The 57,671-nt window shown below is 74.2% G+C and carries 49 protein-coding genes; 23 read left to right on the forward strand and 26 right to left on the reverse strand.

Features of this window, described 5'->3' with window-relative positions:
* Positions 1–60 precede the first annotated feature (60 nt).
* The 9 genes from ABD335_RS09470 to ABD335_RS09510 form a co-directional block, all read right to left on the reverse strand.
* Positions 61–621 carry a hemerythrin domain-containing protein gene (locus ABD335_RS09470; RefSeq protein WP_344321699.1) on the reverse strand — a complete coding sequence of 187 codons (561 nt, stop codon included), beginning with the start codon at positions 619–621 and terminating at the stop codon, positions 61–63.
* A 239-nt stretch (positions 622–860) separates the two neighbouring features.
* Positions 861–1,739: an RNA polymerase sigma factor SigF gene (locus tag ABD335_RS09475; protein WP_425583582.1), complete on the reverse strand. Its 879-nt coding sequence runs from the start codon at positions 1,737–1,739 to the stop codon at positions 861–863.
* Positions 1,740–2,041: 302 nt separating this feature from the next.
* Positions 2,042–2,794 (reverse strand): DedA family protein, encoded by a 753-nt coding sequence (locus ABD335_RS09480; protein WP_344322112.1) that lies wholly within the window; start codon positions 2,792–2,794, stop codon positions 2,042–2,044.
* A gap of 258 nt (positions 2,795–3,052) precedes the next feature.
* Complete coding sequence (locus tag ABD335_RS09485) at positions 3,053–3,247, reverse strand: hypothetical protein (protein ID WP_344322148.1); 195 nt, start codon at positions 3,245–3,247, stop codon at positions 3,053–3,055.
* Between the two features lie 171 nt (positions 3,248–3,418).
* Positions 3,419–4,501: a YihY/virulence factor BrkB family protein gene (locus ABD335_RS09490; protein ID WP_344321700.1), complete on the reverse strand. Its 1,083-nt coding sequence runs from the start codon at positions 4,499–4,501 to the stop codon at positions 3,419–3,421.
* A 90-nt stretch (positions 4,502–4,591) separates the two neighbouring features.
* Positions 4,592–5,287 (reverse strand): DUF3618 domain-containing protein, encoded by a 696-nt coding sequence (locus ABD335_RS09495; protein WP_344321701.1) that lies wholly within the window; start codon positions 5,285–5,287, stop codon positions 4,592–4,594.
* Entirely contained in the window at positions 5,263–5,676 is a 414-nt protein-coding gene (locus tag ABD335_RS09500) for a phage holin family protein (protein WP_344321702.1), read from the reverse strand. Before ABD335_RS09500 ends, ABD335_RS09495 begins: the two co-directional genes overlap by 25 nt.
* 1 nt (position 5,677) lies before the next feature.
* Positions 5,678–6,340 (reverse strand): F0F1 ATP synthase subunit B family protein, encoded by a 663-nt coding sequence (locus ABD335_RS09505; protein WP_344321704.1) that lies wholly within the window; start codon positions 6,338–6,340, stop codon positions 5,678–5,680.
* Positions 6,341–6,569: 229 nt separating this feature from the next.
* A complete protein-coding gene (locus tag ABD335_RS09510) occupies positions 6,570–7,385 on the reverse strand; it encodes a PRC and DUF2382 domain-containing protein (RefSeq protein WP_344321706.1) in 816 nt (271 codons plus the stop codon).
* Between the two features lie 189 nt (positions 7,386–7,574).
* Between ABD335_RS09510 and ABD335_RS09515 the strand changes: the two genes are divergently transcribed.
* The gene (locus ABD335_RS09515) at positions 7,575–9,428 is read left to right on the forward strand and encodes a glycoside hydrolase family 15 protein (protein ID WP_425583583.1); all 1,854 of its coding nucleotides are present in this window, start codon (positions 7,575–7,577) and stop codon (positions 9,426–9,428) included.
* Here ABD335_RS09515 and ABD335_RS09520 read toward each other — a convergent pair whose 3' ends face one another.
* On the reverse strand, positions 9,429–9,827 hold the full coding sequence (locus tag ABD335_RS09520) for a hypothetical protein (protein WP_344321707.1): 399 nt from the start codon (positions 9,825–9,827) through the stop codon (positions 9,429–9,431). It abuts the gene before it with no gap.
* Between ABD335_RS09520 and ABD335_RS09525 the strand changes: the two genes are divergently transcribed.
* Complete coding sequence (locus ABD335_RS09525) at positions 9,826–10,065, forward strand: DUF2277 domain-containing protein (RefSeq protein ID WP_344321708.1); 240 nt, start codon at positions 9,826–9,828, stop codon at positions 10,063–10,065. The genes ABD335_RS09520 and ABD335_RS09525 overlap by 2 nt on opposite strands.
* 145 nt (positions 10,066–10,210) lie before the next feature.
* A complete protein-coding gene (locus ABD335_RS09530; protein ID WP_344321709.1) occupies positions 10,211–10,630 on the forward strand; it encodes a DoxX family membrane protein in 420 nt (139 codons plus the stop codon).
* A 4-nt stretch (positions 10,631–10,634) separates the two neighbouring features.
* Here the strand turns inward: ABD335_RS09530 and ABD335_RS09535 are convergent, their stop codons facing one another.
* Positions 10,635–13,010, reverse strand: a complete 2,376-nt coding sequence (locus ABD335_RS09535; RefSeq protein ID WP_344321710.1) for a HelD family protein — start codon at positions 13,008–13,010, stop codon at positions 10,635–10,637.
* Between the two features lie 286 nt (positions 13,011–13,296).
* Positions 13,297–14,127, reverse strand: a complete 831-nt coding sequence (locus ABD335_RS09540) for an ATP-grasp domain-containing protein (RefSeq protein ID WP_344321711.1) — start codon at positions 14,125–14,127, stop codon at positions 13,297–13,299.
* A 269-nt stretch (positions 14,128–14,396) separates the two neighbouring features.
* On the opposite strand from ABD335_RS09540, the gene ABD335_RS09545 reads away from it, so the two are divergent.
* Positions 14,397–14,591 (forward strand): hypothetical protein, encoded by a 195-nt coding sequence (locus ABD335_RS09545; protein ID WP_344321713.1) that lies wholly within the window; start codon positions 14,397–14,399, stop codon positions 14,589–14,591.
* A gap of 170 nt (positions 14,592–14,761) precedes the next feature.
* Positions 14,762–16,240, forward strand: coding sequence for a hypothetical protein (locus ABD335_RS09550; RefSeq protein ID WP_344321714.1), 1,479 nt, complete (start codon positions 14,762–14,764; stop codon positions 16,238–16,240).
* A gap of 51 nt (positions 16,241–16,291) precedes the next feature.
* Here the strand turns inward: ABD335_RS09550 and ABD335_RS09555 are convergent, their stop codons facing one another.
* A complete protein-coding gene (locus ABD335_RS09555; RefSeq protein WP_344321715.1) occupies positions 16,292–17,830 on the reverse strand; it encodes an SCO1417 family PLP biosynthesis transcription factor in 1,539 nt (512 codons plus the stop codon).
* 98 nt (positions 17,831–17,928) lie between these two features.
* Between ABD335_RS09555 and yczE the strand changes: the two genes are divergently transcribed.
* From yczE to ABD335_RS09575, 4 genes are all read left to right on the forward strand, one after another.
* Positions 17,929–18,657: a membrane protein YczE gene (yczE, locus tag ABD335_RS09560; RefSeq protein ID WP_344321716.1), complete on the forward strand. Its 729-nt coding sequence runs from the start codon at positions 17,929–17,931 to the stop codon at positions 18,655–18,657.
* The gene (locus ABD335_RS09565) at positions 18,654–19,448 is read left to right on the forward strand and encodes a glycerophosphodiester phosphodiesterase family protein (RefSeq protein WP_344321717.1); all 795 of its coding nucleotides are present in this window, start codon (positions 18,654–18,656) and stop codon (positions 19,446–19,448) included. Before yczE ends, ABD335_RS09565 begins: the two co-directional genes overlap by 4 nt.
* Before the next feature lie 75 nt (positions 19,449–19,523).
* A complete protein-coding gene (locus tag ABD335_RS09570) occupies positions 19,524–20,921 on the forward strand; it encodes an MFS transporter (protein WP_425583584.1) in 1,398 nt (465 codons plus the stop codon).
* A 265-nt stretch (positions 20,922–21,186) separates the two neighbouring features.
* Positions 21,187–21,564: an RNA polymerase-binding protein RbpA gene (locus tag ABD335_RS09575; protein WP_324924335.1), complete on the forward strand. Its 378-nt coding sequence runs from the start codon at positions 21,187–21,189 to the stop codon at positions 21,562–21,564.
* A 113-nt stretch (positions 21,565–21,677) separates the two neighbouring features.
* Here ABD335_RS09575 and fxsA read toward each other — a convergent pair whose 3' ends face one another.
* The 5 genes from fxsA to ABD335_RS09600 all read right to left on the reverse strand — a co-directional run bounded on the left by fxsA (position 21,678) and on the right by ABD335_RS09600 (position 27,511).
* Positions 21,678–22,313 (reverse strand): FxsA family membrane protein, encoded by a 636-nt coding sequence (fxsA, locus tag ABD335_RS09580; RefSeq protein WP_344321719.1) that lies wholly within the window; start codon positions 22,311–22,313, stop codon positions 21,678–21,680.
* A 1-nt stretch (position 22,314) separates the two neighbouring features.
* A complete protein-coding gene (locus ABD335_RS09585) occupies positions 22,315–23,085 on the reverse strand; it encodes a polyprenol monophosphomannose synthase (RefSeq protein ID WP_344321721.1) in 771 nt (256 codons plus the stop codon).
* The gene (gene lnt / locus ABD335_RS09590; RefSeq protein ID WP_344321722.1) at positions 23,082–24,821 is read right to left on the reverse strand and encodes an apolipoprotein N-acyltransferase; all 1,740 of its coding nucleotides are present in this window, start codon (positions 24,819–24,821) and stop codon (positions 23,082–23,084) included. Before lnt ends, ABD335_RS09585 begins: the two co-directional genes overlap by 4 nt.
* A 541-nt stretch (positions 24,822–25,362) precedes the next feature.
* Positions 25,363–27,003 carry an amidohydrolase gene (locus ABD335_RS09595; protein WP_344321723.1) on the reverse strand — a complete coding sequence of 547 codons (1,641 nt, stop codon included), beginning with the start codon at positions 27,001–27,003 and terminating at the stop codon, positions 25,363–25,365.
* A 67-nt stretch (positions 27,004–27,070) separates the two neighbouring features.
* Positions 27,071–27,511: an Lrp/AsnC family transcriptional regulator gene (locus ABD335_RS09600; RefSeq protein ID WP_344321725.1), complete on the reverse strand. Its 441-nt coding sequence runs from the start codon at positions 27,509–27,511 to the stop codon at positions 27,071–27,073.
* 207 nt (positions 27,512–27,718) lie between these two features.
* On the opposite strand from ABD335_RS09600, the gene ABD335_RS09605 reads away from it, so the two are divergent.
* Both ABD335_RS09605 and ABD335_RS09610 read left to right on the forward strand, forming a co-directional pair.
* On the forward strand, positions 27,719–28,120 hold the full coding sequence (locus ABD335_RS09605) for a hypothetical protein (RefSeq protein WP_344321726.1): 402 nt from the start codon (positions 27,719–27,721) through the stop codon (positions 28,118–28,120).
* 277 nt (positions 28,121–28,397) lie between these two features.
* On the forward strand, positions 28,398–29,141 hold the full coding sequence (locus ABD335_RS09610) for a DUF4142 domain-containing protein (protein WP_344321727.1): 744 nt from the start codon (positions 28,398–28,400) through the stop codon (positions 29,139–29,141).
* 141 nt (positions 29,142–29,282) lie between these two features.
* On the opposite strand, the gene ABD335_RS09615 is transcribed toward ABD335_RS09610, so the two are convergent.
* Positions 29,283–30,362 (reverse strand): PucR family transcriptional regulator, encoded by a 1,080-nt coding sequence (locus ABD335_RS09615; RefSeq protein ID WP_344321728.1) that lies wholly within the window; start codon positions 30,360–30,362, stop codon positions 29,283–29,285.
* Positions 30,363–30,829: 467 nt separating this feature from the next.
* Between ABD335_RS09615 and ABD335_RS09620 the strand changes: the two genes are divergently transcribed.
* From ABD335_RS09620 to ABD335_RS09630, 3 genes are all read left to right on the forward strand, one after another.
* Entirely contained in the window at positions 30,830–31,570 is a 741-nt protein-coding gene (locus ABD335_RS09620; RefSeq protein WP_344322115.1) for a hypothetical protein, read from the forward strand.
* Positions 31,567–33,075, forward strand: a complete 1,509-nt coding sequence (locus tag ABD335_RS09625) for an NADH-ubiquinone oxidoreductase-F iron-sulfur binding region domain-containing protein (RefSeq protein WP_344321729.1) — start codon at positions 31,567–31,569, stop codon at positions 33,073–33,075. The genes ABD335_RS09620 and ABD335_RS09625 overlap by 4 nt, the downstream gene beginning before the upstream one ends.
* Positions 33,076–33,241: 166 nt before the next feature.
* Positions 33,242–34,210, forward strand: a complete 969-nt coding sequence (locus ABD335_RS09630) for an SCO0930 family lipoprotein (protein ID WP_344321731.1) — start codon at positions 33,242–33,244, stop codon at positions 34,208–34,210.
* Between the two features lie 195 nt (positions 34,211–34,405).
* Here ABD335_RS09630 and ABD335_RS09635 read toward each other — a convergent pair whose 3' ends face one another.
* A complete protein-coding gene (locus ABD335_RS09635) occupies positions 34,406–35,578 on the reverse strand; it encodes an acyl-CoA dehydrogenase family protein (protein ID WP_344321732.1) in 1,173 nt (390 codons plus the stop codon).
* A 255-nt stretch (positions 35,579–35,833) separates the two neighbouring features.
* On the opposite strand from ABD335_RS09635, the gene ABD335_RS09640 reads away from it, so the two are divergent.
* Complete coding sequence (locus tag ABD335_RS09640; protein WP_344321733.1) at positions 35,834–37,543, forward strand: bifunctional 3'-5' exonuclease/DNA polymerase; 1,710 nt, start codon at positions 35,834–35,836, stop codon at positions 37,541–37,543.
* Here the strand turns inward: ABD335_RS09640 and ABD335_RS09645 are convergent.
* Positions 37,525–38,424, reverse strand: a complete 900-nt coding sequence (locus tag ABD335_RS09645) for an alpha/beta fold hydrolase (protein WP_344321734.1) — start codon at positions 38,422–38,424, stop codon at positions 37,525–37,527. The two genes, ABD335_RS09640 and ABD335_RS09645, sit on opposite strands and share 19 nt — an antisense overlap.
* Positions 38,425–38,695: 271 nt before the next feature.
* Between ABD335_RS09645 and gndA the strand changes: the two genes are divergently transcribed.
* From gndA to ABD335_RS09675, 6 genes are all read left to right on the forward strand, one after another.
* Positions 38,696–40,156 carry an NADP-dependent phosphogluconate dehydrogenase gene (gene gndA / locus ABD335_RS09650; RefSeq protein WP_344321735.1) on the forward strand — a complete coding sequence of 487 codons (1,461 nt, stop codon included), beginning with the start codon at positions 38,696–38,698 and terminating at the stop codon, positions 40,154–40,156.
* 255 nt (positions 40,157–40,411) lie between these two features.
* Positions 40,412–41,587: a S1 family peptidase gene (locus ABD335_RS09655; protein ID WP_344321736.1), complete on the forward strand. Its 1,176-nt coding sequence runs from the start codon at positions 40,412–40,414 to the stop codon at positions 41,585–41,587.
* Positions 41,588–42,007: 420 nt separating this feature from the next.
* Complete coding sequence (locus ABD335_RS09660; RefSeq protein ID WP_344321738.1) at positions 42,008–43,255, forward strand: glucarate dehydratase family protein; 1,248 nt, start codon at positions 42,008–42,010, stop codon at positions 43,253–43,255.
* Positions 43,256–43,480: 225 nt separating this feature from the next.
* Positions 43,481–43,684, forward strand: a complete 204-nt coding sequence (locus ABD335_RS09665) for a cold-shock protein (protein WP_344321739.1) — start codon at positions 43,481–43,483, stop codon at positions 43,682–43,684.
* 347 nt (positions 43,685–44,031) lie between these two features.
* Positions 44,032–45,501 carry a DEAD/DEAH box helicase gene (locus ABD335_RS09670; protein ID WP_344321740.1) on the forward strand — a complete coding sequence of 490 codons (1,470 nt, stop codon included), beginning with the start codon at positions 44,032–44,034 and terminating at the stop codon, positions 45,499–45,501.
* Between the two features lie 134 nt (positions 45,502–45,635).
* Positions 45,636–45,836 (forward strand): DUF2795 domain-containing protein, encoded by a 201-nt coding sequence (locus tag ABD335_RS09675; protein WP_344321741.1) that lies wholly within the window; start codon positions 45,636–45,638, stop codon positions 45,834–45,836.
* Between the two features lie 97 nt (positions 45,837–45,933).
* On the opposite strand, the gene ABD335_RS09680 is transcribed toward ABD335_RS09675, so the two are convergent.
* Entirely contained in the window at positions 45,934–46,137 is a 204-nt protein-coding gene (locus ABD335_RS09680; RefSeq protein ID WP_344321742.1) for a hypothetical protein, read from the reverse strand.
* A 207-nt stretch (positions 46,138–46,344) separates the two neighbouring features.
* Positions 46,345–47,271, reverse strand: a complete 927-nt coding sequence (locus tag ABD335_RS09685) for a phosphorothioated DNA-binding restriction endonuclease (protein WP_344321744.1) — start codon at positions 47,269–47,271, stop codon at positions 46,345–46,347.
* A gap of 131 nt (positions 47,272–47,402) precedes the next feature.
* Here ABD335_RS09685 and ABD335_RS09690 point away from each other — a divergent pair, with 131 nt between their 5' ends.
* Positions 47,403–49,151 carry an alpha-glucosidase gene (locus ABD335_RS09690; RefSeq protein WP_344321745.1) on the forward strand — a complete coding sequence of 583 codons (1,749 nt, stop codon included), beginning with the start codon at positions 47,403–47,405 and terminating at the stop codon, positions 49,149–49,151.
* A 589-nt stretch (positions 49,152–49,740) separates the two neighbouring features.
* Here ABD335_RS09690 and ABD335_RS09695 read toward each other — a convergent pair.
* Entirely contained in the window at positions 49,741–52,869 is a 3,129-nt protein-coding gene (locus tag ABD335_RS09695) for an AfsR/SARP family transcriptional regulator (protein WP_344321747.1), read from the reverse strand.
* 254 nt (positions 52,870–53,123) lie between these two features.
* Here ABD335_RS09695 and ABD335_RS09700 point away from each other — a divergent pair, with 254 nt between their 5' ends.
* Positions 53,124–55,520, forward strand: coding sequence for an ATP-binding protein (locus ABD335_RS09700; RefSeq protein WP_344321748.1), 2,397 nt, complete (start codon positions 53,124–53,126; stop codon positions 55,518–55,520).
* Between the two features lie 23 nt (positions 55,521–55,543).
* Here the strand turns inward: ABD335_RS09700 and ABD335_RS09705 are convergent, their stop codons facing one another.
* The gene (locus ABD335_RS09705) at positions 55,544–56,053 is read right to left on the reverse strand and encodes a hypothetical protein (protein WP_344321749.1); all 510 of its coding nucleotides are present in this window, start codon (positions 56,051–56,053) and stop codon (positions 55,544–55,546) included.
* Entirely contained in the window at positions 56,050–57,297 is a 1,248-nt protein-coding gene (locus ABD335_RS09710; protein WP_425583586.1) for a hypothetical protein, read from the reverse strand. The genes ABD335_RS09705 and ABD335_RS09710 overlap by 4 nt, the downstream gene beginning before the upstream one ends.
* Positions 57,298–57,671: the final 374 nt, after the last annotated feature.

The following is a 57,671-nucleotide window of genomic DNA, read 5'->3' on the forward strand; positions in this document are numbered from 1 at the left end:
CACCCCCGGCGCCCGCCGGGCGTGAGAGGGACGGGGGGTGTCGGGGGCGTCCGGGCGCGTTCAGCTCCTGCCGCGGCCGGTGAGGGCGTCGCGGATCCGGTCGACCATCCCCGCGCCCCGGTCGAGGATCTTGTTCAGCGGAGGGACGTCCGGCGCCGCGGGGTGGGGGCGCGTCGGGGCCGCCATCTTCGCCATGCGCGTCTTCTCCCCCAGCTCGTTGAGCCGTTCCGCCGTCGCCGCCCGGCGCAGTTGCGGGAAGAGATTGTCCTCCTCGTCCCGGACGTGGGTGCGGACCTCCAGCATCAACTGGCCCACCAGCCGGTCGAATTCGGGATCGTCCGCGCCGACGCCCTCCATGTCCTTCATGATCCGCTCCGCCTTGGCGTGGTCGCCGAGTTCCTTGTCGGCGACCTCGTCACCGTTCGGCAGCATGTCGCGCACCGTCGGATACAGGTACTGCTCCTCGGCGACGGCGTGCCGCACCAGTTCCATGACGGCCTCGTCCGCGTACTCCTTGCGGCGCTCGTCTCCCGCCGGCAGCGCCTCGATCCTGCCGAAGATCTCCTCGACCTCCCGGTGGTCGGTGGTCAGTTCGTGGATGATGTCTCCGCCGTGTCCCATGGGGCCGCACGTTCCTTTCGCTCGCCCGCTGTCACCACCGCGTCCGCCCGGCGGCGGACACGGCAAGGTGTTCCCGGGACCCCGACCCCCAACCCCGCTCGTCCTCCGGCCGGGGACGGTCTTCGCGCGAACGGCGCAAAGGGCGGACGTGCCGACGCGGGGCCCCGGCCCGAAGGCCCTGACCCCGCGTCGGCACACGGACCGTCGTCGGCGGCGCGTTCCGCCCGCCGACCGCCCGGCTACTTCTGCGTCAACATGCCCTCGCGCAGCCGCGCCAGGGCCCTGCTGAGCAGACGGGAGACGTGCATCTGCGAGATCCCCAGCTCGGCCCCGATCTCCGACTGCGTCATGTCCCCGCCGAAACGCATCCGCAGGATGCGCCGGTCGCGCTCGTCGAGCTGCTCCATCAGCGGCTTGAGGGCGTGGAGGTTCTCCACCTTCTCCAGGGCGGGGTCGACGTCCCCGAGCTGGTCGGCCAGGGGGGTGTCCTTGCCGTCGTCGCCCACGGGGAGGTCGAGGGAGCCGGCCACGTAGCCGTTGCTGGCCACCTGTCCCTCGACGACCTCCTCCACCGTCACGCCCATGAACTCGGCCAGCTCCTCGGTGGTGGCGGAGCGGCCCAGCCTGCGGCCCAGTTCCTCGTTGGCCCGGGCCAGTTCGATGCGCAGTTCCTGGAGGCGGCGCGGAACGCGCACGGCCCAGCTGGTGTCCCGGAAGAAGCGCTTGATCTCCCCGACGATGTAGGGGACGGCGAACGAGGTGAACTCCACCTCCCGGTCCAGGTCGAACCGGTCGATGGCCTTGATCAGCCCGATGGTGCCGACCTGGACGATGTCGTCCATCGGCTCGGCCCGGTGGCGGAAACGGGACGCGACGTAGTTGACGAGGGTGAGGTTGAGTTCGATGAGGGTGTTGCGCGCGTACTGGTACTCGTGCGTGCCCTCCTCCAGCTCTCTCAGGCGCTCGAAGAACAGCTTGGAGAGCTGTCGGGCGTCGCGCGGGGCGACCTTGCCCGCGTCCTCGATTCTCGGCAGATCAGGGGAGGTCCTCTCCTGTTCCTGGTCCGGCAAGGCGTCACCGTTCGTCAGCTGAACCTCCGGGCTCAGGCTACGCATCATGCCTCCTCTTGTGACCTGTCGTGTGCAGCACGGCGCGTACCCGGACCCGGACGGCTCACACGCCCGTCCGGGTGAGGTTTTACCGACGGTTCAACGATGCCCGTTTATCAAACAGGATAAAAGTGAGCATATCGGATTTTAACCGCGCAATACCGCAGTATCGGATCGGCGGGAGGCATGTCCGCGGCCGGCGCTCCGACGGCGCCCTGGGGCCGAAAAAACCCGAGACCTCCGTCGGTGTTCCCCCGGAAAGAGAGGGGAACACCGACGGAGGTCTCGCGGGACCGAGGGCCGGGTACGGCTCAGTGTCGGACGTGACGCCCCCGTCCGCCGTCCCGGACCGGGGACGCGCCGTCCGCCACCGGCGCGGCGACGTCCGCCCCGACCTCCGGGGCGACGACCCCGGCGACGGGAGCGACGGGGCCGGCGGTACGGGACCGACGCCGGGCGCGCAGGTACTCGAAGACGATCGGGAGCACCGACAGCAGCACGATGCCGACCAGGATCGCCTCGATGTTGTCGTGGACGAACCGCACCTGCCCGAGCGCCGCCCCGAGCAGCGTCACCCCGGCGCCCCACAGCACGCCGCCGATGACGTTGAAGACCAGGAAGGAGCGGTAGCGCATCCGGCTGACGCCGGCGACGATCGGCGTGAAGGTCCGCACGATCGGCACGAAACGGGCCAGCACCAGGGACTTGGGGCCGTGCTTCTCGAAGAACCGGTGGGCCTTCTCCACGTTCTCCTGCTTGAAGAGCCGGGAGTCGGGGCGCCGGAAGAGGGCGGGGCCGACCTTCCGGCCGAACGTGTAGCCGACCTGGTCGCCGAGGATGGCGGCGACGACCACCAGGGTGCAGACCAGCCACAGCGGATAGTGGAGGTACTGGTCCGTGGCCACCAGCAGACCGGCGGTGAACAGCAGCGAGTCACCGGGGAGGAAGAAACCGAAGAACAGTCCGGACTCGGCGAAGACGATGCAGAGGATGCCGATCAGACCGAAGGCCTGGATGAGGTACTCCGGGTCCAGCCAATCGGGACCGAGCGCGAGGTTCGTCACGTAGAGGTGCTCCTGGGACGGGTACATGCGCCTGAGGCGAAGCCGCAGGCACACGTGTCGCCCGGGCGTCACGGTGCCGGGTGGCACCAGTGGCTACAACCTACAACGTGATCAGTACGGAAACGGTCCCGGAACTCGGAATCGGGGCCCGCGCCCACCCGCCGGCCCCGCCTCGCGCACCCCTCCCGCGCCCCGCGCACCCCACGACGGCACCGCCCACGGGGCACGGTGGGCGGTGCCGTCGAACGGACCCGGGAGCTAGGGGAGGTACCTCTCGACCGCGGCGGCTCCCTTCTCCTTCAACTCCTGCCTGGCCCTCTCCACCCGTTCCGGCGTGGGTTCGCGCCCGGACAGCCTGACCAGGTCCTCCGGATCCACCGGCTGGTCGCCACCGGTGCGCAGGTGCACCGGCCGCGACGTGGAGGACTCATCCTTGTCGCGTTCACCCTTCACAGCGAGCCTCCTCTGCTCGGTTCGGCCCCATGAGCGGGACCGCCTGTTGCCTGCGTACCCTTCCATACCGGGATGATTCACCCGGATGCGCCGCGACCGGGCCGGAGCGTCCCGGCCGCCCTCCCCGTCCCTCGCGGCGCCTTCCGGGGTTCAGCCCCTCGCCTGCCCGACTCACCGCCCGGTGTCGCGGTCCGGATCCGCCCGTCGCGCGCTTCCCGTCCGCTCCCGGTCGTCGCCCCCCTCCTCCCGGTCGTCGCCCCCCTCCGCCGAGGAAGCCGGCGGGGAGTCGGGGAACCCGCGGGTGTCGCGCGGTTCGACGTAGGGCTCCTCGTCCGGCGGTCGGCCGGCCTGGATGGCCCGTCCGCGCTGCATCTCGGCGTCGAACTCCTGGCCGAGGAGGATCACGATGTTGGTGATCCACAGCCAGATCAGGAAGATGATCACGCCGGCCAGGCTGCCGTACGTCTTGTTGTAGCTGCCGAAGTTGGCGACGTAGAAGGCGAAGCAGGCCGATGCCACGATCCACAGCAGCACCGCCAGGATGCTGCCGGGCGTGACCCAACGGAACCCGCCGTGCCGGACGTTGGGCGCGGCCCAGTACAGCAGCGCGATCATCAGGCTGACCAGGACGACCAGCGCGGGCCACTTGGCGATGTTCCACACGCTCACCGCGGTGTCGCCCAGGCCGACGAGATCGCCGATCCGCCGGGAGAGGTCGCCGGTGAGGACGACCGCGAACGAGCTCAGCGCCAGCATCACCAGCAGGGCGACCGTGACACCCAGCCGCACCGGCAGCTTCTTCCAGATCGGCCGCCCCTCCTCGATGTCGTAGACGGCGTTGGAGGCGCGCATGAAGGCCGCGACGTATCCGGAGGCGGACCACAGGGCCACGGCGACACCGATGATCAGCGCGATCCCGGCCCCGCCCTGGTTGTTCTGGAGTTGCCGCAACATGCTCACGAGGATGTCGCGCACCTCTCCGGGGGCCAGGGTGGCGACGTTGTCGATCAGGGGCTGGATGGCGGACCTGCCGATCACTCCCAGGACCGACACCAGCGCGAGCAGCGCGGGGAAGATCGACAGGACTCCGTAGTAGGTGAGGGCGGCAGCCCAGTCGGTGAGGTTGTCGTCCCGGAACTCGGCGACCGTGCGTTTCAGCACGCCCTTCCAGGACTTCTTCGGCAGGTCGCTCGGTTCGTCCGGGTTCCGGTCGGACGCGTGCCGCGGGTTCGACCGGATCTTGTGCTTGCTCATGGTGGCACCTCTCCGGGAGCCCCGGAGGGACCGCCCTCACGGACGGCCCCCGGACGTCCCGGACCGTCGGGCGGACAGTCCGCGGGATGGTCAGTGCGCCGAACCGGGGCTCTGTCGGCGGGCCTCGTCCTTCATCGTCTGCCCGGACTGCTGCGCCTGCCCCTTGACCTGCCGGCCCTGCTCCCGGGCCTCCTCGGCGGTGGTGCGGGCGGCCTCGGTCGCGGTCCCCTTGACCTGCTCGGCGGCCTCCCGGCCGGACCGTGTGGCGTCCTCCTTCAGACGCTCCGCCGACTCCATCGCCGCGCCCTTGACGGGCTCGGCCATGCCGCCCGCCTTCTCGGACAGCCGGCCCATGGCCTCCTGTTCGGTGCGCGAGCTGCGCATCATCGAGGCGGCCAGCGCCCCGGCGCCGAAGGCGATCATCCCGGCGGCCCACGGGTTGCCCTGGGCCTTGCGCGCGGCGTGGTGGGGGGCCGACCTCATCGCCTCGCTCGCCTGTTCGGCACCCGCGCGGGCCTTCTCCGCGGTCTGTTCGGCGCCGGCGCGGGCCTTCCCCGCGGTCTGTTCGGCGCCCTCGCGCATCGACTCCGCGGCGTGCCGCGCGCTGTCGGAGGTGGTTCCCATGACTCGCTCCCGTACTCCGGTCATCCTGTGGCGCATCCGCTCGGCGCGGCGGCGGACGGCGTGCCGGGGGCTGGCGTGTTCGGCCAGCCTGCTCACGTCCTGGCTGAGTTCCTCCCGGGTCGTGTCGATCTGCGCCCTCAGCGTGTCGGGTGACGTGCCCATTCGGCGTCCTCCTTGAGCGTTTGAACCGTGCGCTCCGGCTTGGGGGAGACCTCGCGCATCCGGGAGCGGCCCATCATGTAGAGCACGAGGGCGGCCACCGCCCACACGGCGGTGACGATGAGCGCCGCCCAGCCCCAGTCCATGACGTTGGCCAGGGCGAAGACGATGGCCAGCGAGGCGAACAGGGCCGTCATGTATCCGGCGAACCCCGCGCCGCCGTACATGCCGGCGGCCTTGCCGGCCTTGGTCGCCTCCTCGCGGACCTCGGCCTTGGCCAGTTCGATCTCCTGCCGGAACAACTTCTGGGCGTCCGAGGTGACCGCGGAGAGCAGTTCGCCGATCGAGGCGTCCTCGCGCTCGCGGACCGGACGCTCGGTGGTGTGCGCCATCTCAGCCCACCTCCGGTCGCCGGGTCACGTCCGTCTCCCCGTACGAGGGCTCCTCCGCATAGGTCGGCACCGGTCCCGGCCCCGGCCGGGCCTCTCCGCCGCCCGCGGCGACCGGCACCATGGAGGACGGCGCGTAGTACTCGCCACCCGCGCCGTCGGGGCCCTGGTGCTCCGCCTTGGCACCGGCCTTGGCCATGCGCGCCACGGCGAACCCGGCCAGCGCCGCACCGAAGAGGAAGGCGCCCGGGCGGCGGCGCGCGAACGTCTCCACGCCCTCGAGCAGCCCGCCCGCGCCCCGGCTCTCCAGGGTGTCGGCGGCGCGCCGGCCGCCGTCGGCGGCCTGGGCCACCAGGTTCCGCACCGGGGAGTCGGACCGGGTGCTCTCCGCCATGCCGGACAGGTCGTCGGCCCACTGACGTATCGCGTCGGCCGTCTTCTTGGTCTGCGTGTCCGCTTCCTTGGCGGCGCGCTCCTTCAGGTGGTCCGCCATGTCCATCGCCTGGCGACGGGCCTCGCTCGTCACCGTGCGCGCCTGCTCCTTGGCGCTGCCGGCCACGGTGCCCGCGGCCTCCTTCGCCCGGTCGGCCGTGGCCCGGGTCTCCTGCTTCGCGGCCTGGCCCGTCTGCTGGGCGGGGCTGTTGCTCACGTTCGGAGATTCACTCACCGGTGCCTCCTGATGGGTCTGTGGGCTCTGCTTTTCGAGGCATATATACGCATTGCCTTACATCGGCCGGAGTACCCGAGGTTTATGGCAACAATCACTCAGTGCGCCTTTTGTCCATCCGAGCGGGTCCGGCCGGGGCACGGCGAATGCGGCGCGGGAGCAAGGGAGGGCCCGTCCGGAAGACGGGCCTCCGGGCGGGCCCTCGGCAGAGCGGACCGGGCGGTCGCGGTCAGCGGCGTCGCCGCTCGTCGTCCTCGGCGGTCTCCTCCTCCTCGATGCGCTCCTTGCGCACCTCGCCCCGCACCGTCTCCTCTTCGGTGCGCTCGTCGGTGGTCAGGCGCACCCGCTCCACGGGGCGGACCTCGGTCTCGACCACCGGACGCTCCTCGTGGAGCGTCACCTCGTGCTCGGACTCGGTGATCTCCGCCCCCTGCATGGCCTTGTCGACGTTCTCCTCGGTGATGGGCTCGCGCTCGACGCGGACCTCCTCGTGCCGCACGGGCACGGTCTGCTGGACCTCCTCGGTGACCACGTACTTGCGCAGCCGCGCCTTTCCGACGGGACGGCGCTCGACACCGACGCGCATCTCCTCCTCGGAGCGCGTCATGGCGTCGTCACGGCCTCCCCCGCCCGTGTCGCGGGTGCCCGCGCCCGCCTCGGCCCGGGCCCGGGCCCGGCCCCGCTCCTCCGTGCCGGCCCGGCCGGTGGTCTCCCGACCGTAGGAGCCCCACTCGATGCCGTAGTACTGGTACAGCCTCCGCTCCTCCTGCTCGGACAGGTGGCCACCCTGGTCCACGTCGACGTGGGGGGCGTCCTTGACCTGGTCCTTGGAGTAGGGGATCTCCAGGTGGTCCTCCACCAGGGCGGCGTCGTGGATCGGCACGAAGGTCTCGCTGGTGCCGAACAGCCCCGTGCGGACGCTGGCCCACTCCGGTTCGCCCGTGACGTCATCGAGGAAGATGTGCCCGGCCTCTCCGATCTTCCTGCCCTCGGCGTCGTAGACCTGATGGTCCAGCACCGCGGGTATCTGCTCCTTGGTGATCATGAGGATCTCCTCGTTGACGGTTCCTCCTGGTCTCCGCGCGAGTACCCCCGAAAGGGTTAAAAAACCTGATAAAAGGGACGGCCGGCGGGTGGTTCTCGGAAGGGGTGGGCCGGCCGTGTAGCGACAGGTGCGTCGGGGTACTCCGCGCCGCGCCGCACCCGGACCCGGGCGGCCGAAGGGAGACGCCCCGTGGCGCTTCGACTGGAGGACTACGCCCTGCTGGGCGACACGCACACCGCCGCCCTGGTGGGCTACGACGGTTCGGTCGACTGGCTGTGCCTGCCCCGGTTCGACTCCGACGCCTGCTTCGCCGCCCTGCTGGGCCGCCCCGAGCACGGCCGCTGGCTGCTCGCCCCCACCGACCGGGCCCGGCCGCTGTCCCGGCGCTACCGGGGCGACAGCCTGGTGCTGGAGACCGAGTACGCCAGCGCCGAGGGTCGGGCGCGGGTGGTCGAGTGCATGCCCGTCGACGACGGACACCCCTCGGTGATCCGCCTGGTCGAGGGCCTGGAGGGACGCGTACGGATGCGTTCCGAGCTGCGTCTGTGCTTCGACTACGGCAACACCCCGGCATGGCTGCGCCCCGAGGGACGGAGACTGCGCGCCTACGCCGGGCCGGACGTGGTCGTCGCCGACTCCGACGTGGACTTCGCCCTCGACCACGGCGACTGCACGGCCGACTTCCCCGTGGGCGTGGGCGACCGGGTGGGGTTCCGGCTGGCCTGGTGCGGACTGCACGGCGGGGAGCCCGCTCCCCTGGACACCCCGCGACTGGCCGGCGCCGTGGCGGCCACCGAGCGGTGGTGGCAGCGCTGGGCCGACCGTTGCGCGTACACGGGGGAGTACCGCGAGGCGGTCGTCCGTTCGCTGGTCGTCCTCAAGGCGCTGAGCTACTCCCCCAGCGGCGGCATCGTCGCGGCCCCCACCACCTCGCTGCCCGAGTTCCTGGGCGGGGTGCGCAACTGGGACTACCGCTACTGCTGGCTGCGCGACGCCACCTTCACCCTGCTGTCCCTGCTGGACGCCGGGTACGAGCAGGAGGCGGTCGCCTGGCGCGAGTGGCTGCTGCGCGCGCTGGCCGGGGAGCCGGGACGCATGCAGATCATGTACGGCATCGAGGGCGAACGCCTGCTGCCCGAGACGGAGTTGGGCTGGCTGCCGGGGTACGAGGGCTCCCTCCCGGTGCGGATCGGCAACGCCGCCTCCGAACAGCACCAGTTGGACGTCCACGGCGAGCTCATGGACGCCCTCCACCAGGCCAGGGCCCGGGGCGTGCCCCCGGACCCGGACGCCTGGCGGGTCCAGCGCGTGCTGATGGACTTCCTGGAGTCCCACTGGCGCGAACCCGACAACGGCATCTGGGAGATGCGCGGCCCCCGCCGGAACTTCACCCACTCCAAGGTCATGGCCTGGGTCGCCGCCGACCGGGCCGTCAAGGCGGTGGAGGGCTTCGGCCTCGACGGCCCCGCCGACCGGTGGCGGCGCCTGCGGCGGGAGATCCACCGGGAGGTCTGCGAGCGCGGCTACGACCCCGACCGCGCCACCTTCACCCAGTCCTACGGCTCCACCGAACTGGACGCCTCGCTGCTGCTCGTCCCGTCCGTCGGCTTCCTGCCCGCCGACGACCCGCGGATGGTGGGCACCGTGGCCGCCGTCGAGAAGGAGCTCCTCCGGGACGGCTTCGTCCAGCGCTACACGACGACGGAGGGGAGCCGGACCGTGGACGGTCTGCCCGGGGGCGAGGGCGCCTTCCTGCCCTGCACGTTCTGGTTGGCCGACAACCACGTCCTGCAGGGCCGCGCCCACCGGGGCAGGGAGCTGTTCGAGCGCCTGCTGGACCTGCGCAACGACCTCGGCCTGCTCTCGGAGGAGTACGACACCGGACACGGCCGGCTGGTCGGCAACTTCCCGCAGGCCCTCTCCCACATCCCGCTGGTGGCCACCGCGCAGAACCTGGCCGGCGGGGAACGGGGCCCGGCCCAGCGCCGCTCCGCCACCGGGCGGAGCGGGCAGGACGACCGGCGGGGCGCCCCCGGAAGCTGATCACCGGCCCCGGCGACGGTCCTCCCACCACACCGCCAGGGCCACGACCGGACAGGGCACGGCGGCCGACGCGACGAGCGGTCCCGGCGCCATCCGGGTCGATCCCAGGGCACAGCCGGCGAAGACCAGCACGGACACCGCCTCGGAGCCGACGCCCGCCATCGAGGTGACCGTGGCCCCGGCCCGGTCCCCCACGCTCTCCTGGAGCCGGGCGTCGGCCGCGACCACGGCCCACTGGAGGACGCCGAACGCGGCGGCGACGAGCACCATCCCCGCGGGGTGCCCGCCGGCCGCCCCCACCGCCAGGCAGCACGCGGCGACGGCCGACGCGGGCGCGGCGCGCGAGCGGTTTCCCCGATCGCTCCCGCCCCCGCGCCGCCCGCGCCACACTGGGGGCATGTGCCGCAGCATCAAGACGCTCCGCCCGCCCATGACGCCCGAGGCGACCGACGAGGACGTCCGGGCGGCAGCCCTCCAGTACGTCCGCAAGGTCTCGGGCTTCCGCGCCCCCGCCGCCCACAACCGCGCCGCGTTCGAGCGGGCCGTCGAGGCGGTGGCCGAGGCGACGCGGCACCTCCTGGACGACCTGGAGGTGCGTGGCCGCGGCCCGGCGGACCGGTCCTCCGCCCGGTCCTGAGCCCGGTCCCGAGCCGGGGGCCCACCGGGTGCCGCCGGGGCGCCCGGGGACTGTTTCCCCCCGCCGGGGGAACTGTCTCCTGCGCCCTTGCCCCGACAGACCGCCGGCCGGGGTGCCGGCCGGGCGTGTCGCCATGGAGGTACCCATGGAGTTCCTCGTTTTCCTCGGGCGCGTCCTGTTCTCCCTGCTCTTCCTGAGCGCGGCGGTGGGACACCTCGTGGGATCCCGCCAGATGGCCGGATACGCCGCCTTCATGGGCGTGCCCGCCTCCCGGGCCGCGACGGTCGTCGGCGGTGTCCTGCTGCTCCTGGGCGGGCTGAGTCTTCTCCTCGGCGTCTGGCCGGACCTCGGCGCCCTGCTGCTGGTCGTCTTCCTGGTGCCCACGGCCTTCGCGATGCACCCCTTCTGGAAGAAGAGCGATCCGATCACGCGCCGGCAGACGACGACCAGCTTCCTCAAGGACATCTCCCTGGCCGGAGCCGCGCTGATGGCGCTGGGGTTCTTCTCCCTCTGCGGCGACGACCTCGGCCTGACCTTCACCGGCCCGCTGTTCTCCGCCGACTGACCCCTCACCGACCGGTCCCCGCGTCCGCCCGGCGGGGGCGCAGACCGGCGAGCGCGGCCGGCAACCCGCCCGTGTGGACCACGCCCAGCCGCCGGGTGGCCCGGGTGAGGGCGACGTACAGGTCGTTCGGGCCGCGCGGCGCGTCGGTCATGATCCGCTCCGGCTCCACGACCAGGACCGAGTCGAACTCCAGCCCCTTGGCCCGCGCGGCGTCCAGCACCACCACCGTGCTCTCCAGCCGCGCGTCCCGGCCGGTCTCCGTCCCCGGCACGGCCGCCGAGACGGCGCGGCCCACCTCCTCCAGCCGGGCGGTCGGCACGATCACCCCGAGCCGCCCCTCCCCCACCGCGGCGGCCTCCTCGGCCGCCAACGCGGCCACGGCGGCGGGCAGGTCGTCGGGGGCCACGCGCGTCCGCCACGGCCGGGTGCCGGTGGAGCGGACCGCGCGCGGCGGGTCGCAGGGCGCGCCGGACGCGGCCGACACCCCGGCGGCGACCTCCGCGATCTCGGCCGGGGTGCGGTAGTTGACCTCCAGTCGCTCCAGCTTCCACCGGTCCCCCACGTACGGCGCGAGCACCTCCCGCCAGGAGGAGGCGCCCGCCGGGGAGCCGGTCTGGGCGACGTCCCCGACCAGCGTCATCGAGCGGCTCGGGCAGCGCCGCATCAGCAGCCGCCAGTCCATCGCGGACAGCTCCTGCGCCTCGTCCACCACGACGTGCCCGAAGGCCCAGGTGCGGTCGGCCGCCGCGCGCTCGGCGGGGGTGCGGTGGTCCGTCTCCTCGTGCCGCTCGGCCAGCCGCCGCGCGTCCAGCAGGTCGTGGGCGGAGAGCAGCTCCGCCTCCTCCTCGGACTCCGCGTCGGTGGAGCGGGAGCCGTAGGAGACGTCCAACGCCTCCTGGGCGAGGGCGATCCGCTCCCGGTGTTCGGCCTCGGCCGCCGCGCGGGCGGCCCGGTCGTCCTCCCCCAGCAGTTCGGCGGCCTCGTCCAGCAGCGGGACGTCCGCCGGGGTCCACGGGCTTCCGGGCTCGCGCAGCAGCAGCGCCCGCTCGGCGGGCGTGAGGTCGGGGGCGGCGGACGCCAGCCGGCCGGGCGAGGCGTACAGGTCGCTCAGCAGGCGCTGGGGGGTGAGCCGCGGCCACAGCGCGTCGATCGCCGCCCGCACCCCGGGGTCCCCGCGCAGTTCCCGGCGGATGCCCTCGACGTCGTCCTCGTCGAAGAGGACGAGGGGTCCCTCCTCCGGTCCGTCGATCGCTCCGTCGATCGCTCCGTCGATCTCCTCGACCGGGACGCCGTCGAGGACGGAGGCCGTGATCCGCTCGGCGATCCGCCGGGCGAGGGCGTCGATCACGAGGCGGACGAACACCGGTCGGGCCCGGTTGTGCGGCAGGCCGGTGGCGCGGGCGCGATCCCGCGCCCGCAGGCAGACCTCCCGTTCGAGCCGGACGGTCTCGCCGTCGTGGACGACCTCCAGCCCGTCCTCGGGCGCCCGCTGCCGGTCGCGTACGGCGGCGGCCACGACCTCCGCCATGGACGCGCGTCCCTTGACCTCGGCCGCCTCCGGCGACTCGGTGCCGTCCGCGGCGACCCCGGGGTACAGCTCCGCGACGGTGGCCGGCAGCACGCTGGTCTCGCCGAGGGAGGGCAGCACCTCGCCGACGTACCGCAGGAAGAGCGGGTTGGGGCCGACGAGCAGCACCACGCTCCGCTCCAGCCGCTCCCGGTGGGTGTAGAGCAGGTACGCGACCCGGTGCAGGGCGACGGCGGTCTTCCCGGTGCCGGGGCCGCCCTGGACGACCAGCACCCCGGCGCGCGGGGCGCGGACCACCCGGTCCTGTTCGGCCTGGATGGTCTCCACGATGTCGCTCATCCGCCCGGTGCGGTCGGCGTTCAGGGCGGCCAGCAGGGCGGCCTCGCCCGTCAGCCCCTCGGGGTCGGCCGCCGCGTCCGGGGTGAGCAGTTCGTCCTGGACGCCGGTCACCGTCCGGCCGCTGGTCCGGATGTGCCGGCGCCGTCGGACGCCCTGGGGGGAGATTCCGGTGGCGGTGTAGAAGGGCCGCGCGGCGGGGGCCCGCCAGTCGATCAGCAGCGGTTCGCGGTCGGCGTTCTCGTCGAGCATTCCGAGCCGTCCGACATAACGGCGTTCGCCGTCGGCCAGATCGAGTCGCCCGAAACAGAGGCCGTTCTCGGCGGCGTCCAGACGGGTGATTCTCTCTCGGCAGCGAGTGGCCGTCACATCCCGTTCCAGCAGGGCCTGGTGACCGGTTTCCACCTGCGACAGAGCCTGCTCGAGCCGTTCGGCCTCCCGGGCGCGGAGTTCGTCGAGACGGTGGTGGAGCCGGGTGACGTAACGCTGCTCGCTGTCGATTTCTCGCCTTGACAAAAAGGCCCTCCGCTCGCTAGAATGGTTTTACTTGACGGCTTTTCAGGGAAATTCCCGAAACCGCAAATCTAGCGAAAAGACCTCGCCTTCCTCAAGGCTTCTTCCGTCGCTTTCCTTTTCCCCTCCTCTCCGCTCCCCTCCCCCTCTCTTTCCCTCTCTTCCCTGCCCCTCGGCGCCGAGCCGCGTCGGACCGGCGGCCGTGCGTTACCGCACGGCGCGTTCGCCGGGTCCGTCGGCCACGCCCCCGGGGTTCCGCGCGGAACGGGCGGCGGTTTCGGCGAGGGCCTCAGGCGAGGAGCGCGTGGAGCGAGGCGATCGTCGCGGCGACGAACCGGTCCTTCGTGTCGGCGTCCACCCGGTCCAGCGACAGGTAGGGGTTGAGGTCCTCCAGCTCCACGAGCAGCAGCTCCCCCTCGGCCGTGCGGCAGGCGTCCACGCGCTGGATGCCGTGGTCGACGGCGTTCCAGTCCACGAACCGCTGCGCGAAGGCGAGGTCGGCCGCGTCGGGGGCGTACCGTTCCAGCTCCCAGCGCCGGGCGGGGTCGGGGGCGTGGAGGGCGTACTGGAAGACCCGGTCGACGAAGTAGAAGGAGACCTCGTAGCGGAAGTCGATCCTCGGCTGGACCAGCAGGCCGGCGTCGACGTCGAGGGCGATCTCCCCCAGCCGGTCCGCGGGGACGACTTCCAGGCCGATGGAGCCCGCGCCGAGTTCGGGTTTGACGACGTACTCCGCCGCCGGCGGCAGGCGGTCCAGGTCCTCGCGGCGGTCGACGGTCGGGATGACCGGCTCCCCCGCCGCGCTCAGCTCGACCAGGTACCGCTTGCCGACCATGTCGGCCCGCCCGGACAGCTCGTTGAAGACCCGGGTGCCGCGCTCCAGGGCCCGGGTGCGGAAGTCGTCCCACGCCTCCCGGTGGCGCAGGACCGGACCGCTGTTGCGCACGACGACCGCGTCGAAGCCGTCCATCAGCGCCACGGTGTCGCGCGGGGAGCAGAGCGCGACGTGAAAGTCCTCGCGGAGCCGGTCGGAGAGGTCGACGTCCTCGTCCCCGTAGCGGCGCCCCCTGGCCTCGTAGGCGAGATCGGTGACGTACAGCAGTGCGGGCTTGCGGCGCATCGGTCCGTTCCTCGTCGCGTGTCGGCCCCACGCTACCGTCCGGGGCCCGGCGCCCGTCCCCGAGGTCCCGCGGCGCCCGCGCCGGACGCCCCCGACCGGCCGGGGAACGGCCTCCGTACGCGCGGACGCTCGGGAGATCAATCCCTCAGACCCCCGAGGGGAGCAAGAGAAATGTGCTAAATCACCCTATCGCCGCTTTCGGCACACCCGACGCTCTGTGAAGCTTGAGGCACACACGGTGACCCTCCCATCGCCACACAGGAGTACCCATGGTGCTGTCGATCTCCGGTGTCCTGTTGTTCGGAGTGATCGTCTTCCTGTTCTTCCGCAAGGACAACCTCAAGCTCTCCCACGCCATCGTGTGCGCGCTGTTCGGTTTCTACCTGGCGGGATCGGCGATCGCACCGGGTATCCAGGCGGGCGGCGCAACCCTCGCCAACCTCATCGGAGAGCTCAGCTTCTAGACAGTTCCCAGGACTTCCAGGACTTCGAGCCCCAGGGCTCCGGACGGCAGGAGATCGGCGTGGCCTGGCGCCCCTTCCCCCGCACACTGACCCCACAGCACGCTTCCCCCACCCCTCCGACCCACCCCACCCCGTCCGCGGCCGCTCCTCCGGGCCGCGGGCGGGATCTGGTGCGGACCGCGACGGGCCGCACCCTCGACGTTCTGCGCCTCCTGGTCGTGGTCGCACGCGGCCTGGGCCGTACCGTCTCGGCGGTACGGCGGTGGTGGGAGCGGACCCCGCGGGAGAGACGGGGCCCCGTGCTCATCGCCATCGTCGCCTGTCTGCTGATCCTGTGGCTGACACCGTACGGACCGCTGATCGGAGCGGTCGCCCTGGCGGGCGCCCTGGCCTGGCAGGGCCGCGACCGGTCCGCCGACGCGGCCGACGGCGGTCCCGGCGAGGCCGAGCGCGCCCGGCTCCAGACCCTCTACGAGGCGCTGGTCCCCTTCCTCGCCCTCGCCGGCGACCCCCGCCCGCAGCCGCTGTACGCCCACGACGGCGACTGGCGGCGGGCCTTCACCGACTTCGCGTTCGCCGAGGACGGCCGGCTGGCCCACCTGACGCTGCGGTACCCGCCGCACTTCGGCGACGGGGACCCGGAGTCCCGGGCCCGCCTCCAGCGGCTGCTGTGCGCCAGGGCCGGGCGGGGCCGCGAGTACCGCTTCGCCTGGAACGAGGAGGCGGGCGAGCTGACCCTGACCGCGCTGCCGCCGCTGCCGACCGGCGTGTACGCGCAGCGCTTCGTCACCGCCCCGGGCGAGACCGTGCTGGGGTTCACCGACCTCCACACCGTCCAGCGCACCGTGCCGGTGATCGAGGACGGCGGAGGGCGGCGGGACCTGCCCCCGGTCGTGTGGCGCACGGGCCCGCGGTCCGCCGAGCCCCACCTGCTGGCGCTCGGCCGCCCCGGCGCGGGGACCACCACGCTGCTGCGGTCGATCGCCCTCCAGGCGCTCAGGCACGGCGAGGTGCTGATCGTGGACGGCGGCGGCGCCGGCGAGTACGCGTTCCTGGCGGGGCGCGGCAGGGTGCTGGCGGTGGAGCCGACGCTGGCCGGCGCGCTGTCGTCGCTGGAGTGGGTGACGCGGGAGACCGAGCGCAGGCTGCTGGCCGCGAACCGGGCCCGGCAGACCGGCCGGGACGCCCCGGAGGACGTCTGCCGGCCGCTGTGGGTCCTGGTGGACCGGCCCTCGGTCCTCGGCCACCTGGCCCGCTCCGAGGGGCAGCGCGATCCGCAGGACCTGCTCCAGGTGCCCCTGCGGTACGGGCGCGCGGTGCGGGTGACCGTGGCGATCGCCGACCAGTTCGAGGGCGCGGAGAGCCTGATCGGCGCCGTGCGGGCCCACACCCGGGCACGGGTCGTGCTGGGCCCGGCGACGCCGGACCAGGTGCGGGAGGTGCTCGGCGAGGCGCCCGCCACCACCCCGCCGCCGCAGGTGCCGCCGGGGCGCGGTTACGCCCGGCTCGGCACGGGCCCGGTGCACCGTCTCCAGGTGCCGGCCACCCCCAACCCGTACGACGAGGAGGCGGCCGAGCCGCAGCGGCGGGCGGTCATGGAGCTGTTGACGGAGCCGATGGCCGGGGCGGGCCGCCGCGTGGGGCGCTGACGGGCGACGGCGCGGCACCGGCCACGGGCGCCGCCCGTCCGCCGCCGGCGGTCAGGCGACGAAGGAGCGCGGCGTGTCGGCCCCCGCGCTCCGGCCCGTGGCCACCAGGCGCGCGGCGCCGGCCAGCCGGGCCGCCGCCTCGTCGGCGACCGGTCCGGAGACCGTGAAGGGCAGCCGTACGTAGCCCTCGAAGGCCCCGTCCACGCCGAACCGCGGCCCGGAGGGGACGCGGACGCCCAGCCGCTCCCCCGCCTCGGCGATCCGCGAACCGGACAGGCCGCCGGTGCGCACCCACAGGGTGAGGCCGCCGTGCGGGACGGTGAACTCCCAGTCGGGCAGGTGCCGGCGGAGGGCCTCGACGAGGGAGTCGCGGTTCTCCCGGGCCCGCTCGCGGCGGACGGCCACGGCCCGGTCCCAGCCGCTCCTCCCCTCGCCGTCCCCGCCGTCCTCGACCAGCAGCCGGGCGACGGCGAGCTGTTCCAGCACGGGGCTGCCGAGGTCGGCCCAGGCGCGGGCGGCCACCAGGCTGCGGATGATCTCGGGGGCGGCGCGGACCCAGCCGATGCGCAGCCCGGCCCAGATGGACTTGCTGGCCGAGCCGACGGTGACGACGGTCGACCCGCCGGGGTCGAACGCCGCGACCGGGCGGGGCGCCCGTCCGTCGGGCGGGGGGTCGAGGTGGAGGCCGGACATGGTCTCGTCCGCCACCAGCACGGTGCCCGCGGCGCGCGCGGCGCAGACCAGCTCACGGCGCTGCTCCTCGCTCTCCAGCGCGCCGGTGGGGTTGTGGTAGTCGGCGATGACGTAGGCCATCCGGGGCGCGGCGTCGCGCAGCACCTGGCGCCAGACGGCCGGGTCCCAGCCGGACAGCCCCTCGCCCATCGCCACGGGCACCAGCCGGGCGCCCGCCTCGCGCAGCAGTTGCAGGACGTTGGCGTACGAGGGGTGCTCGACGGCGATCCGCTCGCCGCGCGGGGCGAACAGACCGCGGATGGCGGCCACCGCGCCCATGGCCCCGGTGGTGATCATGATCTGCTCGGGCATGGTGGGGACGCCGCGGGCGGTGTAGTGGTCGGCCAGGGCCCGGCGCAGGGCGGGCAGCCCCGCCGGATAGTCGCCGTGGGTGTGGGCGTAGGGCGGCAGGTCGGCCAGCGCGCCCTGGAAGGCGCGGGTGACCCAGGGCTCGGGGGCGGGGAGCGCGGCCCAGCCCAGGTCGATCATGGTTCCGGCGGCGTCGGGCGGCAGGGGCTCCAGGCCGCCGGAGGGCAGGGGGTTCCCGGCGGGCAGGGCCGTCCAGCTTCCCGCTCCGCGGCGCGAGCAGAGGAACCCGTCGGCACGCAGCGCCTCGTAGGCGGCGGCGACCGTGGTGCGGCTGACGGCGAGGGCGGCGGCCAACTCCCGTTCGGCGGGGAGCCGGGCGGCGACGGGAACGCGTCCTTCCAGGACCAGCAGGCGCACACCGTCGGCGAGCGCGCGGTAGGCGGGCACGCGTCGCGCCCCGGAGCCGCCGACGCCGGACTCGGCGGCGCGCTGGGAGGCCAGGAGACGGGCGAGCTGCTGCGCCCCGACCACCGAAGTCCACTGAGCCATCTACTGAGTCCACCTTCTTGGAATTGGCCGTGGTCGCGGACCGCTGACAGGCCACAGGGTGTCATGCATCGGTCCACCGCGCCAGAAAGGAAGGATCGTTGTCCGTTTTCGGAGGGTTCAGAAGGTTCAGAGGGTTCTTCGGAGGTTCCTCCGACCGCCTCGCCCGTCGCCTGGTCCAGCTCTACCTCGGACTGGTGCTCTACGGGGCCAGCGCGGCGCTGATGGTGCGGGCCGGCCTCGGCCTCGACCCGTGGGACGTCTTCCACCAGGGCGTGGCGGAGCGCACCGGCCTGACGATCGGCACCGTGTCGATCGTCACGGGGGCGGCGGTGCTGCTGCTGTGGATACCGCTGCGCCAGCGGCCCGGCCTGGGCACCGTCTCCAACGTGGTCGTGGTCGGCCTCGCCATGGACGGCACGCTGGCCCTGCTGCCGGAGCCGCGGGCGATGGCGGTGCGGGTGCCGCTGCTGGTCTGCGCGATCGTGCTGAACGGGGTGGCGACCGGCCTGTACATCTCGGCGCGGTTCGGCCCGGGACCGCGCGACGGCCTGATGACGGGCCTGCACCGGGTCACCGGGCGGTCGGTCCGGCTGGTGCGGACGGGCATCGAGCTGACGGTGCTGGCCACCGGCTTCCTGCTGGGCGGCTCGGTGGGCGTGGGCACGGTGGCCTACGCGCTGGCGATCGGCCCGCTCTCCCAGCTCTTCCTGCGGGTGTTCGCCCTGCCCGGTCCCGACGGCGGGCACTCCCCCGTCGTCGCCCGCTCCGAGGCGGCGGACCGCCCCGAGGGGCACCGCCGGGACGGGCGCGCGATACTGCACCCGTGACGGCTTCCACCGCGGCCCCGCGTCCCGCGCACCCCTTCTTCGACCACCCGGTCCCCCTGGCCTTCGCCCACCGGGGCGGGGCGGTCGCGGGACGGGCCGGTCTGGAGAACACCCACGCCGCCTTCGCGCGGGCGGTGGAGCTGGGGTACCGCTACCTGGAGACCGACGTGCACGTCACGGCGGACGGGCACCTGGTCGCCTTCCACGACGCCACGCTGGACCGGACGACGGACGGCAGCGGCCCGATCGCCGCCCTGTCGTGGGCGGAGGTGCGGCGGGCGCGGGTGGGCGGCAGCGAGCCGGTGCCGCTCTTCGCCGACCTGCTGCGCGCCTTCCCCCACGCCCGGTGGAACATCGACGTCAAGGCGGACGCGGCGCTGACCCCGCTGCTGGAGGTCCTGGACTCCGCCGACGCCTGGGACCGGGTGTGCGTGGGCGCCTTCTCCGAGTCGCGGGTGGCCAGGGCCCGGGCCCTGGCGGGCCCCCGGCTGGCCACCTCGCTGGGCACGCGCGGTGTGCTGGGTCTGCGGCTGCGCTCGTACCGCCTGCCGGGCGCGGTGAGCCGCGGGGCACTGTGCGCCCAGGTTCCCGTGCGGCACGGCGGGGTGCGGGTGGTCGACCGGGCGTTCGTGCGCCACGCCCACGCCAGGGGCCTGCAGGTGCACGTGTGGACGATCAACGATCCGGCGCGGATGCGTGCGCTGCTGGACCTGGGCGTGGATGGCATCATGACCGATCACATCGAGACACTGCGCACGGTGCTGGCCGAGCGGGGAGCCTGGGTCCGGTAGGCGGGCGGTCCGGCCGCCCGCCGCCCCGGACACCCCCGCGCGTCCCCGCCGGCGTACGGACGCGAGGGGGCGTGGGTGGACACCGAGACCGTGACGGGCGCCGGAGGCACGGAGGGGGCCGGGGACCCCGGAGGAGCCGCCGCCCGGCGGCGCGAGCAGCGCGGCTGGTACTTCTACGACTGGGCCAACTCCGTCTTCTCCACCAGCGTGCTCACCGTCTTCCTCGGCCCCTACCTGACCGGGGTCGCCGAGGCCGCGGCGGACGCGGCCGGCTACGTGCACCCGCTGGGCATCCCGGTGCGGGCGGGTTCGTTCTTCGCCTACGCGGTCTCCGTCTCGGTGCTGCTGTCGGTGCTGGTGATGCCGCTGGCGGGGGCGGCGGCGGACCGGTCGGGCCGCAAGAAGCCGATGCTGGGCGCGTTCGCCTACCTGGGGGCGGCGGCCACCACGGGGATGTTCTTCCTGGACGGCGACCGCTACCTGCTGGGCGGGGCGCTGCTGGTGGTGGCGAACGTCTCCTTCGCCACGGCCGTGGTGATCTACAACTCGTTCCTGCCGGAGATCGCCGCCCCCGAGGAGCGGGACGCGGTCTCCTCCCGCGGCTGGGCCTTCGGCTACGCGGCCGGGGCGCTGGTGCTGGTGGCCAATCTGGCGCTGTTCCTCGGGCACGAGTCGCTGGGGGTCGACGAGGGCACGGCGGTGCGGATCTGCCTGGCGTCGGCCGGGCTGTGGTGGGCGGTCTTCACCGTCGTCCCGCTGCGCCGGCTGCGCGACCGGCCGCGCGTCCGTCGGGCGGCGGACGGCGCGGAGCCGGCGCCGAGGAGCAGTTGGCGGCAGCTCGCGGGCACGCTGCGCGACCTGCGGCGGTACCCGCTGACCCTGCTGTTCCTGCTGGCCTACCTGCTCTACAACGACGGCGTGCAGACGGTGATCACCCAGGCGTCCGTCTTCGGCGCGGAGGAGCTGGGGATGGACCAGACCACGCTGATCGGCGCGATCCTGCTGGTGCAGGTCCTCGCGGTGGCGGGGGCGCTGCTGCTGGGCCGGCTGGCCGCCCGCCACGGCGCCAAGCGCACGATCCTGGGCTCGCTGGTGGCGTGGACGGTGACGGTGGGGGCGGGGTACGCGCTGCCCGCCGGGGAACCGGTGTGGTTCTTCGTGCTGGCCGCCGCGATCGGGATGGTGCTGGGCGGCACCCAGGCGCTGTCGCGTTCCCTGTTCGCGCAGCTCGTGCCGCGCGGCAAGGAGGCGGAGTACTTCTCGCTGTACGAGATCAGCGACCGCGGGACGAGCTGGCTGGGGCCGCTGGTGTTCGGCCTGACCTACCAGCTCACCGGGAGCTACCGGGACGCGATCATCTCCCTGGTGATCTTCTTCGTCCTGGGTTTCGTCCTGCTGCTGCGGGTACCGGTGGAACGAGCGGTGGCGGCGGTGAGCGTCACGGCGCCGGGTCGGATGCCGGATCGGATTTAGGCCATCGGGCGAAGGGCGGGTAGTGTACGCCTTCGGCTCGCCGGATGGACCGTTACTGCATGTCAAAGATAGGCGAACGTTAAGTTGCATCCCTTGTCAGATGTGACAAAGCGGGCAGCGGCGGGTACCGCATATCCGACGAGGCAGCGGCACGACGGGCGACGCATCTCCCAGATCGGGAATCTTCACCGCCGACCGGACGTTGACCGGATGACGACGACAGCGACACCTGTCCTGTGGGCGACAAGCCCGGGAGGCACGATTCATGAGTGAGCGAGCTCTTCGCGGCACGCGACTCGTGGTGACCAGCTACGAGACCGACCGCGGTATCGACCTGGCTCCGCGCCAGGCCGTGGAGTACGCATGCCGGAACGGCCATCGGTTCGAGATGCCGTTCTCGGTCGAGGCCGAGATTCCGCCGGAGTGGGAGTGCAAGGTCTGCGGCACCCAGGCACTCCTGGTGAACGGCGAGGGGCCCGAGGAGAAGAAGAGCAAGCCCGCGCGTACGCACTGGGACATGCTCATGGAGCGGCGCACCCGCGAGGAGCTGGAGGAGGTGCTGGCCGAGAGGCTGGCGGTCCTGCGCTCCGGCACCATGAACATCGCCGTGCATCCGCGGGACAGCAAGCGCAAGTCCGCCTGACGGCGGGCGGCGCACACCGCCCCCGGCGGGCGAGAAGCGTACGCGAGGGCCCGGCCACCCGAAGGTGGCCGGGCCCTCGCGTGTGTCCGGCCGCGCTCCGACGACCGCGGGGCCTACCGCACGCCTCCGCCGTCCTCCTCGCGGACGGTCTCCTCGCGCACGACCTCGCCCTGGACGACCTTGCCGTCGGGGCGGTGGATGCGCATCCGCTCCTCCGCCGTGCGGGCCTGCCGGAAGGCGTCGCCCAGGGAACCGGGCGCGAAGCCCGCGCGGCGGGCGAGACGGCGCTCGACGCCCCGGCGCAGCAGGGCCGCGGTCGGCGGGAAGAGGCACAGCAGGCCGACGGCGTCGGAGACCAGGCCCGGCAGCATCAGCAGCAGCCCGCCCAGCATGGCGAACCCGTGCCCGCCGCGCCGCGCGGGGTCGGCGGTCGTGCGAGCGGCCGGGTCGGCGCCCGGCTGGAGGCCCTCCACCGTCTCGACCAGGGCGCGCCAGGCACGCCGTCCCGCGCGTTTGACGGCCGCGGCGCCCAGGACGAACCCGGCGGCCAGGACGGCCAGGACGACCAGGCCGCTCGTGGCGTCCGCGAGCAGGATCAGCAGCCAGACCTCCAGCACCGCGAAGGCGGCCACGCCCAGGGGGAGGAGGTTCCGGCCGCGCGGGCGTCGGGGCCCGCCGGGTCGGGGGTGCGGTTCGGTCCGGGGCTGCTGCCACGGAGGCTCGTACGGGTACGGTGCGCCGGTCGTCATGTCATCCAGTGTGCCTGCGCCCGAGAACCTGGTTCACCCGGGACCGCACGCCCCAGGCGGTGACCCGCCACAGGGCCTCGGCGACGATGTCCCGGCTCATCTTGCTGTCGCCGCGCTCGCGCTCGACGAAGGTGATGGGCACCTCCACCACGTGGAACCCGGCCTGTACGGCGCGGTGGGCGAGGTCGACCTGGAAGCAGTACCCCTGGGAGGCCACGTCGTCCATGCCCAGCCCCAGCAGGGTCTCCTTGCGGAAGGCCCGGTAGCCGCCGGTGACGTCCCGGATGGGCACCCCCAGCAGCAGTCGGGAGTAGGTGCTGCCGCCGCGGGAGAGGAACTCCCGGTGCCGGGGCCAGTTGACCACGCGCCCGCCCGGCACCCAGCGCGAGCCGAGCACCAGGTCGGCGCCCTTGAGGGCGGTGAGCAGCCGCGGCAGCTCCTCGGGCTGGTGGGAGCCGTCGGCGTCCATCTCGACCAGGACGTCGTAGCCGTTGTCGATGCCCCAGCGGAACCCGGCCAGGTAGGCGGCGCCGAGCCCCTCCTTGCCCTTGCGGTGGAGGACCCGGACCCGCTCGTCGGCCGCCGCCAGCTCGTCGGCGACCTTCCCCGTCCCGTCGGGGCTGTTGTCGTCGGCGACGAGGACGTGGGCCTCGGGGACGGCCTCGCGCACTCTGGACACGACCTGGCGGATGTTGTCGACCTCGTTGTAGGTCGGAATGATCACCAGGATCCTGCCGAGCGGGCTCTTGCCGCGCTGTCGGGCGTCGTTCACTGTCGCTGCCTCTTCCCCTCTGTCCCGTTCTCCCCGTCTGCCCCCCGTCGGCCGAGGACGTATGCCGCGGCGCAGGACAGGACGCCCACGATAGCGAGCACCCACTCCGGCGCGGGACCGATTCGGTCGGAGAAGGTGATCTCGTCGCGCAGCGGGAGGTCGGCGACGAGGACGTCCCGGGTGAACTCCTCCGTCCGCTGCTCGATCGTGCCGTCGGGGGCGACGATCGCGCTGATGCCGCTGGTGGCGGCGGTGACGACGGCCCGCCCGTGCTCCACGGCCCTCAGGCGGGACATCGCGAGCTGCTGCTCGGGCTGGCCGGTGCGGCCGTAGGTGGCGTTGTTGGTCTGGACGACCAGGGCGCGGGCGCCGTCGTTGACGGTGTCGCGCACGATCTCGTCGTAGGCCACCTCGAAGCAGATGACGTCGCCGAGCCGGGCCGGGCCGACCTCCAGCACGCCGGTGCGCTCTCCGGGCCAGAAGTCGCGCGGCACGCGCTGGAGGCGGGTGATCACCTTGCTGAGCTGGTCGCGGTAGGGGACGTACTCGCCGAAGGGCACCGGGTGCTGCTTGGTGTAGGAGGCGCCGGGGCCGGTCTCGGGGTCCCAGACGATGCCCTGGTTCTCGACGTACCCCTCCTCGGTGGGGTGGTCGACGAGGGCGCCGACGAGGATCGGGACGCCGACGGCCCGCGCGGCCCGGTCGATGGCCGCGCGCGCCTCGGGGTGCCGGTGGGGGTCCAGGTCGGAGGCGTTCTCCGGCCAGATCACCAGCTCGGGCCGCTCCACCCGGCCCTCCGCCACGTCCGCGGCCAGTTCCAGGGTGGCCTGGACGTGGTTGTCGAGGATCAGCATCGGGCGGCCGAGGAAGTCCATGCCGGGCTGCTGGACGTTGCCCTGGACGACGGCGATGCGGACGGTGTCGGCCGCCTGGGTGGGGACCGGCACGGCGTGGCCGGAGACGGTGACGGCCGCGGCGAGGGCGAGCGCCCCCGCGGCCGGGAGCGCGGCGCGGGCCGGGCGGGGGCCGTCCCCGCGTCCGCGCGACCGCCACACGGCCACGGCCGCCGCGGCGAGCAGGCCGCCGACCAGCGCGGCGGCGAAGGTGACCAGGGGCGCGCCGCCCAGGGCGGCCAGCGGGGTCAGCGGCGAGGCGGTGTTGGCGAAGGCCAGCCGCCCCCAGGGGAAGCCGCCGAAGGGGAGGCGGTCGCGGGCCCACTCCTCGGCGACCCACAGGCAGGCCCCCCACAGCGGCCACAGCGGCAGCCGCGAGGCGAGGGCCAGCCCGGCGCCCAGCGGCACGAAGAACAGCGCCTCGACCAGGGCCAGGCCGAACACCGCGTCCCAGCCGACGACGTGGAGCCACTTGAGCAGCACGAAGAAGAACGGCAGCCCCGTGGCGAGGCCGAGCCAGGCCCCCTGCCGCACGGTGCGTCCCCGGGTGAGGAGGGCGAGCGCGGCGACGGAGACGATCGACAGCGGCCACAGGTCGTAGGGCGGGAAGGCGGCGGCCAGGGCGACGCCGGCGGCGACGGCCGCGGCCGTCCGGTACGCCTCGCGGCGCACCAGGGACACCAGGCGGGCCAGGGGACGGCGGCGGCCGGGACGCCCGCCGGGAACGGCGTCGTCGGGGACGTCGGCGGGCGTATCCGTCCGGCGGCGCGGCGGTTCGTCCGGCCGCCGGGCGGCCGGACCTTCGGTCTCGGCTTCGGCGGTGGTGTCGGGGCCCGATGGCACGGTCGCGGCCTTCCTTGCAGGTCGTGCGGTGACGAGCCCGACCGTACAACGCCGGGGGGCCGCGGTGGGCCGGGGGTGGGGCGCCCGTGCCGGGCGGGGGACCGCCGGGCGGGGGCGGTGGGGGAATCCGGCGGATCGTCGCGGGATCGGGGCCCGGTGCCCTTCGGGCCGGCCGGGGATCCGCCGGCTGCGGATCGGCCCAGAGCCGTTGTCTACTGAGCGTCCGGGCCCCTCCCGGGTCTCACCTGTCGACCGGTCCGAACCCTTCCGTCCCCGAGCCGCGGGCGCTGGACCTGGCTCCCGGCCGTACGCCGGTGGGACGCACCGCCCATGACCCAGCTCGTTCGACGACTGCGCGCGGAGGATTCCCGGTCGAACGTCCTGTGGTGGACTCGGCCGAACCTACCCGCCCACGGCCGCCGCCTGTCAACACCCTCCCCACCTGCGGTTTTTCGTCAAACCAGCAGGTCAGCGAGGAGGGCGGGGCCGGAAGGCGACCGGAGGAGGGGGCATCGATCGGAGGTATGGGCGATCTCGGCCGTCACTCGTTCGGGTGTGCGTACACCGTCCGTCCGGCGACCACCGTCCGCAGGCAGACGGGCAGGTCACGGCCGGGGGCGAGGTCGGGCAGGCCCGGGGTGCCGGAGCGCGGGTCGGTGGACCAGGCGGCGATCCGGTGGTCGGGCACCTGCACCACCAGTTCGCCGACGCGCCAGATCGCGTAGTCGGCCGGGGCGCCGGGGACGAGGACGCCGGCGTCGTCGCGGCCGATCGCCCGCCAGCCGCCGCGGGTGTGGGCGGTGAAGGCGGCGCGGACGGAGATCCGGTGCTCGGGGGTGTGGTGGAAGGCGGCGGCCCGCAGGGTGCCCCAGGGGTCGAGCGGGGTGACGGGGCTGTCGGAGCCGAACGCCAGGGGGATGCCGGCGCGCAGCATGGCGGCGTACGGGTTGAGGGTGCGGGCGCGCTCGGGGCCCAGGCGGCGGGCGTACATGCCGTCCTCGCCGCCCCAGGCCGCGTCGAAGGCGGGCTGCACGGAGGCGGTGAGGGCGTACTCGGCGAAGGCGGCGATGGTGGCCTCGGTCAGCATCTCGGCGTGCTCGACGCGGTGCCGGGCGGCCCGCACCCGGTCCAGGCCGACCCGCTCGGCGGCGGCCCGCACGCCGTCGGTGACGGCGGTCAGGGCGGCGTCGCCGATGGCGTGGAACCCGGCCTGGATCCCGGCCTCGGTGCAGGCGGCGACGTGGGCGGCGACGGCGTCGGCGTCGAGGTGCGCGGTGCCGCGGTGGTCGGCGTCGGCGTAGGGCTCGTGCAGGTGGGCGGTGTGGGAGCCGAGGGAGCCGTCGGCGAAGAGGTCTCCCGCGGCGCCGATGGCGCCCAACTCCCGCACCCGCTCGGCGTCCTCGGCGGAGGTGACGTGCTCGGCCCAGTAGCCGAAGACCCGGGGGCCGGGCTCCTCGGCGGCCAGGCGCAGCAGGCCGGTCAGGTCGTCCTCGCCGGAGATCTCGGGGCCCGCGCACTCGTGGAGGGTGCCGATGCCGCGGGAGACGGCGTGGCGCAGGGCGGCGCGCTGGGCCTCGGCGCGCTGGGCGGGGGTGACGGAGCCGTGGGCGACGGCCCGGGCGGCGTGGTGGGCGTCGCCGGTCAGGGGGGCGTCGGGGGCGTAGCCGGGCAGGTCGGTGATGCCGGGGACGAGGTCGAGCAGGGCGGTGGTGACCAGCGCGGAGTGGACGTCGACGCGGGTGAGGTAGAGCGGCCGGCCGCCGGTGGCCTCGTCGAGTTCGGCGCGGGAGGGGGGCCGCCGCTCGGGCCAGGCGGAGGCGTCCCAGCCGTGGCCGAGCAGGATCCGGTCGGCGGGGCGGGTCCGGGCGTGGGCCCGGACGCGGGCGAGGGCGTCGGCCAGGGTGCGGGCGCCGGTCAGGTCGAGGCCGGTGAGCGCCAGGCCGGTCGCGGTGGTGTGGACGTGGGCGTCGGTGAAGGCGGGGGTGACCAGCGCGCCGTCGAGGTGGATCACCTCGTCGACGCCGTCGGCGAAGGAGTCGGCGGCGCCTTCCGAGCCGATCCAGGCGATGCCGTCGCCGTCGACGACCATGGCGGTGGCGAAGGGGTCGGCGGGGCTGTGGACCTCGCCGCCGCGCAGCAGGACGGTGCGGGGTCGATCGAGGGGGGCCGTGCTGTCGCTCATGACCGCCAGTCTCCCCCGTCCCGGCGGCGCGGGGTCGCCCGGGGTGGCCGAGCCGGTCCCGGCCGCGTCACATGCGGGGCGGTCGGGACTCGTAGGGGGTGGAGAGCACGACGGTGGTGCGGGTGGAGACGCCGGCGAGGGAGCGGATGCGGGCCAGCAGGTGCTCCAGCTCTATGGGCGAGGCGACCCGCACCTTGAGGATGTAGTTCTCGTCGCCCGCGACGCTGTGGCACGCCTCGATCTCGGGGACCTCCGCGAGGCGGTCGGCGATGTCGTCCGGCGCGCTGGGGTCGAACGGCTTGACCGAGATGAACGCGGTCATCGGCAGTCCGACGGCCTCGGGGTCGACGATGGCCGTGTATCCGCGGATGACACCGCGCTGCTCCAGGCGCCGGACGCGCTGGTGCACCGCCGATGTGGACAGGCCGGTGGCCTTGCCCAGGTCGGTGTAGCTCATCCGCCCGTCCCTGACGAGCAACTCCACGATGCGACGATCCAGCTCCTCCACAGCAGGCAACCTACTGCGCCGGGCGCGCCGGAGCACACCGGACGTGCCGGCGGCGCCCCTCCGGCGCACCCCTGTGACGAACGCCACACCAGTGCCCCCGGGTCCGCGGGAACGGGGTGATTACGCGCCGGTCACGGAGGGAAGTGCTTGCTGTGGCCGGGGCTCCCGGGAAAACGGACGCCCGGCCGCCCGTCCAAGGGGGATTGCATGCGCACTGTGAAGCCACGTCACGCCGGTCACCCGGACACCGAGCTCCACGAGGAGAACGCCGAGGAGTACGACACGTACGAGACCTACGAGATCTTCCGGGTGGTCTGCCCGGACTGCTCGCAGCCGATAGCGCTGCTGGCCGACGAGGAGACGCTCCCCGAGCACGCGCTGTGCCCGACGCCGTGGAACCCCTTCGGATTGACGGTCTGTCAGGGATCGGGGCGTTCCGTGGACGACGCCCGGCCCGACGGCCCCGAGCACGAGGCGCAGGAGCAGGACGCCGCGACGCTGCTGACGCTGCCCGAGGGGCTGGACTGGCGGATGCAGCCCTTCTCCCACGTGGGAGGCCCGGGCGCGCACCCGATGCGCGTTCCGCACGGGCGGCACCCCCGGCACTGACGCGTCCGCGGGCGGGCCCTGCCGGCGGGCTCGTCCGTCCACCGCTCCACCGGCCGGTCCCCGCACCGGCGGCGCCGGCGGTCCTCCGACACCGCGCTCCGCGCCGTCCTCCCGCCGCGGGGCGCCGTCGATCCGCACGGCAACCTAGCAGCGGCCCGCGGTCACCGACCGTTCTTTGTCGGTTGATGACGAAGCATCGACACCCTCCCTCGTCCGGGCGTTAGCGTCCCCGTGCCACTCCAGGAGTGGAGGCAGAGGCGAGTACGAGGAGGCTGCCATGCGGTCCGTCATCGGCCGGTCCGTCGCATCCGGGCGGACGATCGGCACGGTCCTGGTCATCGGCGCTCTCGCGGCCACGCTCACGGCGCTGCTGCTCCCGGTCCACCTGTTCGACGGCAGCGGCACCGCGGCCGCGACGGCGACGGCGGCACAGGGCTGGGAGGACGACGGTCGCGGGACGGTGAGCACGCCCTACGGGCCGCTCACGCCCATGGACCGCGACTTCGTCCGCAAGGTCCGGCTCGCCGGGCTGTGGGAGTTGCCCTCGGGGCGGCAGGCCCAGGAGCGCAGCGCGCGGGAGGAGGTCAGGACCGCGGGCGAGCACCTGGTCGAAGGCCACACCGAGCTGGACCAGTTGGCCATCGACGCGGGCCGCGCGCTCGGCATCGAGCTGGCCAACCAGCCCAGCGAACAGCAGCAGCAGTGGCTGTCGCAGATGGACGCCGCCCGGGGCGACGAGTACGACCGGCTGTTCGCCAACCTGCTGCGTCGCGCCCACGGCAAGGTCTTCGCCCTGGTGGCGCTGGTGCGGGCGCAGACCCGCAACTCCATGGTGCGGTCCCTGGCCACCCGCGCCAACGACGTCGTCCTGGACCACATCACGGTGCTGGAGGACACCGGGCTGGTGGAGTACGAGGCGCTCGCCGAGGACGCGCCGGCCTCCTCCGGACGGAGCGGCGCGTCCCCCCGTGCCCTGGGCCCGGCGGACCGGCACCGGGAACACGGGCCGGCCGTTCGGTAGCCGACGCTCCTCCGGACGCGCCGGGGGGNNNCCCGGGCCCCCCGTCCGCGCGGTCACGGTGCGGGCCGGCCCGCCGGCCCGCGGTCACCGGGGGGTGGACGCCGTTCGCGGGGGGCGTACGAACGGATGAACCCCCGGTGGTCACAGGCCGTTGACCCGGGCCTGCCGCGCGGCGCCGGCCGGCGGGCGTCCGCCCGCCACGGCGCGCCCGCTACGTCCCGCACGCGGATTCCTGCGCCGCACCTGCGCCGTCAGACGGCGGCTGCGCAGGGTCATCTCCAACTCGAACCGGGTGCGCGGGTCCCTCAGCGCCGGCCCGAACAGCTTCTCTATCTGACGCAGCCGGTACCGCACCGTCTGCGGGTGCACCTGGAGGGTCTTGGCGGCCTCCGGGGCGCCGCCGCCCTCCAGCCAGGCCAGGAGGGTCATCTCCAGCCGCTCGCTCTGACGCGGCGTCAGTTCCTCCAGCGGCCGGAGCCAGCGGGCCGCCAACGCGCGGGTGAGCGACTCGTCCTGCAACAGCAGGAGCATCGACAGGTGGTCGTCCACGAACACCGGCGAGGACTCGGCGCCGCCGCGCCCGGGAGCGAGCGCCGGCAGACGCCGCGCCCAGCGCAGCGAGGAGAGGGTGTCCCCGGGCGGCACGGGGTGGCCCACCGCGGCCCTGCGCCCGCGCAGGGCGCTCTCCAGGGCGGCACGGGTGGACGCGCCCCGGTCCGGGACGATCAGACAGGGCTCGCCGTCGGCGATGCTGATCAGGGCGTCGCCGAGCACCGCCGCGAGCTGGAGCGCCTCGGTCGGCGCGGCGAGGACGACGACGCGGACCGCCTCGGGCAGCGGCCAACGGGCGGAACGGGCCAACTCCGCGAGGGAGCCCTCGGGTTCGCACGGGTCGCTGGTGAGGGCCGCGAAGAGGTGGCGGCGCGCCCGGTCGATGGGGACGGGGGCGGCGAGTGCCTCCTTCCGGGGTCCCCTGCCGGACCCGTACCGGCCTCCGTCCTTCTCCTCCGCTCCCTTCCGGTATCCGAGGGCCGTCAGCAGTGCCTGCTCCACCGCCTCCCGCGCGTCTTCGCGCTTGATGTTCGCAAACATCTCGGAAAATCGGTGATCGTGGTGCAGTTCCTCGACCACCTGGCCGGCGATCGCGGGAAGTTCCTTTCTCAGAACGCGGGTCCACTCGCCGCGGGGACGCGACCAGATGCGGTTCAGAAGTTCACACATCTCTACCTCGTTCCTGCCGGGGTGGGAGCCTGTCCCGCGCGGGGCGGGTCGGGCTCGCGGAGGGACGACCCTTGCTTTTCCCCGTCACGGCAAGGGTGTTGAGGGCCCTCCAACGCCCTCCCGGGTGGGGGGCGCACTGCTGCGGACCGCTCGTGGGGAACGGTCCGTACCGCCTGGTTCGGCATCATTCTCAGCCGCCGGGGCGGCGGCGACGCGCGCGCGGGAATTTGTCACAGCGCGATAAATACTATGAAGATCCCGCGAAGCTCGTGGATGCTTCTGCATCCCGACCATCACTTTTTTGGTCGCGCAAAGTGGAGGCCGCGGTACCGGACGTCACCGGTCGACGACCCGGCGTCACTTCGCGATTCACGACCGGAGAAGGACCGGACACGAGGAGAGTGTTCGGCCACCGCCCGCTCGGGAGGTTCCGTTTGTCCCCGCCACCCCCCTCTCCCAGCCCCGTGATGCAACCGCCCCGCTCGCGCCGGGCCCAGCGTCCCCAGCGTCCGCCGGGCACCCCGCGCGTGCAGCGCGCGCAGCTCTCCAGAGGGCGGCACGCCGGAGGGGCCCGGCCCAACGTGCTCCGCGGCCTGGCCCTGGCCGCCCTGCTCGCCCTGCTCGTCGCCGCCAACGCGGGCGCGCTGCGGAGGTTCTGGGAATTCCTCGACTTCGGCGCCGGAGTGCTGGCGCTGGTGTCGCTCTCCGCCACGGTGCTGTGGGGCCTGGCCGCCACCGATCGGATGCTGCTGGACTCCGGCCACCGGCTGCTCGCCCAGGCCGTGCACCGGGGCACGGCCGTCGCCGGCCTCGGCTTCCTGGCACTGCACATCTGGGTGAAGGTCGCCGAGGGACGCGCGAGCGCCGCGGCCGTGCTGGTGCCGTTCACCGACGCGGGCAGACCGCTGCTGATCGGACTCGGCACCCTCGCGGGCTACCTGTTCCTGGTCGCGGCGGTCACCGGCGCGGTGCGCAGCGCCTTCGCCGTCCGGGGCCGCTCACGGTGGTGGCGCGCCCTGCACATGTGCGCCTACCTGGCCTGGTGCGCCGCGCTGGTGCACGGCCTGCGCTCCGGAAGGCCGGCCGCCGACTGGGCGGTCGCCGGGTACGCGCTGGCCCTGGCCGGTACCGGGGTCGCGCTCGCGACGCGCCTGGTCACCTCGCGGCGCGCCGGCACCGCGGCCTCCGCCCGCGGGAGGGAGACGTGAGCCAACCGGTCGCCACGCTCGCCTCCGTGGGACCGCCCCGCCTGCTGGCGGGACTGCACGAGGTGGCGCGCCTGGACCGCGTCGCACACCTGACCCGGCACGGCTCGCTGCCACGGCTGCGCGCCCAGGAGGTGATCGAGCTCGCGGAGAACATCGACCTGCGCGGGCGCGGCGGGGCGGGCTTCCCCTTCGCCCGCAAGATGCGGGCCGTGGTGGAGTCCGCCCGGCGCAGGGACGGCCGCTCGGTCGTCGTGGTCAACGGCAGCGAGGGGGAGCCCGGTTGCCTGAAGGACACCGCGCTGCTCCTCCAGGCACCGCACCTGGTCGTCGACGGCGCCGTCCTGGCCGCCACGGCGATGGGCTCGGAGGGCGTGTGGATCGGGGTGACCCGCACCGACGTGCAGCGCTCGGTCCAGGCGGCCGTCGACGAACGCGGCCCCACCGGACCCCGCGTGCGGGTGTCCCTGCTGCCCGAACGGTTCGTCACCGGCGAGAGCAGCGCCATGATCGGCGGCATCGGCCAGGGCACCGCCCTTCCCTCGGGCCGCCGGATCCGCTCCAGCGACAGCGGGCTCGGTGGTCTGCCCACCCTGTTCTCCAACACCGAGACCTTCGCCCAGCTCGCCGTCGCCGCCCGGCTCGGCGCGCTGGAGTACCGCTCGGTCGGCCTGCCCACCGAGCCCGGCACCACGCTGCTGACGGTGGCCGGATCGGTGGTCGTGGAGACCCCGACCGGCGTCCCCCTGCCGTACGTCCTCCAACTGTGCGGCCTGGACGTCGGCCAGGGCGTGCTCGTCGGCGGCTACCACGGCACCTTCGTGGGGCCGGAGGCCGCCTGGTCGGCGACGATCTCCCGCGACTCCCTCGCCGAGTACGGCGCGGTGCTCGGCGCGGGCGCGGTGCTGCCGATGCCCGAGACGACCTGCCCGGTGGGCGAGACGGCTCGGGTGGCGCGCTGGATGGCGGGCGAGACCGCGGGCCAGTGCGGGCCCTGCTTCCTGGGCCTGCCCTCGCTCGCCGACGCCCTGGAGGAGGTCGCGAACGGCGGGGGCCCGGCCGCCCTGGACGCCGTGCGCGCCCGCATCGCCACCGTCGCCAAGCGCGGGGCGTGCAGCCACCCCGACGGCACCGGCCGCTTCGTGAAGTCGGCGCTGGAGTCCTTCCCCGAGGAGTTCTCCGACCACGCGCTCGGCCGGGGCTGCGGGCGGCCGGTGGCCGGTGTGCTGCCGCTGCCGCCGGAGACCGACGCCCTTCCCCTCCTCGCCCTGCCGTCCGGCTCCGGCGCCTCCCGGGAGCGTCCGGAGGAGAGCCCGGAGAAGCTGGTCGTGGACTGGACGCTGTGCCAGGGGCACGGGCTGTGCGCCGACATCGTCCCCGACGTGATCCGGCTGGGCCCGGACGGCTACCCGTCGAAGGCGTCCGCCCCCGTCCCCGCGCACCTGCGGCAGCAGGCGCTGCGCGCGGTGCGCCGCTGCCCCGCCCTGGCGCTCCGCATCCAGGACTGATCCAGGACCGACGGCGCCCGGCACCGACGGCCCCTCCGCGCCCGCCCCCGTCGCCGGATTGTCACGGCACGACAACTTTCCGGGGGTTTGAACGCCCGCCGGCCACCCCTCGTATCCCCCGGCGACAACGGCGGAAGACCGCCGGACCGGTGCGAAGGAGTTGGTCATGAGGAATCGGCGGTACGCGGCGGCGGGCGCGGTGGTCGCGGCGGTGCTGGTGGTGTCGGGCTGCGGCAGCGGCCAGGCGTCCTCCCCGCAGGACGGCACGGTCCAGCCCGCGGGCAACGGCTCGCCGGCCGCGCCCGGGTACTCGGGCGGCTACGGGGACGGCGGGAGCGACAGCACCGAACAGGCCGGCCGGAGCACCGACCGCGGCGGCCCGGCCGGAGTGCTGACCCTCCGCGAGGACGCCGAGTTGGGCGAGGTCGTCGCCGACGACAAGGGCTGGACGCTCTACCGGTTCGACAAGGACTCCGCCGACCCGCCCGCCTCCAACTGCGACGGCGACTGCGCCGCGGCGTGGCCGCCGGTGCCGGCCGACGACGCCGGGGCCGCGTCCGGGATGGACCCCGAGCTGCTCGGTTCGGTCGAACGTTCCGACGGCAGCACGCAGCTCACCCTGGGCGGCCGGCCGGTGTACCGCTACGCGAAGGACACCGAGCCCGGCGACACCAAGGGCCACGGCGTGGGCGGCACCTGGAGCGCGCTGGCCGCCGACGGCAAGAAGGCCGGGCAGGACGGCGGCGCCGCGGACGAGCCGGCCGGGAACGGCGACGCCGCCCCCGCCCGGCTCTCGCTCGCCGACGACCCCGGGCTCGGCGAGATCGTGGTGGACGCGCAGGGCAGGACGCTCTACCGGTTCGACAAGGACTCCGCCTGGCCGATGAAGACCAACTGCCTGGGCGAGTGCCTGAAGACGTGGAAGCCCGCCAAGCCCGTCGACAAGAACCGCATCGAGGGCATCGACCCCAAGCTGATCACCACCTTCACGCGCCCCGACGGAACCGAGCAGCTCTCGATCGACTGCCGGCTGCTGTACTGGTTCACCGGCGACACCGCGCCCGGCGACACCAACGGCCACGGCGTGGGCGGCGTCTGGCACGCCGTCACCAAGGACGGCAAGAAGGCGAAGTAGGCCGGTTCCGGCCCGGCCCCCTCGAGGCGCCGGGCCGGAACCCCGCCCGCGCGAGGGTGTGCGCGCGTCCCCCGGCGCGGGTGGCGCGGGCGGGTGTTCCGGACCGGTACACACGGAAGACGGCGGTCCGCGGCGGCCTCCCGGTGGACGGGAGGGGACGTCGCGGACCGCCGTCGCGCGCGGCGCCGGGCCGGTTCAGCGGCTCTCGGGGCCCACGAGGTGGCGGGCGATCACCACCCGCTGGATCTGGTTGGTGCCCTCGACGATCTGCAGGACCTTGGCCTCCCGCATCAGCCGCTCGACCGGGTAGTCGCGGGTGTAGCCGTACCCGCCGAGGAGCTGGACCGCGTCCGTGGTGATCCGCATCGCGACGTCCGTGCAGAACAGCTTGGCCATCGCGGCCTGCCGGACGAACCGCCCGCCGGCGTCGCGCAGCCGGGCCGCGGCCAGGTACAGGGCCCGGCCGGCCTCGATCTGCGTGGCCATGTCGGCGAGCATGAACCGCACGCCCTGGAAGTCGGAGACGGGACGGCCGAACTGCTCGCGTCCGACCGTGTAGGCCAGCGCCTCGTCCAGGGCGGCCTGGGCGACGCCGATCGCGCAGGCGGCGATGCCCAGGCGGCCGGAGGCGAGCGCTTCCAGGGCTATGGCGAAGCCCTGGCCCTCCTCGCCGATCCGGCGGCCGTCGGGGACGCGGACCCCGTCGAAGTGGACCTGGGCGGTCGGCGAACCGTTCATGCCCATCTTCCGCTCGGGCGCGGCGGCGCTCAGCCCCTCGGCGTCGCCGGGGACGAGGAACGCGGTGACGCCCCGGGGGCCCGGGCCGCCGGTGCGGGCCAGGACGGTGTAGAAGTCGGCGACGCCGCCGTGGGTGATCCACGCCTTGGTGCCGTCGATCACCCAGTCGTCCCCGTCCCGCACGGCGCGGGTGCGCATCGCGGCGGCGTCGGAGCCGGAGGCGGGCTCGGAGAGGCAGTACGCGCCCAGCAGCCCGCCGGTGAGCATGGCCGGGAGGAACTCGGCGCGCTGCTCCTTGGTGCCGTGGTGGGCCAGGGCGTGGCAGGCGAGGGTGTGGACGCTGACGCCGAGGCCGACGGTGAGACGGGCCGCGGCGAGTTCCTCCAGGACCTGGAGGTACACCTCGTAGGGCTGGTTGCCGCCGCCGAACTCCTCGTCGTAGGGGAGGGAGAGCAGCCCGGCCTCCGACAGGAGGGCGAAGGTCTCGCGCGGGAAGCGCCCGGCCTCCTCTTCCTCGGCGGCGGTCGGCCGGATCTCCCGCCGGGCCAGGTCGCGGACCAGTTCGAGGAGGTCGCGGGCCTCCTCGGTGGGCAGTCGACGTTCCACCGGTTGAGGGCCGTATTCGGTCATCGCGACGCTCTCCTCCCTGTCGGGCGCTGCGGCGGCGAGCGCGCTCGGGGTGTGGCGGCGCCGCCGGGACGTGGTGCTCAGCCGGTACGGCCTCCTCGGGTCACGAGGGCGGCCGACCTGCGGCTGCGGCGATTGGAGTATGCCCGATCGTCGGCACGGCGTCACGGCGGAGGAAGGGCCCGTGGGCGGAGGGCCGGACGGGTGGCCGGCGAGCGGCCGTCGGCGATTGTCGGTGCCCGCTGTCACACTCGCCGTATGCGGGGTGATCAGGGCCGATCGGTGCGCTGGGCGGTGGCGGTGACGGCCGAGGGCGCGGCCCGGCTGTGCCCGCTGGACGGGCGCGGGCGCGCGGCCGGGCCGGTGGTGACCGAGCCGGACGTGGCGCGGGCCGTCGCGGCGCGGCCGGAGGCGGCGCGGTGGGTGTGGCGGTCGACGGCGGAGGTGTATCCGCGGCTGCTGGACGCCGGGGTGCGGGTGGAGCGCTGCTACGACGTCGAGGCGGCCGAGGCGCTGCTGCTGGGGCACGAGGGGCGGTGGGGCGAGCCGCGGTCGCTGGCCGCGGCGTGGGCGCGGCTGCACCGGCGGCCGGTGCCGGAGGACCCGCCGCTGCCCGGGGCCGACCTCCAGCCCTCGCTGTTCGCGCCGGGTCCGGTGCCGCTGCCGTCGGGCACGGATCCGCTCGGGGCGCTGTTGGAGGTGTACGCCGACCAGGTGAGGCGGGCGGAGGCGGCCGAGCACCCGGAGCGGATGCGGATGCTGTTGGCCGCCGAGTCGGCGGGGACGCTGGTGGCGGTGGAGATGGGCCGGGCGGGGGTGCCCTGGCGGGCCGACGTCCACCGGAGGCTGCTGGACGAACTGCTCGGCGAGCGCTATCCGGGCAGCGGGGAGCCCCGGCGCCTGGCGGAGCTGGCCGAGGAGGTCTCGCGCGCCTTCGGGCCCGGGGTGCGGGTGCGGCCGGAGGTGCCCGCGGAGGTCGTCAGGGCGTTCGCCCGGGCCGGAATCCGGCTGTCGTCCACCCGGGCGTGGGAGCTGCGGAGGATCGACCACCCGGCCGTGGCCCCGCTGCTGCGGTACAAGCGGCTCCACCGGCTGTACACCGCGCACGGCTGGTCCTGGCTGCGCTCGTGGGTGCGCGACGGCCGCTTCCACCCCGAGTACGTCCCCGGCGGCACGGTCTCGGGGCGCTGGACCACCAACGGCGGGGGCGCGCTGCAGATCCCGAAGGTGGTGCGGCGGGCGGTGGTGGCCGATCCGGGGTGGCGGCTGGTGGTCGCCGACGCCGCCCAGATGGAACCGAGGGTGCTGGCCGCGATCTCCCGCGACCGCGGACTGATGGAGGTGGCCGGCAGCGGCCGGGACCTGTACTCGGTGCTGTCGGACCGGGCCTTCGGCGGCGACCGGGACCGGGCCAAGCTGGCGCTGCTGGGCGCGGTGTACGGCCAGACCTCGGGCGACGGCCTGCGCCACCTGGCGGATCTGCGGCGCCGCTTCCCGGCGGCGGTGGCGTACGTGGACGAGGCGGCACGGGCCGGCGAGGAGGGCCGCCTGGTGCGCACCTGGCTGGGGCGCACCTGCCCGCCCGCGACCGCGCCGGGCGAGGACGACGGGAGCGGCGCGGACGGCGGGACGGCCCCCGAGGAGGCGGGCGGAGAGGACGGCGCGTCCGGTGCCCGCGCCCGGGCCCGGGGCCGTTTCACCCGCAACTTCGTGGTGCAGGGCAGCGGGGCCGACTGGATGCTGCTGGTGCTGGCGGCGCTGCGCCGGGCCCTGGCCGGGACGCGGGCGGAGCTGGTGTTCTTCCAGCACGACGAGGTGATCGTGCACTGTCCCGCCGAGGAGGCGGACGCGGTGGTCGAGGCGGTCCGCACGGCGGGCGACGTCGCGGGGCGCACCGCCTTCGGCGAGACGCCGGTGCGCTTCCCGTTCACCACGGCCGTGGTGGAGTGCTATGCCGACGCGAAGTGAGGCGGACGTCCGGGGCCGTCCCGCTCCGGGGCGAGGAAGTCGCGCAGCGCCCCGGCGAGCTGTTCGGGGGCCTCCTCGGCCATGTGGTGACCGCTGTCGATCGTGCCGCAGACGACGTCGTCCGCCCAGGCGCGCCAGATACCGGGGATGTCCGGATAGAGGTCGCCCAGGTCGTCCTTCTCGGACCACAGCACCAGCGTGGGGCAGGTGACGCGGCGGCCCGAGGCCCGGTCGGCATCCTCGTCGCGCCGGTCCACGGTCAGACCGGCCCGGTAGTCCTCCAGCATCGCGCGGACGGTGGCCGGGTCGTGGATGGCCTTCCGGTAGTCCTCCCACGCCTCGGCGCCCATCGCCTCCTTGGAGCCGCCGTACCAGGCGGCGGGGTCGGCGAGGATCGCGCGTTCGGGCTTGTCGGGGACGGCGAAGAAGAACCAGTGGTACCAGGCGCGCGCGAAGCGTTCGTCGCAGCGGGCCAGGTGCTCGCTGATGGGGATGCAGTCGCCGACCGCGAGGCGGGTCACGGCCTCGGGCGCGTCCAGCGCGAGCCGGTGGGCGACGTAGGAGCCTCGGTCGTGGCCGAAGACGGCGAACCGGTCGTGCCCCAGGTGCCGCATCAGCGCCAGGCAGTCGCGGGCCATGGCGCGCTTGGAGTACGGCGCGTGGTCGTCGGTGGTGGGCGGCTTCGAGGACTGCCCGTAGCCGCGCAGGTCGGGACAGACGACGGTGTGGTCCGTCGCGAGCAGGGGCGCGACGCGGTGCCAGGTGGCGTGGGTGCGCGGATGGCCGTGGAGCAGCAGCACGGGCGGGCCCGAGCCGCCGTGGCGCACGCGCAAGGTCGCCTCCCCCACGTCGATGTGCTCCAACGCGAAACCGTCGAACACGCCCGCTCCCTCGACTCGACTGGCCTCCGGCTTCCCCGGGGGGCGGGCCGCCACACCCGCCGGCCCCGACGGCTCGTCCGACTCCTTCCGGTCCGAGGGGCCGTCCGGAACTCGCCGATCCCCTCATCGGCCGGAACATCTCCTCGACGACGTGCGTTCCGGTCTCCTGAGCGGTTCGCGCGCCCCCGGAAACGCGGGGACGCGAGAGCATCGAAGATCACAGCCGTACAACCGAGCGACCGATGTCCCCCGCGTTTCCCAGGAGCCACGCATGAGCAACCCGGCCACGAGCAGCCCGGCGCAGATCGGCGTCACCGGACTGGCCGTCATGGGCCGCAATCTGGCCCGCAACCTCGCCCGCCACGGCTACACCGTCGCCGTGCACAACCGCACCTCCGCCAGGACCCGGGCCCTGGTGGAGGAGTTCGGCCACGAGGGCGACTTCGTGCCCGCCGAGACGCCGGAGGAGTTCGTGGCCGCGCTGGAGCGACCGCGCCGCCTGGTGATCATGGTCAAGGCGGGCGGACCGACCGACGCCGTCATCGAGGAGTTCGCCCCGCTGCTGGACGAGGGCGACATCGTCGTCGACGGCGGCAACGCCCACTTCGCCGACACCCGCCGCCGCGAGCGGCGGCTGCGCGAGCGCGGCATCCACTTCGTCGGCACCGGGATCTCCGGCGGCGAGGAGGGCGCCCTCAACGGCCCCAGCATCATGCCCGGCGGGTCGGAGGAGGCCCACGCGGCGCTCCGTCCGCTGCTGGAGAGCATCGCGGCGAAGGCCGCCGACGGCACGCCCTGCACCACGCACGTCGGCCCCGACGGCGCCGGGCACTTCGTGAAGATGGTGCACAACGGCATCGAGTACGCCGACATGCAGCTCATCGCCGAAGCGTACGACCTGCTGCGCACCGTCGCCGGCTACGAGCCGGCCCGGATCGCCGAGGTCTTCCGCACCTGGAACACCGGCCGCCTGGACTCCTACCTGATCGAGATCACCGCCGAGGTCCTGGCCCACACCGACGCCGCCACGGGCCGGCCCTTCGTCGACGTCGTCGCCGACCGGGCCGAACAGAAGGGCACCGGTCGCTGGACCGTCCAGACCGCCCTGGAGCTGGGCGTGCCGGTCTCCGGCATCGCCGAGGCGGTCTTCGCCCGCTCCCTCTCCGGCCACGCCGCGCTGCGCGAGGCGGCCGCCGAACTGCCCGGCCCGCGCCGTCAGGTCCTGGACGAGCGGGAGGCCGCGCGCTTCGCCGACCAGGTCGAGCAGGCGCTGTACGCCTCGAAGGTCACCTCCTACGCCCAGGGCTGGAACATGATGCAGGCGGCGAGCGAGGAGTACGGCTGGGGGATCGACCTGGGGGCCGTGGCCGCCATCTGGCGCGGCGGCTGCATCATCCGGGCCGCGTTCCTGGACCGCGTCCGCGCCGCCTTCGCCGCCGATCCCACGCTGCCCACCCTGCTGGCCGACGCGGAGTTCGCCAAGGAGATCGGCGAGGCCCAGCCGGCGTGGCGGGCCGTGGTGGCCACGGCCGTCCGCCACGGCGTGCCCGTGCCCGGCTTCTCCGCCGCGCTGGCCTCGTACGACGCCCTGCGGGCCGAGCGGCTGCCGGCGGCCCTCACCCAGGCGCAGCGCGACTACTTCGGCGCCCACACCTACCGGCGCACCGACCGGGCGGGCTCGTACCACACGCTGTGGAGCGGGGACCGTTCCGAGGTGAGCGCCGACATCTGAGCGTCCCGCCGAGCGCCGCCGTCCGAGCGCCCGTCCGCGGCGCCCGCGCCCCGGAGGCCGCTCCTTCCCACCCGCCGGACCGGGTGCGGAAGGAGCGGCCTCCCCCATTGGTATGGACATGTTCTCGGAGCCCCCTCTAGAGTCCTCACCGGACTGGACCTGAGAGCGCTCTCAGTTTCTCTCCGCTGTTCGACCCCACCTCGGCCCCCCACAGGCCGAGCGACAGTAAGGAGACCAACCGTCATGCGACCCGTCATGCGACGCAGAACCGGCGTGCGCGCGAGCCTGTCCGCGCTGTTCGTGCTGGGCACCCTGGCGGCCACGGGAACCGGCCTCTCCTCGGCCGCGGCGGCCCCCGCCCCCGACGCCCCGGCCTCCGCGGAGGCCCCGGCGCAGGCCCTGGTGGACGCCGTGGAACGCGACCTGGGCCTGAGCGAGCACCAGGCGCAGGAGCGGCTGCGGCAGGAGGCGACGGCCGCCCGGGTGGCCCCGAAGGCCGAGAAGGCGGCGGGCACCGCCTTCGGCGGCTCCTGGTTCGACGCCCGCACCGGGAAGCTGGTCGTCGGCGTGACCAGCCGGGAGAAGGCCGAGGCCGTCCGGTCGGCGGGCGCGACGGCCCGGATCGTCGAGCACAGCGCCGAGGAGCTGGACGCCGCCAAGGAGCGGCTCGACGCCCGGGCCGAAAGGAAGGCGGCCCCGTCCGGCGTGAGCAGCTGGCACGTCGACCCCCGCTCCAACAGCGTGGTGGTCAACCTCGTGGAGGGCACCGAGCGCGACGCCGCCGTGCGCGCCTTCCTCGACGACGCGCGCGAGGCCGGCCCGGTCACCGTGCGCGAGAGCGCCGGCGAGGCGCCGCGCACCTTCGCCGCGGGCGTCGTCGGCGGCGACCCGTACTACACCGGCAACGCCCGCTGCTCCATAGGCTTCGCGGTGCACGGCGGCTTCGTCACCGCCGGGCACTGCGGCCGGACCGGGGACTCGGTGCGCGGCTGGGACGGCTCCCAGATGGGGCAGTTCCGGGGCTCGTCCTTCCCCGGCAACGACTACGCCTTCGTGAGCACCGGCCACGGCTGGTGGACGGTCCCGGTGGTGCTGGGCTGGGGCAAGACGCCCGACGTGCTGGTGCGCGGCTCGGCCGAGGCCCCGGTCGGCGCCTCGATCTGCCGCTCGGGCTCCACCACCCAGTGGCACTGCGGCCAGGTGCTGGCCAAGAACGAGACGGTCAACTACAGCCAGGGCGCCGTCCACCAGATGACCAAGACCAGCGTCTGCGCCGAACCCGGCGACTCCGGCGGCTCGTTCATCAGCGGCGACCAGGCCCAGGGCGTGACCTCGGGCGGCTGGGGCAACTGCTCCGGCGGCGGCGAGACCTGGTTCCAGCCGGTCAACGAGATCCTGTCGGTGTACGGCCTGACGCTGCACACCGCCTGACGCCACACCCGCCGCGCACGGGGGGTGCGCGCGGAGGGCCGCCCGGCCGGTGCCGGGCGGCCCTCGTCCGTCCGCGGTCGCACGGCCCCGCGCCCGATGCCCGCGCACGGCGCGGGCGGCGTCACATCGAGCCACCACGAGTCACATACGTGAACACTCCCGCTCCTCCGAGACCGTCCGACGGTGGCCCCCGAACCCTTATCCACCGCGCTCTTGACGCCGATGACGGCCCCTCCTAGGGTGCCCGCAGGTTTACGGAACGGAAGACCGTTCACATCCATGTACGGGAGATCCATGCGGCGATGACGCGGAAGGCCCGGGCACCGACGGACGGCGTCCGCGCCCCGCCGACCCGATCCCCGCGCGCCCGGACCGACGACGGGAGGAACCGGTGGACCACGGCCCGAGGACGGTGGCCGCATGAAGATACGCGACCTGATCGTCACCCCGATCGCCTTCCGGGATCCGCCCCTGCTCAACTCCACCGGCGTGCACGAGCCGCTGGCGCTGCGGTGCGTGCTGGAACTGGTCACCGACGACGGCGTGATCGGCCTCGGCGAGAGCCCCGGCGACAAGGAGCACCTGGAGCGGCTGGCCGTCGCCCGTGAGGCCGTCCTGGGCATGGACGTCTTCGCCACCACCGCCATCGGACGGGCCGTGGACGCCGCGCTCGGCGGACCCGAGGGGCCGGTGCCCACCACCGCGCGGGCCGGGGTCTTCTCCGCCATCGAGGTCGCCTGCCTGGACGCCCAGGGGAAGATCACCGGACGTCCGGTGTGCGACCTGCTGGGCGGGGCCGTCCGCGACGCCGTGCCCTACAGCGCCTACCTGTTCTACAAGTGGGCCGAGCACCCCGCGCAGGACGGCCGCGGCCCGATCCCCGACGAGTGGGGCGAGGCCCTGGACCCCGAGGGCATCGTCGCCCAGGCCGGGCGGATGGTGGACCTCTACGGCTTTCGGTCCCTGAAGCTCAAGGGCGGGGTCTTCCCGCCGGACCAGGAGATAGCCGCCGTCCGCGCCCTGGCCGAGGCGTTCCCCGGCCTGCCGCTGCGGATCGACCCCAATTACGCCTGGACGCCGGAGACCTCGCGGTACGTGGCGCGGGAGCTGGAGGGCGTCCTGGAGTACCTGGAGGACCCGACGCCCGGGTTCGACGGCCTGGCGTCCGTCGCCGCGGCCGCGAGCATGCCGCTGGCCACCAACATGTGCGTGGTCTCCTTCGAGACCATCCGCCCCGCGGTGGAGCGCGGGTCGGTGCAGGTGATCCTCTCCGACCACCACTACTGGGGCGGGCTGCGCCGCACCCGCGAGCTCGGCGCGGTCTGCGAGGCGTTCGGGCTGGGGATGTCCATGCACTCCAACTCCCACCTGGGCATCAGCCTCGCCGCCATGACCCATGTCGCCGCCGCCACCCCGAACCTCACCTACGCCTGCGACACCCACTACCCCTGGAACCACCGGGACGACGTGATCGTCCCCGGCGCGCTGCGCTTCGTCGACGGTTGCGTCCCGGTGCCCGACGGGCCGGGGCTGGGCGTCGAGCTGGACCGGGAGGCGCTGGCCGAGCGCCACCGGACGTACGTCGAGTCGGGCCGCGAGCGGCGCGACGACACCGGCTACCGGTGCCGTCTCGACCCCGACTACGACCCCGCGATCCCCCGCTGGTGACCCCGGCGGGGGTTCCGACCTGGGGTTCCCCCGCCGGCACGGGAAGTGTGCTACGGTTTCACCAGTTGCAGTTTTGGTACCCATGAACTTTGTGCGCGCCTGACGGTTTGTGACCTTCGGGCGTCTTTTGTTTTTCCGGCTCTTCCGGCGGGGTCTCAATACGGCGACACGGAAATCCGCACGGTGCGGATTTCCCGCACTGCCCCGTACATGGAGGAGAACAGCATGGCTACCGGCACCGTGAAGTGGTTCAACGCGGAAAAGGGCTTCGGCTTCATTCAGCAGGACGGCGGCGGCGCCGACGTCTTCGCCCACTACTCGAACATCGCCACCCAGGGCTTCCGCGAGCTCCACGAGGGCCAGAAGGTGACCTTCGACGTCACCCAGGGCCAGAAGGGTCCGCAGGCGGAGAACATCGTCCCGGCCTGACGCCGCGACGCTTCCGTAGCACACGGCACCACCGAGACCGGGGCCCGCACCACAGGGTGCGGGCCCCGGTCCGTGCTTCACCGCTCCGGCATCCGGCGCACCGGCGCGCGCTCTCCCCGTCGCCCGGTGCCCCTCTCGCCGCTCCCTCCGTCTCCGCCTCGTCGCGACGGCCGCGGTCCCGACACCGGTACCGACCACGCGACTCGCCGAACGCACGGCGGCTCCCCACCGCACCGCGGTGGCGAGGGCCGCACTCTTTCACCGGCTCGTTCCCTCGATTCCCCCACCGGTCGTGTCCGCGGGGTCTTCCTCGGCGCGCGCCCCACCGAGGAAGGGTCTTTCCCCGCATGAGTTCCCCCACCCGTTCCACCCGTTCCCCCCGTCCCGCCCGCCGCCGGCCGTCCCGTTCCGCGGTGCCCGCGCAGAGCCGCGCGAGCGCTCCGCCGCGGGACGGGCTCACCGTGCCCGCGGGCACCCCCGGCCTGCCCCCGGTCGCCTCGTTCGCCGAGCTGGACATGCCCGCTCCCCTGCTGGAGGAGCTCGGCCGACAGGGCATCACCGTCCCGTTCCCGATCCAGGCGGCCACCCTGCCCGACTCGCTGGCCGGCCGCGACGTCCTGGGCCGCGGACGCACCGGGTCGGGCAAGACCCTCGCCTTCGGGCTGGCCCTGCTCGCCCGCACCGCCGGCCTGCGCGCCGAGCCCGGCCGTCCCCTGGCCCTGGTGCTCGTGCCCACCCGGGAACTGGCCCAGCAGGTCACCGACGCCCTCACCCCGTACGCCAAGGCCGTGCGGCTGCGCCTGGCCACCGTCGTGGGCGGCCTGTCGATCAACCGTCAGGCCGCCGTCCTCAAGAGCGGGGCCGAGGTGGTCGTGGCGACCCCCGGGCGGCTCGGGGACCTGGTCGAACGCCGCCACTGCCGGCTGGACCGGGTGCGGACCACCGTGCTGGACGAGGCCGACCAGATGGCCGACATGGGCTTCCTCCCCCAGGTCACGGCGTTGCTCCGGCAGGTGCCCGCCGACGGCCGGCGGATGCTGTTCTCCGCCACCCTGGACCGCGACGTGGACAGGCTGGTCCGGCGTTTCCTGTCCGACCCGGTGGTCCACTCCGTGGACCCCCCGGCGAGCGCCGTCACCACGATGGAGCACCACATCCTGAGGGTGGCCACGGAGGACAAGCAGGCCGCCACCACGCGCATCGCCGCCCGCGACGGCCGCGTGATCATGTTCGTGCACACCAAGCGCGCCGTCGACCGCCTGGTCCGGCGCCTGCTGGCCGACGGCGTACGGGCCGCCGCGCTGCACGGCGGGAAGTCCCAGAACCACCGCAACCGCACGCTGGAGCAGTTCCGGGCCGGGCACGCCACGGTCCTGGTGGCCACCAACGTCGCCGCCCGCGGCATCCACGTCGACGGCCTCGACCTGGTCGTCAACGTGGACCCGCCCGCCGACCACAAGGACTACCTCCACCGCGGCGGCCGCACGGCCCGCGCCGGCGAGTCCGGCAGCGTCGTCACCCTCGTCCTGCCCGAGCAGCGCCGCGACGTCGACCGCCTGGTGGCCGCCGCCGGTGTGTCACCGCGCGTCACCACGGTCCGCTCCGACGACGCGGAACTCGCCCGCATCACCGGCGCGAGGCGCCCCTCCGGACGTCCCGTCACCCTCGCCGCGCCGGCCGACGAGCAGCCCCGGCGCGGCGCGGCCGGTCCCCGCACCGGGCGACGCGGCCGGCCGGGGCGGGGACGGCGCACGGCCGCCTCCACCTCCACCTCCGCTTCCGCCTCCCGGCGGACGGGCGGCGACCGGCGGGGCTGAACCCCGGCCGGGCGCCGCGCGGCACCTCCCCGCACCGGGCCGCCCGCCCGAGCGGCGACTTCTTTCGACACGCGCTGAATGTCCCCCGGCCCGTGCGGGTACCCCGGACACCCCACAGAGACCGGAGGTGCCCCATGGGAAAGCTCAACAACCCGATCGAGTTGCAGAAGGCGCTGGGCGGCATGGACTACCCCGCCGACCGCGACGCCCTGGTCGAGCACGCCAAGAAGAAGGGCGCCAAGGAGGAGGTGGTGCAGGAGCTGTCCGCGCTGAAGAAGGACCGTTTCGACGGCCCGGACGACGTCAGCAAGGCGGTCTTCGGCAAGGGCGGCTGACCCCGCACACGGTCACACGGCGTCCGATCGGGGCGCGGCCCGCCTGGGGCCGCGCCCCGATCGTGCGGGCGCCGCGGGGTGTCCCGCCCGTGCGTCCCTAGCGGTTGCCCTCGCCCTTCTCGCCGGTGAAGTCCTCGCGGTCCACACCGGCCTCGGACATGGCGTCCTCCAACTCCCGCCCGACGTTCCCCCGGTTCTCGTTGGCCGCCTCGGCCCTGCGCGCGGACTGCTCGCCCTGCTCGTCGAAGACGACCTGGTCGGTCTTCTCGGTCTTGGGCCGGTTCTCCTCGGGCGTGCTCATGACGGTCTCCTCGCTCCGTGACGTCCTGCGACAATCCGTGGTCCTCGTGGATCCTCCGGACAGCGGACGCCGTACCCGTTTACGGCCGGCACATGCGGACCGGACCGGGAACCGCCGCCGCGGCACCGTCCCGGCACGGATGTCCGCCACCGCGCCGGGAACCCGCCGCTCCGCCCCGACCGCGCGGGAGCGCCGAGGCGACGCCCCTCACCGTCCGGCTCGGGCGGTCGTCGCGAGCGGCTCGTGTTTGAAGACCTGGCGGTCGTGCCAGGCGACGAAGGCCGCGCCCACGGTGGGCCGTCCGGGGCGCGGCCGGGCCAGCGGAGTGCCGTCGAGGTCGTGGACGGCCCGCCCCGCCCGACCGCGGGCGGCGTACCGGGGCGAGACACGAACGCGCAGGTCGGGCGTGAGGCCGAGCGCTCCCAGGTCGAACAGCGCGTGGTGCAGCGCGCACAGCGCGAGGCCGTTGTCCGGCTCGTCCGGGCCGTCCTGGCTGTGCCACCGGACGTGGGCGGCCTCCAGACCGACCGGGGCGCCGCCCAGCCTCCCGTCGTAGCCGCACATCGCGCAGGCGAAGCCGTACGCGTGCAGCACCTCCTCGGCGAAGCCCGACCGGCGCGGGCGCCGCCCCCGGGCCGGGCCCACGAGCGCCGCCTCCTCCAGGACGGGCGGGCCCAGCCCGGCGTCGGCGCGGATCACGGGTTCGAGCGCGGGGGTGAAGTGCCGGTCCAGCAGCAGCCGGGCGGCGGCGGTCAGGGTCCCGGGGTCGGCCAGGAGCCGTTCGACGGCCGGGAGGAGCCGTCCGGTCGCGCCCCGGGCGCGCAGCCAGGAGCCGCGCTCGGGAGCGGACGGGGGTATCGGCCGGCCGTCGGCGTCCCGCGGGTCCCACAGGGTGCGCTCCAGGTGCACGAACGGCATGGCGGCGCGGTCGGAGGACCTGGCGGGCGGACCGTAGTCGTCGATCATGCGGCCGACCGGCTCCTCGGCCTCGGCGTAGGAGACGACCGTGGTGCCGGTGGCGGCGAAGCGGCCCAGCAGCCACAGCAGCAGGAGCGGCTTGTGCGGGGCGCGCTGCCCGCCGACGGAAGCCCGTCGCAGGCGCGTCAACGCGGACAGCAGTTCGTCTCTCGTCATCACGTCCTTCGTCACGGCGGACCACGGTGCCACGGCGGGCCGGACGGCGCCGGAAAAAAGGGGGGATGGGCGCGGGCACCGCCCGGGTAGGTCTCCGAGGACGGCTCCCCCTGCGAGACGAGGCCTGCCCCATGACCGCGACCGCCGGCACGGACGAACCGTGGTGGAAGACCGCCGTGGTGTACCAGATCTACCCCCGCAGCTTCGCCGACTCCGACGGGGACGGCATCGGCGACCTGCGCGGGATCCTCGGGAGACTGGACCACCTGGCGGAGTTGGGCGTCGACGTGCTCTGGCTCTCCCCCGTCCATCCCTCACCGCACGACGACAACGGCTACGACATCTCCGACTATTACGGTATAGACCCGATGTACGGCACCCTGGCCGACTTCGACGAGCTGCTGGCCGCCGTCCACGACCGGGGCATGCGCCTGGTGATGGACCTGGTGGTCAACCACACCTCCGACGAGCACCCGTGGTTCGTGGCGTCGCGCGACGGCGGTCCGGACGGCCCCCTGCGGGACTGGTACTGGTGGCGGCCCGCCCGCCCCGGCACCGTCCCCGGCACACCGGGCGCCGAGCCGAACAACTGGGGGTCGTTCTTCTCCGGGCCCGCCTGGGAGTACGACGAGACCAGCGGCGAATACCACCTGCACCTGTTCTCCCGCAAACAGCCCGACCTCAACTGGGAGAACCCCCGGGTGCGCCAGGCGGTGTACGCCATGATGCGCTGGTGGTTGGAGCGGGGCGTGGACGGCTTCCGGATGGACGTGATCAACCTCGTCTCCAAGGACCCGTCCCTGCCCGACGGCGCCGTGCCCGAGGACGGCCGGTACGGCGACGGCTCCCCGTACTACGTCTGCGGACCGCGCATCCACGAGTACCTGGCCGAAATGCACCGGGAGGTGTTCGCGGGGCACCCGGAACGGCTGCTGACGGTCGGCGAGATGCCCGGCGTGACCATCGAGCAGGCGCGGCTGTTCACCGACCCGGCGCGGGCCGAGGTGGACATGGTGTTCCAGTTCGAGCACGTCCAACTCGACCACGGCGTGGGCAAGTTCGACCCCCGTCCGCTGCGGCTGCCGGAGTTGAAGGCGTCGCTGGCCCGCTGGCAGACCGGGCTGGGCGAGGTGGGCTGGAACAGCCTGTACTGGAACAACCACGACCAGCCCCGCGCCGTCTCCCGCTTCGGCGACGACGGCCCCGTCCACCGGGTGCGCTCGGCGACCGCGCTGGCCACGGTGCTGCACCTGCACCGCGGCACGCCGTACGTCTACCAGGGCGAGGAGTTGGGCATGACCAACGCCCCGTTCGCCTCCGTCGAGGACTTCCGCGACATCGAGTCGCTCAACCACCACGCCCACGCCGTCGCCGACGGGGCCGACCCGGAGAAGGTGCTCGACGCGCTCCGCGCGATGGGCCGCGACAACGCCCGCACCCCCGTGCAGTGGGACGACTCCCCGCACGCCGGTTTCACCCAGGGCACTCCCTGGCTCCCCGTCAACCCCAATCACACGGAGATCAACGCCGCCGCGGCGGTCGCCGATCCGGGGTCGGTGTACCACCACTACCGCCGACTGATCGCGCTGCGCCACACCGAACCGGCGGTGGCCTTCGGCGACTTCACGCTGCTGCTGCCGGACGACGAGCGGATCTGGGCCTTCACGCGCCGCCACGAGGACGCCTCCGGCGGCGTCATCGAACTGCTGGTGCTCGCCAACCTCGGCTCCGAACCGGCCTCCGCCCCCGTCCCCGCCGACTGGGCGGGCGCCGAGGCGCTGATCACCAACCATTCCGGCGCGGCCCCGCTCACCTCCCCCGCCACGCCCCTCGCCCCGTGGGAGGCCCGCGTCCACCGCCGCCGCGCCACGGGGGGTTGAACACGCCCGCGGACGGACGCGTACACAGTCCCGGGGGACACGCACACGGAGCCGTGTACGGCCCGTGTCCCGAATCCGGCCCTTGCCGCGGTCGTTTCCCGGGTATGTCGACTGACGCGGATCGAAAGGACTCCTGCCTCCGGCGGCGCCGGAGGCAGGGCGCGGTGAGGAGCGTGTTCCGGGGTGCAGCCCGGATCATTGGCCACGCCCCTCACCGCAGGGACCGCACCCGCACGCCCGAGGCCGTGGGTGCGGTCCCGCTCAGTACCCCATGCACACCTCCGTCGAAAGGCGTGTCGATGCGGCCTGGGCCGTGGGGGCGGCGAAGGCCACCAACAGCAGGGCTATGAACGGGACGGTTGCGCGGGCGCACCGTGAGGGGCGCCGACTCGACATTGGCATCGAGTTCTCTCTCGTAAAGTGACATGTACATCCCACGGCTGAACCCGGCCGGCCGCGGGGCGACGATCATAGCCCCAGTCGAACACGCGTCACCGACACATCGCACAGAGGTTCGCCGATGACCCCGGGGAGCCAACTCCCAGTTGAACGGGTGCGGTTCGTCGGCCGTTGTCGCGTGGTTCCTCCGTCAGGAAGACTCCTCTTCCCCGGGAGGTTTTCCCTCTTGCCCCTGCTTTGCGGTTGCAGAAACACCGCAGCGCCCGCGCAGGTCTGTGAGCGCTCTCACCGTCTCGGCCTCCTCTCCGGAGGCGTGGATGCGACGAGCGAGGGCGAGGGCGGTCTCCAGGCACTCGACCGCCCGCCGTGTCCGTCCCCTCGCCCGTTCGGTGATCCCCAGTTCGCGCAGGGCCTGGACTTCCTCGTTGGCCGCTCCGATCAGACGGGCCAGTTCGAGGGCCGCCCCGTGCCGGGGGACCGCCTCCTCGTACCGCCCCATCGACCGCAGCACCCTGCCGATGCCGTTGTGCGTGATCGACTCGTTGCGCCTGTCACCCACACCGTGGAACACGGGAAGAGCCTGCCGGTACAGGGAATACGCTTCCCCCGTCCTTCCGGAGTCCAGCGCAAATTCCGCCAGGTTCATCTGGAGGGTGGCCCTGTCGACGGTGTTGCCGGCGACTCCGGCGATTTCCACCGCTTCCCGGTAGCACTGTTCGGCGAGTTCTCCCTCACCCCGTTCCCGGTGCACTTCGCCCATGTTGTTGAGGGCGTAGTACAGGCCCCTCAAATCGCCAACCGACCGGAACCCGCGGACGGCTTCGCGGAAACACTCCAGGGATTTGTCGACCTGTCCCAGGTGCAACAGCGTGATGCCCATGGTGTTCAGGGTTCGGGCCTGTTGCAGACGATCGCGACCGCGTGTCCGCAGGGCCAGTGCGCTCTGTTGGTGCGCGAGGGCCCGCGGATAGAGCCCGCTGTGCCAGAGAGCGAAACCCGACTGGTGGAGGGCCTCGGCCTCCACCTCCCGGTCACCGGCCTCGCGGGCGAGCCGGGACGCGCGGTCGGCGGACTCGACGGCCACCTCGTAAGCCCCCGTGCGGACGCACACCGACCCCAGGTCGAGCAGGGCACGCGCCTCGCTCCGGCGATCCCCCGACTCCCGCCAGTACTCGACCGCCCGGCGGAGCAGCGGCTCGGCGGTGGCCCAATGACCCTCCGTCTCCAGGAATCCGGCCAGCACGTGGGAGAAGATCGCCGCCTCGGCGGGCGATCGACGAGCGCGAACGTACTCGAGTGTCGCGAGGAGATTGGCCCCTTCCACGGCGAACCATTCCCGGGCCCCCACGCGTTCGGTCCACCGCGCGGAATCCGAGGTCCGACGACCGGGTCCCGCCTCGATACGGGAGCGGTGCGGATACACCATGCGGTCGGCGGTGTCCGCCGTGTACAGGTAGTGGTCGAGAAGCCGCTGGACCGCCTGCCGGCCCTCCTCGGCGACGACCAACGTGCGGGCGTACTCGCGCAGCAGGTCGTGCATGCGGTAGCGGTGCGGCGAAGGCTCGATCAGCAGATGGCAGTTGAGGAGATCCTCCAGCACCCGGTCCGTTTCCTCGACGGGCAGTCCGGCCAGCGCGGCGGCGGCGCGGAGGCCGAACTCCGAACCCGTGTGCAGGCTCGACAGGCGGAACACCCTCTGCTGAACGGGGGTGAGGTTCTGGTAGGAGAATTCGAATATCCCGGTGATCCCCCGGTGCGCGTCGCGGATCTCGGTGAGCCGCCCACCGCCCCGCGCCAGGCGTTCGACGAGGTCCGCGGCCGTCCAGGACGGTCGGGCGACGAAGCGGCTCGCCACGATGTCGACCGCCAGGGGCAGATTCCCGCACAACCGCACCACTTCCGCGATCTCCCCGTCGCGGGGAGCCCGCTCGGGGCCGACGCGGCGCCGGAACAGCTCGATCGCGTCCGGCTCCGGCAGGACGTCCAGGGAGAGCGTGCGCACCCCGGCCAGGCCGGTGAGCCGGCGCCGGCCGGTGATCAGCACCAGGGACGGGGAGGCGCCGGGCAGCAGCGGCCGGACCTGCTCCGGACCGGCCGCGTCGTCCAGGATCACCACCGCGCGCCGGTCGGCCATCAGGGTGCGCCACCGGGCCGTCAGTTCGTCCAGCGTGCGCGGGAGCCGGTCCGCCGGCACGCCGAAGAGGCGCAGCAGCTCGGCCAGCGCGTCCCGGGGCTCGCGAGGTTCCCGGGCGGGGTCGTGGCCGCGGAGCGCGAGGTGGACGCGGCCGTCGGGGAAGTGCGCGCTCAGCCGGTGCGCGACGTGGACGGCCAGCGAGGTCTTCCCGACGCCGGCCATGCCGTCGATGGCCTCCAGCGCGACGACGCGCGAGGCCGGGCCGACCGTCGTGGTGGCCGCGGCCACGATCCGGTCGATCTCGTCCCGGCGGCCGACCCAGGGGATGTCCGGCGGCAGGTTGTCGGGGGACGGATGGTCCGGGGGCGGGCGGTCGGGGGGCGGACGGTCCGGGACGACCACCGCCGGGCCGGCGGGCGGCAGCAGCTCCGCCGGCGGGACCCGGTTGACGATGCCCTGCTGGACCCGGTGCAGCCGCTCCCCGCCGTCCACCCCCAGGTCCCGGACCAGCCGGTGCTGGGCACGCTGAAGAAGCCGGGTGGCCTCGGCCGTCCTTCCGGAGCCGTACAGCGCCAGGGCGAGGAGTTCGACCAGCGACTCGTCCAGGGGGTGCCGCTCCACCAGGGCCGACAGCGGCGGCACGGCGTCCGCGTACCGGCCCAGCCGCAGGTCGATCCCGGCGCGCAGCACGGTGGCCGCGGAGCTCTCGCGGGCGAGCTCGCCGCGCACCTCCTCGGCCCACAGGCCGTACATCCCGGTCAGCGGCTCGCTCCGCCACAACCCGGACGCCTCGTCGAGCAGGCGCAGCGCCCCGTGCGGATCGCCGCTCTCCGCGCGGGCGCGGGCCCGGCCGACGAGGCCGAGGTAGCGCCGCACGTCCACCGTCCCGGGGTCGGCTTCGAGCGTGTAGGTCTGCGCGCGCCCCGTCAGCGGGGGCGCCTCCGGTCCGCCGAGGTCCCGCATGGCCTTGCGGATGCGCGACACGAGGGTGTGGAGGTTCCCGCGCGCCCCGGCCGGCGGGGTGCCGTCCCAGACGCGGCGGATCAGGGTGTCGACGTGCACCGCGCGGCCCGTGTCCCAGGCGAGCGCCGCCAGGACGTGGCGTCCCTTCGCCGAGACGGACGTGCCGCGCCGTTCACCGGCCCGCAGCTCGACGGGCCCGAAAAGCAGTATCCGGAACTCCACCAGCGCCCCTCTCGCCGGTACCGCCCCGCGGTGGCAAAAGCATGGCAGCGCGTCACCGCGGCGATCCAGAGAGCATCGGGACATCGGCTGAAAACCAGTCAGATCGGCGACGAGAGCGATCGAACGTCGTCCTCACGGGGAATTCATCGGGTCAGGGGTTGCGGATCAAGAGCGGCTGTGCAAGCACCCGCCGCCACCCCGGAAGCACACCGGGAAGGGGGTCGGGGGGACCGGTGTCGGACAGGGAAGTGCTGGTGAACGCCCTCGCATGGGCTCTGGCGACCGACGGGGACAAGCCGGCGCGGGAGGCCCGCGCCGCGCTGGAGCGCGTCCTGCGACACGCGGCCGGGCCGGACGCGGAACCATCCGCGGCACGGCCGGCCACGGGCGACGGACCCCCGGCGGACGCGTGGAATCTCGCCACCGCCCTGGTGCGGCGGGCGGACGACGACGGCCGGCTGCTCGACGCCCTGCGCGGCTGGCTGAGAGCGCACCCCCCGCCCCACGGACCCGGAGGAGGCCACACGAACAGCATCGGCGGCGACGCCCTGCTCCAGGGGCCGACCGTGCAGGCCCGCGACATCCACGGCGGCATCCACGTGCACCAGGCCCCCGCCGCCCCGCAGCGCCCGCCCACCCCCCGCCAACTCCCGCCCGTCACGGCGCACTTCGCCGGCCGCGCGGAGGACCTGAAGGCCCTGGAGGCGCTGCGCACGGCCCGTCCCCGCCCCGCGCCGCGGCTCGTGGTGATCAGCGGCCCGGCGGGGGTCGGCAAGACCACGCTCGCCTCCCGCTGGCTGGGCGACCTCGCCGAGGAGTTCCCCGACGGGCAGCTCTACGCGGACCTGGGGGGCTACGCGTCCACCGGCCCGGTCCGACCCGCCGACGTGCTCGACCGCTTCCTGCGCTCCCTGGGCGTGACGGCCGTGCCCGGCGGCCCGGCCGAGCAGGTCGCGCTCTGGCGTTCGGTCACCGCCGACCTGCGCCTGACCGTCCTCCTCGACAACGCCTACACCGCCGCACAGGTACGGCCGCTGGTGCCCGGGACGTCCGACAGCCTCGTCGTCGTCACGAGCCGGCAGCGGCTGACCGGCCTCGTCGTCGACGGCGCGGCGGTCCACCACCTGCGCGCCCTGGAACCGGGCGCGGCCCTGGACCTGCTCCGCCACGGCGGCGGCGAGCGGGTGGCCCGCGACCCGGAGACCGCCCGCCGCGTCGTCCGGCTGTGCGCCTTCCTGCCCCTGGCGGTGAGCCTGGCCGCCGCCCACCTGGCGGCACGGCCCCGGCAGCCGCTGTCCGCGCTGGCCGCCGCCCTGGACCGGGGCCGCGGCCCGCTGGAGGCGTTACGGGTGGAGGGCGAGGCGGCCGTCCGCACCGCCCTGGACGAGTCCTACCACGCGCTGCCCGAGGACGCCGCCCGGGTCTACCGGCGACTGGGGACGCTGCCCGTCACCCACTACGACACGCCCCTGGTCGCCGCGTCCTGCGACCTGCCGGTCGAGGAGGCCGAGCGGACGCTGGACCTGCTGGTGGAGACCAACCTCCTGGAGGACGCCGGTTCGGACAGCCTCCGCTTCCACGACCTGGTCCGCCTCCACGCCGCCCAGCGCGGCGAGGCCGAGGAGAGCGCCGCGGCCCGCCGGGAGGTGGCCCGGCGGTTCGTGGACTGGTGCCTGGCCACGGCCACGGCGGCCGAGGCGATCCTCTCCCCCGTCCACCGCAGACTCGCCCGGCACTACGCCCACCCGCCCGCCGCCACCGCCCCCTTCGAGGACGGCGAGACGGCGCTGGCCTGGCTCGACACCCACCGGCACACCCTGATGGCGGCGGTGCGGCTCAGCGACGCGGCGGGGTGGGACGCGACCACCTGGCAGCTCGTGGACGCGATGTGGCCGCTGTTCCTGCGGCTGCGCCCCACCGAGATGTGGATCGAGGCCCACACCGTCGGCCTGGCCGCCGCCCGACGGGACGGAGACCGGGAGGCCGTGGGACGCATGCTCACCTCGGGCGGCAACGGCCTGCGGGACGCCGGCCGGATCGAGGAGGCGGCCGACTGGTACGAGCGGGCGCTGCGGCACGCCGAGGAGGACGGGGACGTGCGCGGGCAGGCACAGGCCCTCAACGGACTCGGCAACGCGCGGCTGCGCGCCGGCCGGCTCGACGACGCCGAGGCGTACTTCACCCGCGCCCTCGCACTGCGCGAGTCCATCGGGTACGGACGCGGCGCCGCGCTGTCACGGCTGTGCCTGGGCGAGACCGCGCTGGCCCGCGGCGAGCACGGCCCGGCGATCGGACACCTGTCCCGGGCGTACGACGACCTGAGGGCGGCCGGCGACACCTACGACGCCGCACGGGCCCTGGCCCTCCTCGGCCACGCCACCGCGTGCGCGGGCGACCCCGCGGGCGGCCGGGAGCGGCTGTGGAAGGCGTTCGCCGACTTCCGAAGGACCGGCTCGGCCCACTGGCAGGCCCGCGCCCTGGAACTGCTCGGGCTGGCGGCCCGCCGCTCGGGCGAGGAGGACCGGGCCCGGGAACTGCTCCGACGCTCCCTGGACATCTACCGGCCCCTCAGCCCCGCGAACGCACGGCGGCTGGAGGACCGGCTCCGGGCGCCGGACGCCGGAACCGATCCCCCCGACCCCTCGACCTGACGCGACGGGCCGGCCTCACGGCCTCACAACCGCACGACGCGCACCCGCGCCGCGCCGGCCCCACCGTGGCCCGCACCGGCCCCACCGTCCAGGACCACGGTGCGCAGGGCGTCCACGGAGTACCCCGCCACCAGCCAGGAGTGCAGCAGCGAGGCGAACGCCACCCACTGCCGCACGGACGGGACCACCCCGCCCACGGGCAGCGCCACCAGCAGCCGGCCGCCGCGGACACCCGCCACGCAGCCGCCGTCCGCGCGCGGCACCGCCGCCACCAGGCAGCCCGGATGACGGTCCAGCACCCCGACCACCCGGCGCTCGGCCCGCCGCACGGGGAGCGGACGGCTGCCGCCGAGGACGTCCGCGTACTCGTGCCAGCGGCCGTCCTCCCGCCGGTCGGGGTCCGCGCACACGTGGACGTCGGCGAAGGGCGCGGTGACCGCCGAACGGTGCGGCGGGGGCGCGGTGCGCACCACCGTGACCCGCACGCCGGCGGGCGACAGCACCGCGACACGGGTGCGGAACGCGGGCGTCACGCCGGCACCCCCGGCACCGGCGTCTCCCCGTGGTCCAGCGGCGCCGGCACGGCGGCCGGCTCGGTGACGGGCTCGTACGCCGGCTCGGCCAGACCCAGCAGCCGGTACACCAGCCGGCGCATGAGGCGGTTGAAGCGGCCGGGCTCGGAGGTGAGCCCCGCCGCGACGCGCCGGTACTCCTCCGGCCGGTACTCCTCGGCCGCGTAGCGCAGTTGCCCCTCCAGGGGGTGCAGCGGCGACAGCGCGGGCGCGACACGGGCGAGGTGGGCCGCCGGCGAGACCGGCGAGATCCCCTCGCCGGGGTCGCGGTCCAGCAGGATGGGAGCGCCCGTCAGCGTGCCGTAGGCGGTCACCGACCCGTGGTCGCCGACGATGAAGTCCGCGGCGACCAGCGGCGCGTACCAGTCGGTGTCCGGCGGCAGGAGCGCCAGCCCCCGGCGGCGGCAGGCGGCCAGCCACGCCCGGACCTGCCACCCCCCGTGCCCCGCCCAGACGTTGGGATGGACCAGGAGCGCCGTGCGGTACCTCTCCCGGGGCAGCTCGCCGAGCAGCCGCGGCAACAGCGCCTCGAAGCGCCCGAAGGACGAGGACGGCCCCCAGGTGGAGGTGAACAGCACCAGCTTCCGCCCCTCGGTCAGCCCGAGGGCGCGCCGGTACCGCTCCCGGTGCGGCAGGCTGGCGACGATCCGGTCGTGCCCGGGGTCGCCGACGACCACCGCCCTCGACAGCGCCTCGGGGCAGGAGCGCCGCAACTGCCGGCGGTGCCGCTCGTGCGCGAGCACGATCGCCGCGGGCACCACCCTGCCGTCGCGCATCAGATGGCGGCGGCTGAGCATGCCCGGCACGCGCGACGGGCCCGCCGCACCGTCCTCCGCGCCGCGCAACAGCTTGATGTGACCGACGCCGTGCGGCATGCGCACCACCGGCGCCCGCACCTGGTCGATCCCCTGGGAACCCGCGGCCAGGGCCAGGTCGAACCCGGCGCCCACCGCCTTCTCCCACGGCACCACGCCGATGCCCAGGTCCCGCAGGTGACGGGCCACGCCGTCGCCGAACGCGTGCGGCGCGACGGTGAAGACCACCTGGATCCGCAGATCGGACTCCAGGAGCGAGACGACCTCACGCAGGCGGTGCACGTAGGTCATGGTGTGCGCGACGACCAGGACCCTCTTGCAGCCGGTCCGGGTGAGCCACTGGCCCTGCTGGATCACGGCAGGCTCCGTGCGCCTGCTCGAAGCGGACATGAACTTCCCCCATGTGTCGACGATTTGCTGCGTCGGAGGGGAGGTGCCCGGGGGCGCGGACCGTTTTCCTGCAACCTCCTTGCCGAAACCTTGCAGCGCCCGCCGAGCCCCGCCGGGGTCCCCGCCGGGCCCCGCGCACATCACCGGTACGGGCGAGCCTGACATCCGGATCGCCGGGTAGGCCCCTGCGCACCGCAGCGAACGAGCGCCGCTCCCCCGCCGTCCCGGGGACGCCACCCCCACCACGGGCGAAGCGGACGGACCGGCGCCGGCCCCACCCCATCGGCGGCAGGAGAACGACTTGTCCCCCAGACCGACACGACGCGGATTCCTGAGCCTGACCGGCAGGGCGGCGGCCGCCGCCGGCGCGGTCG

The sequence above is a fragment of the Streptomyces macrosporus genome, from assembly GCF_039533145.1.
GTDB lineage: Bacteria > Actinomycetota > Actinomycetes > Streptomycetales > Streptomycetaceae > Streptomyces > Streptomyces macrosporus.

Excerpts from the sequence above, each read along its gene's own strand:
- ABD335_RS09470 (WP_344321699.1), bottom strand. The coding sequence starts at position 621 with ATGGGACACGGCGGAGACATCATCCACGAACTGACCACCGACCACCGG.
- ABD335_RS09475 (WP_425583582.1), bottom strand. The coding sequence starts at position 1,739 with ATGATGCGTAGCCTGAGCCCGGAGGTTCAGCTGACGAACGGTGACGCC.
- ABD335_RS09490 (WP_344321700.1), bottom strand. The coding sequence starts at position 4,501 with ATGAGCAAGCACAAGATCCGGTCGAACCCGCGGCACGCGTCCGACCGG.
- ABD335_RS09495 (WP_344321701.1), bottom strand. The coding sequence starts at position 5,287 with ATGGGCACGTCACCCGACACGCTGAGGGCGCAGATCGACACGACCCGG.
- ABD335_RS09500 (WP_344321702.1), bottom strand. The coding sequence starts at position 5,676 with ATGGCGCACACCACCGAGCGTCCGGTCCGCGAGCGCGAGGACGCCTCG.
- ABD335_RS09510 (WP_344321706.1), bottom strand. The coding sequence starts at position 7,385 with ATGATCACCAAGGAGCAGATACCCGCGGTGCTGGACCATCAGGTCTAC.
- ABD335_RS09525 (WP_344321708.1), top strand. The coding sequence starts at position 9,826 with ATGTGCCGCAGCATCAAGACGCTCCGCCCGCCCATGACGCCCGAGGCG.
- ABD335_RS09520 (WP_344321707.1), bottom strand. The coding sequence starts at position 9,827 with ATGCCCCCAGTGTGGCGCGGGCGGCGCGGGGGCGGGAGCGATCGGGGA.
- ABD335_RS09530 (WP_344321709.1), top strand. The coding sequence starts at position 10,211 with ATGGAGTTCCTCGTTTTCCTCGGGCGCGTCCTGTTCTCCCTGCTCTTC.
- ABD335_RS09540 (WP_344321711.1), bottom strand. The coding sequence starts at position 14,127 with ATGCGCCGCAAGCCCGCACTGCTGTACGTCACCGATCTCGCCTACGAG.
- ABD335_RS09545 (WP_344321713.1), top strand. The coding sequence starts at position 14,397 with ATGGTGCTGTCGATCTCCGGTGTCCTGTTGTTCGGAGTGATCGTCTTC.
- ABD335_RS09555 (WP_344321715.1), bottom strand. The coding sequence starts at position 17,830 with ATGGCTCAGTGGACTTCGGTGGTCGGGGCGCAGCAGCTCGCCCGTCTC.
- ABD335_RS09575 (WP_324924335.1), top strand. The coding sequence starts at position 21,187 with ATGAGTGAGCGAGCTCTTCGCGGCACGCGACTCGTGGTGACCAGCTAC.
- fxsA (WP_344321719.1), bottom strand. The coding sequence starts at position 22,313 with ATGACGACCGGCGCACCGTACCCGTACGAGCCTCCGTGGCAGCAGCCC.
- ABD335_RS09595 (WP_344321723.1), bottom strand. The coding sequence starts at position 27,003 with ATGAGCGACAGCACGGCCCCCCTCGATCGACCCCGCACCGTCCTGCTG.
- ABD335_RS09605 (WP_344321726.1), top strand. The coding sequence starts at position 27,719 with ATGCGCACTGTGAAGCCACGTCACGCCGGTCACCCGGACACCGAGCTC.
- ABD335_RS09610 (WP_344321727.1), top strand. The coding sequence starts at position 28,398 with ATGCGGTCCGTCATCGGCCGGTCCGTCGCATCCGGGCGGACGATCGGC.
- ABD335_RS09615 (WP_344321728.1), bottom strand. The coding sequence starts at position 30,362 with ATGTGTGAACTTCTGAACCGCATCTGGTCGCGTCCCCGCGGCGAGTGG.
- ABD335_RS09620 (WP_344322115.1), top strand. The coding sequence starts at position 30,830 with ATGCAACCGCCCCGCTCGCGCCGGGCCCAGCGTCCCCAGCGTCCGCCG.
- ABD335_RS09630 (WP_344321731.1), top strand. The coding sequence starts at position 33,242 with ATGAGGAATCGGCGGTACGCGGCGGCGGGCGCGGTGGTCGCGGCGGTG.
- ABD335_RS09635 (WP_344321732.1), bottom strand. The coding sequence starts at position 35,578 with ATGACCGAATACGGCCCTCAACCGGTGGAACGTCGACTGCCCACCGAG.
- ABD335_RS09640 (WP_344321733.1), top strand. The coding sequence starts at position 35,834 with ATGCGGGGTGATCAGGGCCGATCGGTGCGCTGGGCGGTGGCGGTGACG.
- gndA (WP_344321735.1), top strand. The coding sequence starts at position 38,696 with ATGAGCAACCCGGCCACGAGCAGCCCGGCGCAGATCGGCGTCACCGGA.
- ABD335_RS09655 (WP_344321736.1), top strand. The coding sequence starts at position 40,412 with ATGCGACGCAGAACCGGCGTGCGCGCGAGCCTGTCCGCGCTGTTCGTG.
- ABD335_RS09660 (WP_344321738.1), top strand. The coding sequence starts at position 42,008 with ATGAAGATACGCGACCTGATCGTCACCCCGATCGCCTTCCGGGATCCG.
- ABD335_RS09665 (WP_344321739.1), top strand. The coding sequence starts at position 43,481 with ATGGCTACCGGCACCGTGAAGTGGTTCAACGCGGAAAAGGGCTTCGGC.
- ABD335_RS09670 (WP_344321740.1), top strand. The coding sequence starts at position 44,032 with ATGAGTTCCCCCACCCGTTCCACCCGTTCCCCCCGTCCCGCCCGCCGC.
- ABD335_RS09675 (WP_344321741.1), top strand. The coding sequence starts at position 45,636 with ATGGGAAAGCTCAACAACCCGATCGAGTTGCAGAAGGCGCTGGGCGGC.
- ABD335_RS09680 (WP_344321742.1), bottom strand. The coding sequence starts at position 46,137 with ATGAGCACGCCCGAGGAGAACCGGCCCAAGACCGAGAAGACCGACCAG.
- ABD335_RS09685 (WP_344321744.1), bottom strand. The coding sequence starts at position 47,271 with ATGACGAGAGACGAACTGCTGTCCGCGTTGACGCGCCTGCGACGGGCT.
- ABD335_RS09690 (WP_344321745.1), top strand. The coding sequence starts at position 47,403 with ATGACCGCGACCGCCGGCACGGACGAACCGTGGTGGAAGACCGCCGTG.
- ABD335_RS09710 (WP_425583586.1), bottom strand. The coding sequence starts at position 57,297 with ATGTCCGCTTCGAGCAGGCGCACGGAGCCTGCCGTGATCCAGCAGGGC.